The organism is Chryseobacterium bernardetii (genome assembly GCF_003815975.1).
GTDB lineage: Bacteria > Bacteroidota > Bacteroidia > Flavobacteriales > Weeksellaceae > Chryseobacterium > Chryseobacterium bernardetii.
This window is the reverse complement of sequence record NZ_CP033932.1, coordinates 5,047,003-5,104,673: the sequence shown is the minus strand read 5'-3', so window position 1 is coordinate 5,104,673 and position 57,671 is coordinate 5,047,003. Positions and strand designations below refer to the sequence as shown.

Annotated in this window: 34 protein-coding genes (2 of these 34 only partly in view); 25 read left to right on the top strand and 9 right to left on the bottom strand. The window is 37.0% G+C overall.

The window, feature by feature from the left end; translation table 11 throughout:
- The 3 genes from EG339_RS23085 to EG339_RS23075 form a co-directional block, all read left to right on the top strand.
- Positions 1 to 911, top strand: the 3' portion of a protein-coding gene (locus EG339_RS23085) for a hypothetical protein (RefSeq protein WP_123872405.1). 529 nt of this gene lie to the left of the window's left edge; only the last 911 of its 1,440 coding nucleotides appear in the window; its start codon lies beyond the left edge, outside the window; the stop codon is at positions 909 to 911.
- A gap of 146 nt (positions 912 to 1,057) precedes the next feature.
- Entirely contained in the window at positions 1,058 to 1,276 is a 219-nt protein-coding gene (locus tag EG339_RS23080; protein ID WP_123872403.1) for a hypothetical protein, read from the top strand.
- Between the two features lie 23 nt (positions 1,277 to 1,299).
- Positions 1,300 to 3,810, top strand: a complete 2,511-nt coding sequence (locus tag EG339_RS23075; protein ID WP_123872401.1) for a M1 family metallopeptidase — start codon at positions 1,300 to 1,302, stop codon at positions 3,808 to 3,810.
- 53 nt (positions 3,811 to 3,863) lie between these two features.
- Here EG339_RS23075 and EG339_RS23070 read toward each other — a convergent pair whose 3' ends face one another.
- Complete coding sequence (locus EG339_RS23070) at positions 3,864 to 4,703, bottom strand: IS3 family transposase (RefSeq protein ID WP_262706922.1); 840 nt, start codon at positions 4,701 to 4,703, stop codon at positions 3,864 to 3,866.
- Positions 4,691 to 5,218: a helix-turn-helix domain-containing protein gene (locus tag EG339_RS23065; protein ID WP_123870518.1), complete on the bottom strand. Its 528-nt coding sequence runs from the start codon at positions 5,216 to 5,218 to the stop codon at positions 4,691 to 4,693. Before EG339_RS23065 ends, EG339_RS23070 begins: the two co-directional genes overlap by 13 nt.
- A gap of 215 nt (positions 5,219 to 5,433) precedes the next feature.
- On the opposite strand from EG339_RS23065, the gene EG339_RS23060 reads away from it, so the two are divergent.
- From EG339_RS23060 to EG339_RS23050, 3 genes are all read left to right on the top strand, one after another.
- On the top strand, positions 5,434 to 6,762 hold the full coding sequence (locus EG339_RS23060; protein WP_123872399.1) for a hydroxymethylglutaryl-CoA synthase family protein: 1,329 nt from the start codon (positions 5,434 to 5,436) through the stop codon (positions 6,760 to 6,762).
- Between the two features lie 613 nt (positions 6,763 to 7,375).
- Positions 7,376 to 10,177 carry a SusC/RagA family TonB-linked outer membrane protein gene (locus tag EG339_RS23055; RefSeq protein ID WP_123872397.1) on the top strand — a complete coding sequence of 934 codons (2,802 nt, stop codon included), beginning with the start codon at positions 7,376 to 7,378 and terminating at the stop codon, positions 10,175 to 10,177.
- Positions 10,178 to 10,191: 14 nt separating this feature from the next.
- On the top strand, positions 10,192 to 11,658 hold the full coding sequence (locus tag EG339_RS23050; protein ID WP_123872395.1) for a RagB/SusD family nutrient uptake outer membrane protein: 1,467 nt from the start codon (positions 10,192 to 10,194) through the stop codon (positions 11,656 to 11,658).
- 127 nt (positions 11,659 to 11,785) lie between these two features.
- Here the strand turns inward: EG339_RS23050 and EG339_RS23045 are convergent, their stop codons facing one another.
- Complete coding sequence (locus tag EG339_RS23045; RefSeq protein ID WP_123872393.1) at positions 11,786 to 12,712, bottom strand: AraC family transcriptional regulator; 927 nt, start codon at positions 12,710 to 12,712, stop codon at positions 11,786 to 11,788.
- A gap of 181 nt (positions 12,713 to 12,893) precedes the next feature.
- Here EG339_RS23045 and EG339_RS23040 point away from each other — a divergent pair, with 181 nt between their 5' ends.
- The 3 genes from EG339_RS23040 to EG339_RS23030 all read left to right on the top strand — a co-directional run bounded on the left by EG339_RS23040 (position 12,894) and on the right by EG339_RS23030 (position 16,177).
- Complete coding sequence (locus EG339_RS23040) at positions 12,894 to 14,423, top strand: aldehyde dehydrogenase family protein (protein ID WP_123872391.1); 1,530 nt, start codon at positions 12,894 to 12,896, stop codon at positions 14,421 to 14,423.
- A 246-nt stretch (positions 14,424 to 14,669) separates the two neighbouring features.
- On the top strand, positions 14,670 to 15,704 hold the full coding sequence (gene adhP / locus EG339_RS23035) for an alcohol dehydrogenase AdhP (RefSeq protein WP_123872389.1): 1,035 nt from the start codon (positions 14,670 to 14,672) through the stop codon (positions 15,702 to 15,704).
- A gap of 89 nt (positions 15,705 to 15,793) precedes the next feature.
- Entirely contained in the window at positions 15,794 to 16,177 is a 384-nt protein-coding gene (locus EG339_RS23030; protein WP_123872387.1) for a DUF779 domain-containing protein, read from the top strand.
- Between the two features lie 101 nt (positions 16,178 to 16,278).
- Here EG339_RS23030 and EG339_RS23025 read toward each other — a convergent pair whose 3' ends face one another.
- Complete coding sequence (locus EG339_RS23025) at positions 16,279 to 17,484, bottom strand: dicarboxylate/amino acid:cation symporter (protein WP_123872386.1); 1,206 nt, start codon at positions 17,482 to 17,484, stop codon at positions 16,279 to 16,281.
- A 93-nt stretch (positions 17,485 to 17,577) separates the two neighbouring features.
- Here EG339_RS23025 and EG339_RS23020 point away from each other — a divergent pair, with 93 nt between their 5' ends.
- The 3 genes from EG339_RS23020 to EG339_RS23010 are packed head-to-tail and all read left to right on the top strand — an operon-like array spanning position 17,578 to position 19,355.
- Positions 17,578 to 18,489, top strand: a complete 912-nt coding sequence (locus tag EG339_RS23020) for a DnaJ C-terminal domain-containing protein (RefSeq protein ID WP_123872384.1) — start codon at positions 17,578 to 17,580, stop codon at positions 18,487 to 18,489.
- A gap of 3 nt (positions 18,490 to 18,492) precedes the next feature.
- Positions 18,493 to 18,795: a chaperone modulator CbpM gene (locus tag EG339_RS23015; RefSeq protein WP_123872382.1), complete on the top strand. Its 303-nt coding sequence runs from the start codon at positions 18,493 to 18,495 to the stop codon at positions 18,793 to 18,795.
- Between the two features lie 32 nt (positions 18,796 to 18,827).
- Positions 18,828 to 19,355 (top strand): hypothetical protein, encoded by a 528-nt coding sequence (locus EG339_RS23010; RefSeq protein WP_123872380.1) that lies wholly within the window; start codon positions 18,828 to 18,830, stop codon positions 19,353 to 19,355.
- Positions 19,356 to 19,406: 51 nt separating this feature from the next.
- On the opposite strand, the gene EG339_RS23005 is transcribed toward EG339_RS23010, so the two are convergent.
- Positions 19,407 to 20,390, bottom strand: coding sequence for a PLP-dependent cysteine synthase family protein (locus EG339_RS23005; protein WP_123872378.1), 984 nt, complete (start codon positions 20,388 to 20,390; stop codon positions 19,407 to 19,409).
- 117 nt (positions 20,391 to 20,507) lie between these two features.
- Positions 20,508 to 21,737 carry an ABC transporter permease gene (locus EG339_RS23000; RefSeq protein WP_123872376.1) on the bottom strand — a complete coding sequence of 410 codons (1,230 nt, stop codon included), beginning with the start codon at positions 21,735 to 21,737 and terminating at the stop codon, positions 20,508 to 20,510.
- A 4-nt stretch (positions 21,738 to 21,741) separates the two neighbouring features.
- Between EG339_RS23000 and EG339_RS22995 the strand changes: the two genes are divergently transcribed.
- Positions 21,742 to 22,938 carry an exo-beta-N-acetylmuramidase NamZ family protein gene (locus EG339_RS22995; protein WP_123872375.1) on the top strand — a complete coding sequence of 399 codons (1,197 nt, stop codon included), beginning with the start codon at positions 21,742 to 21,744 and terminating at the stop codon, positions 22,936 to 22,938.
- A gap of 122 nt (positions 22,939 to 23,060) precedes the next feature.
- On the opposite strand, the gene EG339_RS22990 is transcribed toward EG339_RS22995, so the two are convergent.
- From EG339_RS22990 to EG339_RS22980, 3 genes are read right to left on the bottom strand one after another with little or no spacing between them, the layout of a single operon-like run.
- Complete coding sequence (locus EG339_RS22990) at positions 23,061 to 23,267, bottom strand: hypothetical protein (protein ID WP_123872372.1); 207 nt, start codon at positions 23,265 to 23,267, stop codon at positions 23,061 to 23,063.
- 4 nt (positions 23,268 to 23,271) lie between these two features.
- Positions 23,272 to 23,898 (bottom strand): DUF3575 domain-containing protein, encoded by a 627-nt coding sequence (locus EG339_RS22985; RefSeq protein ID WP_123872370.1) that lies wholly within the window; start codon positions 23,896 to 23,898, stop codon positions 23,272 to 23,274.
- Positions 23,899 to 23,904: 6 nt separating this feature from the next.
- Positions 23,905 to 25,080 carry a thioredoxin family protein gene (locus EG339_RS22980; RefSeq protein ID WP_123872368.1) on the bottom strand — a complete coding sequence of 392 codons (1,176 nt, stop codon included), beginning with the start codon at positions 25,078 to 25,080 and terminating at the stop codon, positions 23,905 to 23,907.
- A 273-nt stretch (positions 25,081 to 25,353) separates the two neighbouring features.
- Between EG339_RS22980 and EG339_RS22975 the strand changes: the two genes are divergently transcribed.
- From EG339_RS22975 to EG339_RS22920, 12 genes are all read left to right on the top strand, one after another.
- Complete coding sequence (locus tag EG339_RS22975) at positions 25,354 to 26,949, top strand: histidine kinase (RefSeq protein WP_228459670.1); 1,596 nt, start codon at positions 25,354 to 25,356, stop codon at positions 26,947 to 26,949.
- Between the two features lie 113 nt (positions 26,950 to 27,062).
- Positions 27,063 to 29,648, top strand: a complete 2,586-nt coding sequence (locus EG339_RS22970) for a zinc-dependent metalloprotease (protein WP_123872366.1) — start codon at positions 27,063 to 27,065, stop codon at positions 29,646 to 29,648.
- Between the two features lie 6 nt (positions 29,649 to 29,654).
- Positions 29,655 to 32,987, top strand: a complete 3,333-nt coding sequence (locus EG339_RS22965) for a SusC/RagA family TonB-linked outer membrane protein (protein WP_123872364.1) — start codon at positions 29,655 to 29,657, stop codon at positions 32,985 to 32,987.
- 12 nt (positions 32,988 to 32,999) lie between these two features.
- Complete coding sequence (locus EG339_RS22960; RefSeq protein ID WP_123872362.1) at positions 33,000 to 34,319, top strand: RagB/SusD family nutrient uptake outer membrane protein; 1,320 nt, start codon at positions 33,000 to 33,002, stop codon at positions 34,317 to 34,319.
- 73 nt (positions 34,320 to 34,392) lie between these two features.
- The gene (locus EG339_RS22955) at positions 34,393 to 35,157 is read left to right on the top strand and encodes a LytR/AlgR family response regulator transcription factor (RefSeq protein ID WP_123872361.1); all 765 of its coding nucleotides are present in this window, start codon (positions 34,393 to 34,395) and stop codon (positions 35,155 to 35,157) included.
- A gap of 106 nt (positions 35,158 to 35,263) precedes the next feature.
- Complete coding sequence (locus tag EG339_RS22950; RefSeq protein ID WP_123872359.1) at positions 35,264 to 36,721, top strand: hypothetical protein; 1,458 nt, start codon at positions 35,264 to 35,266, stop codon at positions 36,719 to 36,721.
- A gap of 409 nt (positions 36,722 to 37,130) precedes the next feature.
- On the top strand, positions 37,131 to 37,637 hold the full coding sequence (locus tag EG339_RS22945; RefSeq protein WP_123872357.1) for a M15 family metallopeptidase: 507 nt from the start codon (positions 37,131 to 37,133) through the stop codon (positions 37,635 to 37,637).
- 329 nt (positions 37,638 to 37,966) lie between these two features.
- On the top strand, positions 37,967 to 40,147 hold the full coding sequence (locus EG339_RS22940) for a hypothetical protein (protein ID WP_123872355.1): 2,181 nt from the start codon (positions 37,967 to 37,969) through the stop codon (positions 40,145 to 40,147).
- Positions 40,144 to 43,833, top strand: coding sequence for a hypothetical protein (locus EG339_RS22935; protein WP_123872354.1), 3,690 nt, complete (start codon positions 40,144 to 40,146; stop codon positions 43,831 to 43,833). The genes EG339_RS22940 and EG339_RS22935 overlap by 4 nt, the downstream gene beginning before the upstream one ends.
- 9 nt (positions 43,834 to 43,842) lie before the next feature.
- Positions 43,843 to 44,340 carry a hypothetical protein gene (locus EG339_RS22930; RefSeq protein WP_123872352.1) on the top strand — a complete coding sequence of 166 codons (498 nt, stop codon included), beginning with the start codon at positions 43,843 to 43,845 and terminating at the stop codon, positions 44,338 to 44,340.
- Between the two features lie 224 nt (positions 44,341 to 44,564).
- Positions 44,565 to 51,449 (top strand): hypothetical protein, encoded by a 6,885-nt coding sequence (locus EG339_RS22925; RefSeq protein ID WP_123872350.1) that lies wholly within the window; start codon positions 44,565 to 44,567, stop codon positions 51,447 to 51,449.
- Positions 51,450 to 51,460: 11 nt separating this feature from the next.
- Positions 51,461 to 57,671 carry the 5' portion of a hypothetical protein gene (locus EG339_RS22920; protein ID WP_123872348.1) on the top strand. Its footprint extends 20 nt past the window's final position, so only the first 6,211 of its 6,231 coding nucleotides appear in the window; it begins with the start codon at positions 51,461 to 51,463; its stop codon lies off the right edge, out of view.

Genomic DNA, 57,671 nt, shown 5'->3' with positions numbered 1-57,671 from the left:
TTTTCCTGCCTCTCATTCTTCTGAATTTGTTTTTAATCAAAGAGAATAAAAAGAGGTTAATCTTTTTATTGCTGACTCTTGGACCTGTTTTTCTTTTCAGAAAACTTATTCAGCCCGCAATATTTGCTCATTCTTATCAAAGGGATGAAGTAGGGAAGATTTTAGAATTGAAAAGGGTAGTTCACGTAACAATTTTAACGACAAAGTTATTCTTCAAAGATATTTTTGTAGGAATATATAAAGGATTATTGAATCTCAAAAACCTTCATATTATAGAAATATTCCTGGCTATGGTAATGTCTTCTGTCGTTTATAAATTATTTATTGATTATGATTTTAAAAGCAAATTAAAAGACGTTAAAAAGATAGGGTTAATTTCTTTGATTTCAACAGCTCTTGCTATAAGTGTTTTCTATGTTTCTGCTTATATCCCGACACTTTTTGGATTTGATAACCGAAGTTTGGGAGCTGTAAGGCTTTTTTATACACTATTTATCATTTCGGGAATCATTTATCTGTCTTTTACACTGAAATTGGGAAACAAAACAGTAAGCTTCCTTTTTGCTGGAATTACTTTTCTTCTTCTTATTACCAATATGAGTGTGAAGAATGCATGGATTTATGCCAGTGAGTTTAATGATAAAATGTTTAGTGAACTCAGCAAAACATTAAAAGCTGAAAAGGTTGAAAGTGGAGTGGTCTGCTTAAGGTATGATATGTTTACTGAACTGAAAACCAATCCGCATTTTATTCTTAGAGAACCAATCTTTTATAACAACTGGGAATGCAGAATGCTGGCTGAAATGAATGGTATTGATGCTGGGAAGGTTTTTATTTTCAATGCAGACAGACAAACCAAATGTGAAATGGTATTTGTGTATAGAAACGGAAAGGTAGTCAGAGAAAAATAACAGATAGCACAAGAAGCCGGAAAAGGAAAAATCATCTTTAAAAACGTATCGGCAGACCCGTTGTTTCTAAAATAAGTTTTAAATTTGAAAGAACTTGACTTTGCTCTTTAACAAAAGGCAGAATTACAAATCCAATCACAAAAATTATGAAATATCTAAAGATAAATATTGAAGAGAACGCAGACCCTGAAGTACTGAAAAATGTCGTCCTTCAGTTAAAAGGTGTTGCCTCAGCAGAAATTGTTGACGATGAAAACCCGCAAAGTGAACTGAAAAAAGCTTTTGCCAAAACGAAAGAACAGTTGAAAACCGGTGACTATGAAACATTAGTCAATGATATTTTCGATATCATCATAAAAAAATAACTCTAAAATTATAAAGTAGACAGATGAGAAAGGCCATTTTATCAATTTTGATACTCGGAATCATGTTTTCCGCAAATGTATCAGCACAAACCGAAACTTCAGGAAGAGAAAAAGTGTACAGGGCTACCCATACCAAAGTAACGGAACTGAAACATACAAAGCTGAAGGTGAACTTCGACTATCAGAAAGAACAGATGAATGGCGAAGAATGGCTGACGGCTTCACCGTATTTCTATCCTACCAATGAACTGATCCTTGATGCCAAAGCAATGCTGATCCATGAAGTCGCTCTTGATAACAATGGTAAAAAATCTCCTTTAAAATACGATTATAAAGATGATATACTGAAGATTACCCTGGATAAAACCTATCAGAAAAATCAGGATTACACCGTTTATATAAAATATACCGCCCGTCCGAACGAAGTGAAACAGCAGGGAAGTATGGCCATCAATGATGCCAAAGGGCTTTATTTTATTAATGCCCAGGGAACAGACCCGGAACTTCCAACACAGATCTGGACACAGGGAGAAACAGAAGCTTCTTCTGCATGGTTCCCAACTATTGATAAACCAAATCAAAAAACAACTCAGGAAATCTATATGACTGTTCCTGATAAGTATGTTACCCTTTCTAACGGTATCCTGAAAGATTCACAAAAAGAATCTAATGGGCTTAGAACTGATCACTGGGTGATGGATAAAAGACATTCTACTTATCTTTTCTTCATGGGAGTAGGAGAATATGCCATTGTAAAAGATAAATGGAAGAATATTCCTGTAGATTACTATATAGAAAAAGAGTACGAACCTTATGCAAAGCAGATCTATGGAAATACTCCGGAAATGATCGAATTTTTCTCCAAAAGAATGAATTATGATTATCCATGGGCCAAATATGCGCAGATTTCCGGAAGAAATTATGTAAGTGGTGCCATGGAGAATACAACGGCTACCCTTCACGGAAGTGATATCCTTCAAAAACCAGGACAGCTTATTGATGAGAACACATGGGAAGATACTATTGCCCACGAGCTATTTCACCATTGGTTTGGAGACCTGGTAACCGCAGAAAGCTGGAGTAATCTTACCGTAAATGAATCCTTTGCCAATTATTCAGAATATCTTTGGAATGAGCATAAATACGGAAAAGATCAGGCTGATTATCATCTGATGACCGATGTGAACAGATATATCCATAATCCATCTGATTTTAACAAAAATCTGGTAAGATTTAATTATGCATCCCGTGAAGATGTATTTGATCTCGTAACTTATCAGAAAGGAGGTGGAATTCTGAATATGTTGAGAAACTATTTAGGAGATGATGCTTTCTTTGCCGGGATGAATGATTATCTGAAAACCAATGAATATCAGAACGCAGAAGCCCATCAGTTAAGGCTTTCTTTTGAAAAAGTTTCAGGAAAAGACCTGAACTGGTTCTTTAATCAGTGGTATTTTGGAAGCGGAAATCCGAAAATTAATTACACATTTACATTCGAACCGGTAAAAAAACAGGTGGCAGTTACGATTAATCAGACTCAGGATCAAATGTTTGAATTTCCCCTGGCTATCGATGTATATGAGAATGGAAAGCCCAAAAGATATAATGTTTGGGTGAATGCTGATGCTAAGAATACATTTAATTTTGATGTTTCTAAAGCACCTGATCTTGTGAATATTAATGCAGATGGTGTTTTGCTGGCAGATATCACTGATAAGAAAACACCTGAACAGAATCTTTTACAGTTCACAAATTCCAAAGAATATAAAAACAGATATAATGCTTTGGCGGGAATAAAGGATGAGGTAGGAAAGAACCCTGCTGCAACAAAGTTATTGGCAGCAGCATTAAAAGATCCGTTTTTCAGAATAAGAATCCAGGCCTTGGAATTGGTGGATCTCAGCAATCCCGAGCAAATGAAAGCATTAGGATCCGAAGTTGAGAAATTGGTATCTAATGATCCCAAGACATTAACACAGGCTGCAGCTATTTCAGCTTTGGCCAAGACAAAAGACAAAAAGTACCTTCCTCTTTTTGAAAAAGGGATGGGAGCTGTTTCCAACGCTGTAAAAGGAAGTTCTTTAGGAGCTATTTTGGTTATTGATCCGTCAAAAGCGAATTCACTAGCTGATAAGATTGATCTGGATGGTGCTTCAGATGAGTTGCAGGCTCAGTTGCTTCCTGTCATTGTAAAAAATAAAGTGGTTTCTCAAATGCCAAAAATTGCTTCATTGGCAGCATTTTATCCGTTTATCAAGTTTCAGAATCCGGAATTAGGAAAATCGGCAGAAGAAGGATATAACTGGATCATGTCATCGGATAATTTAAAGGCTACCGAAAGTGTGACTAAGATTTTAGGATATGCTAAAAACCAGATAGGCGATAATCCACAAGCTAAAATGATGGTGGTTCAGATGCTGAAGGATGGCTTAAATAAGAAAATGGAATTACTGAAGCAGAATCCACAGAATGCAGCAGGCATTAACAAACAGATTGATGTGATTAATAAAACCATTGAAAATTATAAGTAAAAATAAAATGTAAAGCCGGCAATTTTAGACTGCACCCAAAAGTTTAGACAAAATTAAACAATATTATAATAAAGAGTTCGGTACATTACCGGGCTCTTTCCTTTTAGATTGAGTCTTATCCTGTCGTGGTTGTAATAATTAATGTATTCTTTTATTTCTTTTTTAAGTTCATCAATTGTTCTAAATTTCTTGGTGTAGAACATCTCAGATTTTAACGTCCCGAAGAAATTCTCTATCACAGCATTGTCCAGGCAGTTTCCTTTTCTGGACATACTTTGGATGATTCCTTTTTCTTTCAAAAGCATCTGATAGGCTTTCATCTGATATTGCCAGCCTTGATCCGAGTGGAGAATGATGTTTTCTGTATTTTTGATTTTACTGAAGCTTTTCTTTAACATATTAATAACCTGAATAAAGACAGGTCTCTCCGATATATCGTAACTGATGATCTCTCCGTTATAAAGGTCAATTATCGGGGATAGGTACAGTTTGTTTCCAGAGACATTGAACTCCGTCACATCAGTTGCCCATTTCCTGTTAGGTTGGTCTGTCTTGAAGTTCCTCTCCAAAACATTCGGTGCTATACTGCCTTGTTCGCCTCTATAGGACTTGTATTTCCTGACCCTTATGATGCTTTTGAGTCCCAGAACTTTCATTAGTTTCATGACTGTCTTGTGATTGATGATAATTCCTTTTTCTTTCATTACCAAAGTGATGCGACGGTATCCAAAACGTCCTTTGTGCTTGTGATAGATCTGCCTTATCAGGGTCTTGATGTCTGAATATTTATCATTCTTCTGAAGCATTTTCTGATGGTAATAGAAACTGCTCCTGGCCATACCTGTACAATCCAGCAGGACTGACAGGTCATATTTTTGCCTTAATTCTTCGATGGCCTCTGCTTGTTCTTTTTGAGAGTTAAGGCGTCTAGCTTTTTTAGAAAATCGTTCTCGGCACGCAGCCTTTCGTTCTCCAATAAAAGTTCTTCTTCCCTTGTCAATGGCTTGTCAGACTTCCTTTTCTTACGCTTGTAATCACTCATTTTTTTGGGTCTTCCTATAGGTTTGTTTTCCAAACCTAAAATACCACTTTTTTCGTAATCACGCTGCCAATTCAAGACGGTAGACTGGGCAGGGATATCAAACCTGACACACGCTTCTCTTTGTGAGATGAACTCCGTATTGATGGCTTTCAACACTTTAAGCTTAAACCTTACGGAATAGCTTTTGTTTTTTCTCGGTTGTAATCCCGATATTCCGTACTTGTTATAAAAGCCGATCCACTTGCGAAGATTACTCTCGTTAAATCCTTTTTCTGTTGCTATAGATTCAATCGAATGATAAGAATTCTGATGAAGTTCTATACATTCCAATTTGAAAGCAACGCTAAATTTTCCTTTCCTTTCCATAAAAAAATGCCCCTAAAAAGTGTCTAACTTTTTGGGGGCAGTCCATTTCGCCGGCTTTCTTTTTATAAGCTTATTTGATTGCTTAGAGGGTTGAAAAGTGCTTTAATAATATTGTTCTGGATCTTATTGGTTTTTAATAATATTACAAAAATCAGTTGTTTTTACTGTTGTTTTTTGTGATATCTTTCATAAATTCGTTTAAAATTTAAAAAATTATGAGTTTTGGAATTGAGGCGGCAAGCTATTATGTGCCTTCTTTGTATTTGGAAATTAAAGATTTAGCTGAAAAAAGAGGTATAGAACCGGCAAAATTGGAGAAAGGGCTAGGACTTCATAAAATGGGATTACCTGATTTGCATGAAGATGCCGCAACCTTTGCTGCAGAAGCATTATTGAGATTGATTCAGGATTATAAGATCAATCCTAGAGAAATCTCCAGAATTTATATGGGTACAGAAAGTGCTGTAGATGCAGCAAAGCCAACCGCTTCCTATGCGATACAGATGGTTGAAAAGGTGTTGGAAGGAGAATTTGGAGAAAGAGCTTTTAAAAACTGTGATGTATTAGACATGACTTTTGCTTGTGTAGGTGGAGTAGATGCTCTGCATAACGCCTTAGATTTTGTAAGAGTCAATCCTGATAAAAAAGCGGTAATTATTGCAAGCGATTATGCAAAATATGAACTGGCTTCCTCTGGAGAATATACACAGGGAGGTGGAGCTGTTGCATTGTTGATTTCTGCAAAACCTGATCTTCTTGAAATCGAAAATAATTGGGGAGTAGCTACAGAAAGTGTTTTTGATTTCTTTAAACCGAGAAGGCAATATAAAAAAGAAGATCTGAACGGGGCTCCTGAAATGTATCCTGATAAAATTGAGATCTTTACAGATGAACCGGTTTTTGATGGGCAGTATTCCAATCAGTGTTATCAGGATAGAATCAGAGAAGCTTATCAGCATTATAAAGAGATTACAGGAAAAGAAAAGCCTTATGAAGACTGGAGATATATTGTTTTCCATTTGCCATATGCTTTCCATGGGAAGAGAGTCTTTACAGAAATTTATAGTCTGGAAAACGGAATTTCATATGAAACTCCAGATCAGCAAAAAGCAGTTGCGAAATCTGAAAATTACCTGCAACTGATTAATAAAGCTATTGAAAAGACACAAAGGGCTTCATCAGAGATAGGCAATATGTATACAGCCTCTATTTTTATGGCATTCCTTTCCGGGCTGCAGACTTCCTTTAACGATAATGAAGATCTGTCCGGAGAAGAAATCGGATTCGTTGGATATGGCAGTGGTTCCAAATCAAAAGTGTTTGCCGGCAAGGTATCTGCTAATTGGAAAACCGTGGTAGAAAAATGGAATTTATTCGAAAATCTGAACCATAGAAAAGCTATTAATTTTGAAACCTATGAAAAGCTTCACAGGAAGCAATTAAATAAGTCTGTAAATCCGGAATACAAAGGGTTTGGTCTTATTTCTATTGAAACAGAAAGCCCTGTTTTAATGGGGGCGAGGTATTATAGTTTTCAAAAATAGACTATAGCCAAAACTTATAAAAGAGGTTGTCTCTATATTTTTCTATATAATTTTTAAGATTGATATTTGAGAAAACTGTTAGAGTTGAAAGCGTAATATTATAAAAAATATAACATGATGGCAAAAATAAAGTCAGAAAATATTCTCAAAAATATACTAATTTAAACTGGATTTTAGGCATCATATATTAACAGATTTTTAATTTTATTTTTACGGAGGCCACCTTTTTAGGTGGTCTTCCTGATTTTTATCAGGTTATTTTCTGACCTGTTTAACTAAAAAACATTCGCCTTTTTGCTGATTTTGGTTAAAAACCACAAGTTGCTTGTTTTATTTTTTTACTTGTTTGATCTATTATTGTTAATTTTTTTCACTTTATTTTTTAAATTAATGTACATTAATTTTTATTTTGTTTTTCGTTAAAATTCCGTTAATGTTTGAAATACTTCGGTTTTCTTTAAAAATTCAAATACAATTGGATTTTTTTTTATCATTTTTTAGAGTTAAGTAAGGAAAATCCTTTTCTGGTAGGCTGTTTTCAGGTTTTAATAAATTGATGTTATTGATATTTATTAACATATTTGTCCCCTTGAATATATTAAAATCTGTTAATATGAATGTGAAGTTACATGTATTAAGTGCTGGAGCTTTGTTTTTTTTAGGACAAGCTGCCTATGCGCAAAAATCTAAGAATGATTCTATTCTGAAGGAGAATAAGATCGATGAGGTAATCGTTACTGGATATCAGAAGAAAAAAGCAGATGAAATTACCCAGGCCCAGGCCGTTGTAAGTGGAGATGCGATCAGAAGAAACTCTCCTACAACATCTATCGGAAACTCTTTACAGGGTAGAGCATCAGGGGTATATGTACAGAGTGCTACAGGGCAGCCAGGTTCTACAGCTACCATTATGGTAAGAGGGGTTGCCGGTGTTGGTGGTTCTTCTGAACCTACTTATGTAGTAAATGGAATGTACATGACTGCTAAACAGTTCAGTGCGATTAACCCTGCAGATGTAGAATCAATTTCCGTTCTTAAAGATGCTGCTGCTACAGCTCAGTATGGTGCAAGAGGAGCAAACGGGGTAGTTGTAGTGACAACTAAAGCCGGAAAAGTTGGAAAAACTCATTATTCGTTTGAAAGTAAGTTTGGTTTCAGTGAAAAGCTGAAGGATAAGAACTTCACGATGATGAATGCCAGAGAGTTAATGAACTACCAGAATGAGTTAGGTTATTTAGGTGTAGCTCCAAGAACTCAAAAGGAAATGGATGCTCTTGCATTTTATGATCACAACTGGCAAAAAGATCTGTTGAGACCTTCAAGCATTCAGTCTTATTTGTTTAGCGCACAGGGAGGATCCAGAGAAAGTACATTCTACTATTCATTAGGATATGATGCAGATAACGGTATTCTTAAAGATGTAGACGGGCTTAAGAGATATACAGGTAACTTCGGATTTACGAATAAACTAAGTGAAAAGTTAAATGTAGGAGTTAACCTTGGTATTCAGTATCAGGTTACAGAAAACTTCAGAGACAGAAACAATACACAGAACCCATTCGCTGCAATGTATAAATACGCTCCTTATGAGCCTATTTACAATCCGGACGGAAGCTACAACCAAAAGATGAGAGCGGGTTCAAACACTGTAGAGCAGATCCGTAATAACAGATCTGAAGATCAGAGACTAAGAATTCCGGTAACTTTATTTGGAGAATATAAGATCACAGACGGACTGAAATTTAAAACGAATTTCAACGGACTTTACGATTGGTATATGAATACCAATTGGATGAAAAAGGGATCTAACCTCGATTTAACAACCAACAAAGTTCCTACAGGTTCATTAGCGAAAAACTCATTCTATGGATTTAACTATACATGGAATAACTCATTAAATTATAAGAAATCATTCGGAAAACATAATTTTGATTTCTTAGGATTTATTGAATATAACGATAACTTCACTGAAACAGTGAATGCAAGTGCTTATGGATTAAAATCCACAACACTTAGCGTTCCGTCTATCACAACTCCTTCAGACAGAAATACATTTACTGGAACTAAAATCAGAAATACCCTTTTCAGTTTAGCTGGTATGGTAAACTATGATTATGAAGGTAAATATTTAGCAACTGCATCATTAAGAAGAGATGCTTCTTCAAGATTTGGAGCTAATAACAAGAGCGGAATCTTCTGGTCTGCAAGTGCTGCTTGGAACATTGCGAAAGAAGATTTCATGAAAGGAGGTTTCATCAACGATTTGAAACTTAGAGCTTCTTACGGAACAACAGGAAATGACGGTTCATTATCTGACTATTACAACGTAGCCAATGTTGGTTTCGATTTATACGGAAATAACGCAGCTTTATTCCCTGGAACTTATAACAACACTGAAAAAGTTTATATTGTTGGTAACCAGAATCTGAAATGGGAATCTAATGCGGTAACTAACGCAGGGGTTGACTTTGTAATGTGGAAGAGAAGAATTCGTGGATCCGTAGAAGTTTATCAAAATAAGAGAAAAGATTTCGTACAATTAGTACCATTAGATAAGCAGGAAGGTTCATACTATCAGTATATCAATGCTGGTGATATGACTCAGAAAGGTCTTGAAGCTGAATTAAGCGTAGATGTGATGAGAAAGAAAGATTTCCAATGGACGGTACGTGCTAATATCTCTTTCCAGAAATCAACTCTTGATAAGCTGGCAGAAGGACAAACTGAAAGAAACCTAGGATATACTTATCTTAAAGTAGGTGAGTCTCCATATGCATTCTATAGCGTTAGATTTGCAGGAGTAAACCCAGATAATGGAAATGCCCAATATTATGATAAAGCAGGAAACATTACAGAAAAATACAGTGCTTCTGATGCTGTTCCTCTTACAGATAAATCTCCTTTCCCAAAAAGCTTTGGAGGTTTCGGAACTACACTTCAATATAAAGGATTCGATTTCAGTGCAGATTTCACATTCAAGTTAGGAGGTTATACCTATAACAACATGTATGCTCTTGCGGTTGACCCTACTCAGGCTAAAGGTGGAAGAAACATGGCACAGGCAGCTGCTAATATGTGGAGAAAACCAGGTGATACTGGAGTATTCCAAAGAGTGGATTCTAATGGTATGCGTGATTCTGATCAGTGGATTGAAAAATCAGATTACTTAAGATTAAGATCTCTTACGTTAGGATATACATTTGATAAAACGTTGCTTGGAGAAGATGCGCCAATTAATAAACTAAGATTGTTTGTACAAGGGCAGAACTTATTTACAGTAACAAGTTTCCACGGAGAACCGGAAATTTCTGTAGGATCTGCTGAATCTGCATCATTATTTGTTCCAGGATCATTTAACCTTTATACTTATCCTGCTGTAAGAACGATCATGGTGGGAATGCAATTAGAATTTTAATATTGAATAGCTTTATGAAAAAGAATATAATAACAATAAGTTTAGCTGCGTTGACTGTTTTTGTATCGTTAACGTCTTGCGAAAGAAATTTGGATCAGATTTCATCAGTGAATGAGGCAGAAGAGCAGGCGATGACCAGACCTGAATCATTCAGACAGGCTTTAGATGGAGCTTATACTGCATTTAAAGGAACAGGTTATTACACTAGTGATGCAGGTAACCAGCTTATTATGGGTGACCTTACTACCGATAACCTTATCATTTCAGATGCAGGAAGAAACTCTAATGCTTCAGCTTCCAATTTTGAATTCTCTTCAGATAATTCGCAGACTACAGGATTATTCAGTGCGGCATATGCAGTAGTAAGCAGAGCTAACTTCGTTTTATCTTATTTAAATAACGGAGTATTAACAGGTACTCAAAAAGATAATGTAGAAGCAGAAGCCAGAGCGATCAGAGCAGCGGCTCACTTTGATATCTTAAGAGCGTATTCTGTAATTCCTACACAGAATTCAACAGCACAACACCAATATGGAATTTATTATTCTGAATCTTTTAATCCTTTAAATAATAATTCATCCAGAAGTTTATCAGTAGATGAGTCTTATAAGAAAGTGATTAATGACTTGTTATTTGCTGCTGATAAAATTACACAGAACGATGCTGACAAAGGAAGATTCAGCAAAGCTGCCATATATGGATTATTATCAAGAGTATACCTTTATAAAGGAGAGTATGCCAATACTGTAAAATATGGCCAATTGGCATTAGGACTTTCACCAAGTGTTACAACATTGGATAACTTCAACAGAATCTGGAAAGAAAATGAAGGACTGGCTAAAATTACCGATGGGGTTTTATTCCAGATTTCAAATGCTGCACCTGAGCGTAATACAGTAGGGGTTGCTTACAACCAGCTAATTGACGGGCAGTACAGATCAGAATTTGTTGCAGATTATGCTTTCTTCAACATGTTTTCTAATGATGACGTAAGAAAAACGGCTTACTTCACTACTGCTTTGTACAACAAAAAAATGTACAATCACATTACAAAATATGCAGGTAACGGTGGGCCGGTTAACATCGTTCCAATTAAATATCTGAGAACTGCTGAAGTATTACTTAACGTAGCAGAAGCATCTTACAGATCAGGAGACGAGGGAACAGCTCTTACTTTATTAAACCAGTTGAGAAAAGAAAGATATACTTCATTCACTCCTGGAACAGAAGCTGGAAAAGCTCTTTTAGATGCTATCCTGAAAGAAAGAAGATTAGAGCTTGCTTTTGAAAATGACAGATGGTACACGCTGAAAAGATTAGGACTTTCTGTTCAGAGATCAGGTAAGGGTGATATTGCTGACGGTAACGGTTCAAAAGCACTTGTTCAGACTCTGGATGCAAACAGCTACTTATGGCAATGGCCAATTCCAATCAATGCTATTCAGGCTAATCCTAACATTAAGCAGAATGATGGATATTAAGAATTCATATTTTTAATATATTTAAGAAGAGTTCCATGAAAATGGGGCTCTTCTTTATTTTAAGCATGATAAAAGAATTAAATTATGTGAAAAGAGTAGAACGAACCTCGCATCTCAAATCTGAATTTTACTCCCGCACAAGCATCCTGTTCTGATAGCTCTTCGGTGTTATACCTTCCAGTTGTTTAAAAACCCTGGTAAAATAATTCGTATCCGAAAATCCGGTTTGATAAGCCGTTTCTTTTATACTGTTTTGGGTAGCCAGCAATTCTTTAGCCTTATTGATTCTTTCCTGCAGAATAAAGTCATTAGGAGAAGTTCCCAGCTCATCTTTGAACATCTTAAAGAAATTAGATTTGCTCACATAGGCAAGCTTGGCAATACTTTCTATCGACAATTTCTGATGCAGATTCCTTTTAATATAATCAACTGCAAAACCAATTCTCGATTTATTTTTTACAATATTTCTTTCCACTATACTTCTGGCCTGTGTCTGCATAAGCCTTATAAGAAGTTCCTTCAAAGCAAAATCAGCCATAATATCCTTTTGCGAATTATCATCCATGGCTATTCTCATAATATTATTGGTTGCAGAAGCCAGTGCCTGATTATTAAAAAGAAAATACTCATCCAGCTGAATATTCCACTGTGATACTTCATCTACTTTTGGGAGATGGTAATTCAAATAATTAAGAGAATCTTCTATAAAATCAGGGTTTAAGCTTAAAGAAATACATTGTGTAGGAGTTTCATCTGCCTCAGGAAAATCAATAACCATAGTTTCACCGGGTGCCACAAGGATACTTTCTCCCGGGAAGTAATCAAAATAATTCGTCTTGTTATCCAGTTTCATGTGTTTTTTACCTCTCAGCATAGCTGTAAAAGCAATATTTTCAAAATGAAGCCTTACCCCGGAAGAAGCTTTATGAGTCTCATAAATACTGAACTCACAATTGTTTAAACTGAACTTTGTCTGGTTTTCAACAAGACTCAATAGCTGGTTTTCCTTGCTTAATTCGGGAGTATTTAATAAAATCTTACTATTGTTGTTCATTTCTAAATGTTTTTATAAAACTGGTAACTCAAATATAGAAAATTTGACTCAACGTTGCTGTTAATAAAATACTAAAATTAGACCTCCTGTATTATTTTGCACTTTTTTTATACGATTGTGCTATAGGTTTTTATCACATCCGTGTAATTTGGCAGTATTCAAAATAAAAAATAATACTAATATGAGCACTCTTACAGAAGCAAGATCAGCGACTCTTCTACAGCGTCCTGAGTTTAAAAGCAGATACGATAATTATATTAACGGGAAATTCACTCCACCCGTTAAAGGACAATATTTTGATGTAGTTTCACCTGTTGATGGTAAGAATTTTACCCAGGTGGCCCATTCATCCAAAGAAGACCTGGAACTCGCTGTAGATGCTGCGGAGAAAGCATTCCAGACATGGAAGCATACTTCGGCTACAGAAAGAAGTATCATCCTTAATAAAATTGCAGACAGAATAGAACAGAATTTAGAATATCTGGCCACTGTGGAAACCATTGATAACGGGAAAGCAGTGAGGGAAACATTAGCAGCAGATATTCCGCTGGCTATCGATCATTTCAGGTATTTTGCATCCGTCATCCGTGCAGAAGAAGGATCACACAATGAACTTGATAAAGATACAGTTTCCCTGATCGTTCATGAACCTCTGGGAGTAATAGCGCAAATTATTCCATGGAACTTTCCGATTCTTATGGCCACCTGGAAACTGGCTCCGGCATTAGCTGCAGGAAACTGCGTAGTCTTAAAACCCGCAGAAAGTACTCCTGTTTCTATCCTGATTCTAATGGAGCTGATAGGAGATCTGCTGCCGGCCGGAGTGATTAATATTGTTAATGGCTTTGGTGCAGAATTAGGAAGAGCTCTGGTAACTAACCCTAAAGTATCCAAAGCAGCTTTTACAGGATCTACGGCAACAGGACGCATGGTGATGCAGTATGCCACTGAAAATATTATTCCTGTGACGCTGGAATTAGGAGGGAAATCCCCTAACGTATTTTTCAATTCCGTGATGGATGCTGATGATGAATTCTTAGATAAAGCCATTGAAGGTGCTGTACTTTTTGCCCTTAACCAGGGAGAAATCTGTACATGTCCGTCAAGACTGCTGGTTCAGGAAGGAATAGCAGATGCTTTCATTGAAAGGGTTATTGAAAGGGTAAAAGCAATCAAAGTAGGAAATCCGCTGGATAAAACCGTGATGATGGGAGCGCAGGCTTCAAAAATTCAGAAAGAAAAAATACTTTCTTATATTCAGCTGGGTAAAGATGAAGGAGCTGAAGTATTGGTGGGAGGTGATGCCAACCACCTTGGAGAAGACTTGGAGGATGGTTTCTATATTCAGCCTACGATTTTCAAAGGAAATAATAAAATGAGAATTTTCCAGGAAGAAATTTTCGGTCCTGTACTGGCCTTTACTACCTTTAAAGACGAAGAAGAGGCCGTGAAAATTGCCAATGATACCATTTATGGACTGGGAGCGGGAGTATGGACGAGAGACGCCCATCAGCTGTATAATATTCCACGTCAGATTGAGGCAGGAAGAGTTTGGGTAAACCAATACCACTCATATCCGGCAGGTGCTCCTTTTGGCGGATATAAACAATCCGGAATAGGAAGAGAGAATCATAAAATGATGCTGGATCATTACCGTCAGACCAAAAATATGCTGATCTCGTACAACAAAAACAAGTTAGGTTTCTTTTAATATTATGTAGGACGTGCCCGATTGCCTTGGCTTTTCCCAAGGCAAACGGTCGGGCTATTCAGGGCTTCACTTTGTTTCGGTACTTCATTGCATTGCGTACCGGCTCGTCCCTCGCCGCCCTTACTATCCCTCACGCAGGGTATGTAGCGTCCTTTATTTAAACTTTTACCCTAAAAAATATTTTTTTAGAGGACAATTGGATAATTACTCAAAATAACCCTGATAAACTCATTCAAAAAATAAAATATGATCCCAAAAACAATGAAAGCTGCTGTAGTTCAAGGCTTCGGGCAGCCCCTGAAAATAGAAGAAGTTCCTGTAAGAGAACCCGGAAGATATGAAGTGCTTGTAAAGGTTATTGCCTGCGGCGTTTGTCACACAGATTTACACGCTGTAGATGGAGATTGGCCTGCCAAACCCAAAATGCCGCTTATTCCAGGGCATGAAGGTGTAGGTATTGTAGTAGCTTGCGGACCTGAAGCTTTTGTAAAAGAGGGGGATGCTGTAGGAGTTCCATGGCTGTACAGCGCGTGTGGCTGTTGCGATTACTGCATTACAGGATGGGAAACTCTTTGTGAAGCTCAGAAAAATGGAGGATACAGTGTAGACGGAGGATTTGCAGAATATGTAATAGCAGATTCGAGATATGTGGGGCACCTAAAATCAGACGTGAATTTTCTTGAGATTGCACCTATATTATGTGCGGGAGTAACCGTTTATAAAGGACTAAAAGAAACTGAAACCAAACCCGGAGAATGGGTTGCCATTTCAGGGATCGGAGGTTTGGGACACGTAGCGGTTCAGTACGCAAAAGCAATGGGTATGCATGTTGCTGCCATTGATGTTGCAGATGATAAACTTGACCTTGCAAAAAAATTAGGGGCAGACCTTGTAGTTAATGCGAAGAATACAGATCCCGGTGAATATCTGCATAAAGAAGTAGGAGGAATGCATGGTGCATTAATCACTGCTGTCTCTCCAATTGCGTTCAAGCAGGGAATAGATGTTTTAAGAAGAAAAGGAACCATTGCTCTCAACGGACTGCCTCCCGGATCATTCGAACTTCCTATTTTTGAAACAGTTTTAAAAAGAATTACCGTAAGAGGATCTATTGTAGGAACCAGAAAAGATTTGCAGGAAGCATTGGATTTTGCCAATGAAGGACTTGTAAAAGCTACCGTAACCTCAGCAAAATTGGAAGATATCAATGATGTATTTGATAAAATGAAAAAAGGCCAGATTGATGGCAGAATAGTATTGGATATTGCAGGCTCAAATTAAAGATGATGCTACTGATCCCGGTTAAAATTTTATTTTACCGGGATCTTTTATAATGATAGCTGCCTTTATATATAATAACAGATAAGATAATGAAAGGGAAAATATCAAGACTTTCGGCAACAGAAAAAGCCCTGGAAGTCATCCGGGAACTTGAAGAAAAGTATGGTGAACTGATGTTTTACCAGGCAGGAGGCTGCTGTGAAGGTACCCAGCCGCAATGTTTTGAAAAAGGAGGATTTTTTCCAAGGATGAATGATGCTATGATAGGAACCATCAACGGGCATGAGTTCTGGATAGACCGTGATCTTTTTGAATACTGGAAATACTCTCATTTTACACTTGATGTGACGGACGGGTTCGGACCAGGAGGTTTCTCGTTAGAAACTCCTTTAGGTAAAACATTCAAAGTGCAATACAGACTTTTTAGCCCAGAAGAATACGAAAACCTTGAATCTGTAAAACGCAGCGAATAACTTTAAGATCGGGTAACTATATATCATTTCATACCGGTTGTCATGATCTAGATTGAATCTTCTATTTCTGACACAGGAAAAATTTCATGTATAATTCCATATCATTTATCAACCTTGACAAACCGGTTCACAAACATGGCTGCTACAATATCTCCCACAGAATTTAAAACCGTAGCTAAAGGATCTACCAGGGTGCCGATAATCATAACCGCCGGAATAGCTTCCTGAGGTAACTTATACACCGAGATCATCAGCATTTCTCCAATATATCCGCCATTAGGAATTCCACCAGCCACAATACTTACAAAAACGGTTATTCCCAATGCTAAAAGTAAGTTGGCAGGATCAAAAAAATCTTTTCCAATAATTAAAAAAGCAACATAGATTTTAATAATTGAAGACATCGAAGAACCGTTTTTATGCAGAGTTGTCCCAATGGGAATGACAAGGTTAGCGATAGAATTCGGAATTCCGATCTTGGATGCAGCCTGTAAATTGGCGGGCATGGTAGCAAAACTGCTGCAGGTACTTATAGCAGTAAGAGTCGGGTAAATGGCATTGGTCCAGAAACTCTTCACTCCATTCCGTCCATTTGCCATAAACGCATATATAGAAAAGAAAACAAGAAAATAAATAATTCCTGCAATATAATATAATCCTAAAGGTTTAGCATAGAATCCAAAAAGCTGTGGCCCTAATGTAGCTACCTGGTAAGCAAAATAGGCTCCCAGACCAACCGGGGCCATCTTCATTACCAATAACAGCAGCTCTTTCATCACTTCATATCCTGATGCTATAAATACCCTGAAAGGGTGCCCTGCTTCTCCTGTTTTTCGGGCTGCAAAACCAGTCATAAAAGCAAAAATAAGGAGTGCCAGCATATTCTGTCTGGAAAACAACGATGTAAATTCTCCCACAGTAAAGAAGCTTACAATCCTGTTTCCCCAGCTATCTTCATTCGCTGCTTCTGCAATTATATCAGAACTTCCGGAAACTCCGGAAACCGGAAACAGATACACGGCGCAGATCGTAAAAATAGCAGCAGTCAGAATAAAAAACAGAAAGGTAAGTGCCATGATAAGAATGATCTTTCCAAATTTAGACTGTTGCTCTAAAGATGCAATAGAATTGGATACTGCAAAGAATACCAGAGGTACAACACTTACAAAGAGAAGGTTCAGAAATATATCTCCTAATGGCTTTATAAATTCCACCAAGCCGGGAGCAATAATTCCTATAATGCTTCCAATAGTGATTCCCAGAAGTAAAAATAAGATTCCGGAATAGTTTTTCAGTACCTCTTTCATTCGGTAGTTTTTATCAAAGATAGTTTTATTTTTAACACTTTGTTATACAATATTCAGACCTAAATTTCATAAATTTGAGTAAACATCGTTTCTATGGCTTATATAGATTACTATAAAATTTTAGGTGTAGATAAAAGTGCAACCCAGGATGATATCAAAAAGGCTTACCGGAAATTGGCCAGAAAACTACATCCGGACCTTAATCCTGATGATAAAGAATCAGAAAGAAAATTCAAAGAGCTGAACGAAGCCAATGAAGTTCTCAGTAATCCGGAAAACCGGGCAAAGTATGATAAGTACGGAGAAAACTGGAAACATGGTGAAGAATACGAAAAAGCTCAACAACAGCAAAGACAATATCAGCAGCAACACAACTACGGTGGTGGTTTCTCCGGTGCAGACTTTGGTGAAGGCGAAGATTTTTCAGACTTCTTCCAGAATATGTTTGGCGGAGCCGGCGGATTTGGTAGAAGTTCAAGAGGCAGAGCTTCAGGAAAATTTAAAGGTCAGGATGTACAGGCAGAATTAACCCTGAATTTGAGAGATGCTGCAGTAACACATCCGCAGACTTTTGAAATCAATGGTAAAAAAGTAAGAATCACAATTCCTGCCGGAGTTTATGATGGGCAGAAGATCAAATTGAAAGGTCATGGAAACCCCGGAGTAAATGGCGGTCCAAACGGGGATCTCTACATCACATTTAATATTCCAATAGATCCTGATTTTGAAAGGATAGGAGATGATCTTAAAACAAAGGTTGCTATTGATCTGTATACCGCAGTTTTAGGCGGGGATGTAAAGGTAAATACCCTAAACGGAAGTGTTAACCTTAAAGTAAAACCGGAAACGCAAAGCGGTATGACGGTAAGGCTGAAAGGTAAAGGTTTTCCTGTCTATAAAAAAGAAAGCGAGCACGGCGATCTTTTTGTAACCTACGAAGTGAAGCTGCCCACTAACCTTACCGATAAGCAGAAAGAACTTTTTGAACAACTTAAAAATTCCTAGGCTATGAATGAAAGAATATCACGGGAAGAACTCGTAAGAATATATAATATAGAAATCACTTTTTTTGATGAACTTGTAGATTATGGCCTGCTGAACATACAGATAGAAAATGATATTCATTATCTGATGTATGAAGATCTTCCGGATTTGGAAAAGTTTGCCAATTGGCATTATGACCTTGAAATTAATCTTCCTGGTTTGGAAGTGATTCATAATATGCTGAAGAAACTGGACGCTTTAAAACGGAGAAACAGAGAACTGATGAATAAACTTTCAGCAATCAGTGATCAATATGAGGATATTTAGCTTAGTTTTGTAGCTTTTAAAGCAACAATTTTATGAGTGAGGAAAAAGTGATTACATTAAAACCTGAGAGAAAGATTTTTGAAGATATTTATTTTAGCGGAAATCAGGACAGCCTGCTTTTTTCTCCCACTACTAAAAGTAAAACCATTACAACCATTGCAGCAGCGGTTATTCTGTTGATTGCATTTTTGATAAAAGGGAGTTTAAGTAAAGAGAGCCAGGGGATTTTATATTTTTTGAGTTTTATACTCCTGCTTTGTGCCGTTTTTCTGTCTGTAAGCGTTAATAAGGTTTCAAGATGGAAAAAACAGGTTAATCATTATCTGAATACCCTGGAAAAATGTCAGGTTTATGAGATCAGAATTGAACAGCATTTTTTTACCGTCAATATTGATGGGGAAAAAGAAACCAGTGAATGGAAAGACTTCAGTTTTTTTGAAAGTACTCATGATTTCATTTCCCTTGAAGGAAAATACAGTTATATGTTTCCCAGAAAATCAATGAATGAAAGGGATTATTCTCTGCTGAAGAGCATTTTGAAGGATAAAATCCAATCATAAAAAAATCAGAGCAAAAACGCTCTGATTTTTTTTATAATGTTTTGTGCCCGCTTATTCCAGCCAGCCCATTTCTTTCATCCACTCGTCATTGTAGATCTTTCCTACGTATCTTGAGCCGTGGTCGTGAAGAAGAACAACGATAATATCATCTTTAGTGAACTGATCTTTCATCTGAACCAATGATGCAATAGCACTTCCTGCAGAATATCCGCAGAAAATACCTTCTTCTTTAGCCAGTTTTCTTGCATAGATCGCTCCATCTTTATCCGTTACTTTCTCAAAGTGATCAATAACAGACATATCATAGTTTTCAGGAATGATATCTTCACCAATTCCTTCAGTAATGTAAGTGTAAGCGTGATCATAGTGTAATTCACCGGTTTCGTGGAATTCTTTCAGGATAGAACCATATGTGTCAACCCCTATTACCTTAATATTCTTATTTTTTTCCTTGAAGAAGGTTCCACATCCTGTAATGGTACCACCTGTTCCGGCTCCTACTACAAAGTGAGTAAGTTTTCCCTCCGTCTGCTCCCAGATTTCAGGTGCCGTAGACTCATAGTGAGCCGCCCTGTTAGATAAATTATCATATTGGTTTACATACCATCCGTTTTCAGTTTCTTTAGCCAGTCTTTTAGATACTGAATAATAAGAACGCGGATCTGTAGGTTTAACATCGGTAGGACAAACAATTACTTCTGCCCCTACAGCGCGAAGGATATCGCACTTTTCTTTAGATTGCTTGGAATTGGTAACAAAGATACACTTGTAGCCTTTAATGATGGCAGCCAATGCCAGTCCCATTCCTGTATTTCCCGAAGTACCTTCAATAATAGTTCCTCCAGGCTTTAATCTGCCGTCTTTTTCGGCATCTTCGATCATTTTAAGAGCCATTCTGTCCTTTACAGAGTTTCCAGGGTTGAATGTCTCAACTTTTGCTAAAACCAATGCCGGGAAATCTTCTCCCAATACATTGTTAAGTTTTACCAATGGTGTGTTTCCTATAGTTTCAAGGATATTTTTTGCGTATTTCATAAATGTTTTATATGCGGTACAAAGATAATGCTTTTAAAATTATCCGTACCGGGATCATGTGTGATTACAGCTCAAGACAGCTCATTAAAAGCTTAATTTTTTGAACCTGATATAAGGTTAATTGTATTTGATTGCCTTCACCGGAGATATCTTACTGATCAGATAACTTGGAATAATTAAGGCAAGTGCAGATATAACCAGAATTCCTAATGAAATGGAAATAATGGCAATAGGGTTAAGATCTACCGGAACCGTACTTACATAGTAATTTTCCGGATTAAGTTTAATAATCCCAAAGAATTTCTGAATAAGAATTAATCCAAGTCCGATGGCATTCCCATATAAAAGACCCGGAATCATAATGATAAGGGTATAATTGATAAAAGTAGCCCTGATCTGCGAATTGCTTGCTCCTAAAGTTTTAAGCAAACCTATGGAATTGGTTCTTTCAATAATAAGAATAAGAAGAACCATAATAATATTGATTACCACTACAATCAGCATAATGATGATGATAAGTGCAATATTGGTATCGAAAATACTGATCCAGTCTGTAATTTGTGGGAATTTTTCAGTCGCTTTCTCAGCATAGTTTTTATAACCGATCAGCTTTTCAATATCAGGGAAATCTTTATCGATATCATTCACATTTTTAAGGAAAATATCAATTCCCCCGATCTCATCAGGCTTCATATCCTGAATCTTTCTAGCGTGGTTAATTCCCCCAATTACAAACTGCTCATCAATAAGTTTGATATCAGTTCTGTAAATCCCAATGATTTTGAACTTACGGTAAAGAGGTTTTTGATCTGCTTTTAAGAAAACAGTAACAATACTGTCATTCACTTTAAGATGCAGGTCATTGGCTATTTTCTGTGAAATTGCTACATCATTGTTAAAACCTACTTCTGTTACTTTTGGAGTAGTTCCGGCAATAAGGAATTTTTTAAATCGTAAGCTGTCGAAGTCTTTCCCGATCCCTTTAAATATAATTCCTGCAAAATTATGCTCATTACGCATAATTCCGGTAACGGTTACATATTTCTGAATACTTTCAACATCAGGAAGCTCCTTGATCTTGGCAATATTCAATCCCTGATTATCCAGAACAGAAGTGTTATAGGAAGAATTGGACCGGGTAGATCTCACCGTGATATGTCCGCTGAAATCTGCAAGCCTCTCTTTAATAGCTTTTTTGGAACCAAATCCGGTGGCTACGGTAATCAGGGAAACAATGATTCCCAGTGCTACGGAAAGCCTGCCAATGAAGATGATAACCCTTGAAAGGTTATTTTTGTTATCTTTGGAAAACGCTATTTTTCTAGAGAAATATAAAGGAAACTTCAAGCTTATGAATTTAGATTTCAAAATTAAAAATTTACTTCTTATTTGCCTAATTTTTTTAGGAGTATTCAATCAATATTATTCTCAGACTCAAGTTCAACCGGATTTTAAAACCGGAGCGGATCAGCCTGAGCTTTATTTACCTTTATTAAAAGATAAAACCATTGGAGTTGTAACTAACCAGACAGGTTTAATGAGTGACAGAACCCATTTAGTAGATTTTTTAGTGAAAAACGGGGTGAAAATTAAAGCTATTTTTGCCCCCGAACATGGTTTCAGAGGCGATGCTGATGCAGGGGCAAAAGTGAAAAATGGAGTAGATATGAAGACCGGAATTCCAATTATTTCTCTATATGCGAGTAATAAAAAACCGAAACCTGAACAGCTGGCAGGAATTGATCTTGTTGTTTTTGATATCCAGGATGTGGGGGTGAGGTTTTATACCTATATCTCTACCTTGACTTATCTGATGGAGGCTGGTGCTGAAAATAATGTTGAAATAATGGTTCTGGACCGCCCCAATCCACATGATGGATATACGGATGGACCGGTTTTAAGAAAAAAGTGGGCCAGTTTTGTAGGTATGCATGAAGTTCCTGTAGTGTATGGACTTACTATTGGTGAGTACGGAAAAATGGTAAATGGTGAAAAATGGCTGAAAAATGGGGTTCAGGCAAAATATACTTTGATCCAGATGAAGAACTACCACAAAAAGCAGCGTTATCCGATGCTGGATAAGCCATCCCCAAACTTACCCAACGATAAAGCAATCAATTTATATCCGAGTTTATGTTTTTTTGAAGGAACTCAGGTTTCTGTGGGGAGAGGTACAGAACAGCCTTTCCAGATCTATGGTTCACCATGGACTGAAAATCTTCCCTATAAGTTTACTCCTAAACCGAGTTATGGAGCTAAAGATCCGTTTTTAAATGGTAAATTATGTTATGGAGAAGATCTTTCCAATTATCCTAAGGATTTAAGAGAACTGAATATTGAATGGGTAATCAAAGCATATCAGAACTACAAAAACCCTCAGTTAGATTTCTTTCTGAAAAATCTGTGGTTTGATACTCTTTCCGGAACTGACGAATTCAGAAAGCAGATTATTGCCGGGAAATCAATTCCGGAAATTAAAGCTTCATGGAAAAAAGATCTTGAAGATTTTGAAAAGATAAGGACCCGATATGTGGTTTACGAAGATTAATAAGAATGGGCAGGAGGTTTGAAGATGGAAGCTGAAAGTTATCAACGTCATAAACAATAACCTTTATTGTTTTTAAATATTAAGTAACTTTCAGCTTCGTGTTTTTCTGCTTTCAGCCTTTTTTAATCAAAATTTTGGGGTGGATTTTTATCATTTTTTCCCTTATTTAAAATAAATAGGCCAATTGTTAAGCCTACAACTCCTGCAAAGGCAGTTAAAAGGGCTCTTTGTGTTTTGTCTGGAAGATCATTTCCTAAGTAGTTCATTAAAAAAAGGATCACAAAAGTGATCGCTGAAATGATGATATGGTTTTTTCCGAATGGCTTCATTATATTATTTAAATTTGTAAGAGATCATCACACCACCTCTGTAGGGGATGATTTCACCACTTTTGTTAAATTTCTCTGCAGAATCATAACGTCTCCCGGTGGTTCTGTCATATCCCTTATAAAAGCTTTGTGAAGTTCCTATGGTAGCATAAAGGTCAAGATTCCAACGGTCAGATAACTGAAATTGGTATCCACCGGTAACACCTAACATGATGGAATATCCTTTTTGGTAAAGATTAGAATTCATTAAGTATTCTCCATCATCTTTTTGAGTGATATTGTCATTCCAATAATTCCATTTTTGGGCGTTGTAAGCAGCAACAGAGAGATTGGCTCCTATATACCAATGTTTAAAGGCTTCTTTAAAATAATATCTTCCTTCAGCGGAAACAGAATAAAACTGCAGTTTATGTCCTGCAAAAGATTTCCATGGTGAGATAAAAACATCTCCCTGAAGGGTATATTTAGGGCTGATCTGCTTTTCTATCCCCAGATTGAAAATACCTATTGGTAAAAAAAGAGCATTTCCCTTTACATATAAACTTTTTTCGTCGCTTTGTTCCTGTTCCTGAGCCTTTAGTGAACCTATACTCAGAAATGCTAAAGCACCCATTAATACTCTGTATTTCATCAAGTGTTATTTTATTTGTTTTAATAATTCTTCTGCCAGTTTGGAATCCCTGTTAGCCTGGACTGCCATATTTCTGGACATTTCAGCATAGTTTTTGGCCATATCCTTATTTCCTGTTAAAAAATAAAGTTTTGCTAGGATATATGTGTTTTCAGAGGTTTCTCCTCTCATTACAGATTTTTCAGCCCATTCTGTTGCTTTCTTCAGTGAAGATGGTGTTTGTACATGATCTACAAATATCCATGCTGCCCTTAAAAGTTCGTCAGGATTAAATGAATCCGGGGTTTTATAATAATCCAAAGCCGCTTTTTCATATTCCGGGAAGTTAGCATTGTGTTCATAATAGCTAAGTTTGGTCTGGTTGAGCTTTGTGGTAGCCATTTGTTTTCCTACCAATAGTTCTGCCATTTTCATAAAATACTCTTCGTTGATTTTTTTATTTTTATCATCAATGGACTGTTCCACAATTTTTGATAACTTCAGCTGGCCATCAAATTCATTGTATGTTTCTTCGGGAAGATATTTTATGATCTCTGCTTTTCTGGATGCAAAAGCTTTATAATTGGAATCCTCTGTTGATTTTAGAAAAAATAACATGTATCCTATTTCTTCTTTTGACATCGGATCAGTTGCTTTTTTGTTTTCAAAATACCTTTCAGAGGCTTTTTTAGCAAACTCGTAATCAGTATCAGAATTCAGTTTCATGATATTGATCAGGAATTCAGGGTCTTTTTCTCCGTTCGCAAATCTTTCTTTAAGGGAACCTTTTTTGTTTCCTTGCGAATTAATATCCTGAGCCATTGCTACAAACATGCTTTCTTCCATATAGCCCGTATTTCTGGATACAAGTTCACCTTCACCATTCAGGAAAAGATAGGTAGGATAAGATCGAACTCCGAATTTGGCAGCCAGATCTCTTCCTTCTCCTTTTTCCATATCAAATCTTGCATTAATGAAGTTGGTATTAAAGTATTCTCTCACAGATTTCTGCGGGAAAATATTTTTTTCCATCATTTTGCATGGTCCACACCAGGAAGCATACGCATCAATAAAAACCAGTTTTTTTTCTTTTTTAGCTTTGGCAATAATTTCCTTAAATGGTAGTTCCTGAAACTGTATAGTCTCTTGAGCAGAGATGATAATGGAGCAAACAATAGATATCCCGGAGATGATCTTCTTCATTTTCAAATAAGATTTGAAGCGAAGATAAATAATTTTCAAAATATAAAAGAGGGAATCTGAAAGTTGAATGGTGATATTAACTAATTTTAAGACTTATGCCTGTTAGGTATTGGTTAGTTAGGCTGTCTGCTTTCTGATCATTTTCTTAAGATAAGTTTAATTCACTGAATAGTCCTCAGATCTTTGTTATATCTTTGCAAACTAATAATTTACAAAGAGATCGCGAAATTTCAGGCTTTACTTCAGTATTGTCTGTTTTTTTGTGGTAATATAATGCAGAAGAAATTGAATATTGGTTTTAAGCACGCCTTATCCCAAAAATCTATTTACATTGCCGCTTTATCCACCTGTTTGATTGCAGTAGTGGCTTTCGCTGTTTTAAGTCATTTAATTGCCGAAGATAATCGTAAAAATAATGAAGACTTCGCAAAAAAAACGTTTTTCAGAAAATATGAATCTGTGGAAAGCGAATTCAAGAACATTGAAGATTATCAGTATCTGCTTCGTGAGCTGATTCAAAAAGACGGATTAAAAAACTACAGAGATTATTCCCTGGTTTTAAATGATTTAAATAAAAAAAGAAACCTGTTAACCTACAGCTGGTATTATTATGACAATAATAAAACAGGAAAATACGAAAGCAATAATCCTCTGTCTGCCATTTTCAAGGAGAGAAACAATGAAAAAGGATCTCTTGCCATTAAAAATACAGGTTCAGGACACTTCAAAGATCTCTTGATAAGCCGTAAAGACAGTATGTTCTGGGTGAGTTACGATTCTCTTGTATTACCGGAAAAAAATGTACTTTACTATGGTTCTACCGTAAGCCTGGATGATCTCCATCAGTATTTTACCAATGTAGATAAAAGTTCAAATACCTATGCTTATGTTTTTACGAAGGAAGGAATCTGTATTACCCATCCCGAAAAAAAGTACATAGGGAAAAATATTTTCAGTTTCACAGATATCAAAGCAAAGGATACTTTGTGCAGCAGTGCAAAATCAGGATATACGGAAGGAATTGCCAACTCAGAATATCTGGGGATGGAGGTCACACGTTTTATAAAACCTCTGAAAACGGATAATTTTGACGGGTATGCGGTGGTTAATTATGTCAATTTTATTACAGATGAAAATATCAGTAAGGTAGAAGCCTATACGGTTTATATATTTCTGGCCGCCTTATTTCTGATTGTCACGGTTTTTATTTTATTCCAGCGCTCTATAAGCATAGCCTACAGGGAAAAAGAAAAGATACAGTCTGAAAAAAACCTGTTATTGGTAGAGAATGAAAAAATGCATAAAGCAGAAGTGATTAACCAGTTGCAGCAGCTCAAAAATAATATCAATCCCCACTTTCTGTTCAATTCCCTGAATTCTTTATATATGCTGATTGGAATTAATAAGGAGAATGCACAGAAATTTACCATGAATCTTTCCAAGATCTACAGATATCTGATTGTTCCGCCAAAGGAGAATATTGTACCTGTTTCTAAGGAAATTGATTTTATTCAGAAATATATGGAGCTTCTGAAAAGCAGGTTCGATGAAGAACTGATTTTCCAGCTTATTATAAAAGATCCCGAAAGTGTAAAGAAAAGAATTCCTTATTTATCCCTTCAGATTGTAACGGAAAATGCTATAAAACACAATGTTGCTACAATAGACCAACCTTTGGAAATTACAATTGAGGTAGAAGAGAAAGGGATCACGGTAAAGAATACATATCAGCCTAAAAAGGAAAGCGTACAGGGAGAGAAATTTGGAATTGATTATTTGAATCAGGTTTATGAGTATTTTAGAGAAAATCCGCTTCATATTTCAGTAGATGGTGAAAATTTTATATGTTTTTTGCCATTAATGGATTAAAATGAAAAAATCCATTCACTCCCGAATAATCACCATTCACTCCCTAAAAGACCTTATATAATTCACTATACCTATAGCTTTGCCAGCTGAAACTAAGATATTTACTATTTGGAATGAATCGGACTATTTTAATGAAGAATTACAGGCTTGCACTGTATCTTGGATTAGCCATGGCATCGCCGGCCGTCCTTGCACAGAAAAAAGATACTGTAAAAACGACCAAGGACAAAACCGAAAAAGCAGATGTTTCATCATCAAAGAAAACGAAAAAAATTGACGAACTGATTAAGAAAGGAACTTATAAAAAAGGACTTTTCAATACCATTCAGGTAAAAACAGATCTTTATTTTGAAATCCCTGATAGTTTAATGGGACGTCAGTTTTTGGTAGTGAACAAGCTTTCTCAGGTACCATTACAGGTAAATGAGGCAGGTCTGAACAAAGGAATGAACTATGAGAATAAGATCATTTCTTTTCACAAAGACAGCGTGGCCAAAAAAGTATGGGTAAGAACTTCTGAGGCTAAAGTATCTTCTCCTAAAAATGACGCCATTACAAAATCTGTTAAAGATAACTTTTCAGGATCTGTTATTGAGGTTTTTGATATTGAAGCCCAAAACAATGATTCAACTTCGGTAGCCATTAAAGTAAATAAGGTTTTTGACGGAAATCAGAAAAGCTTTAATGATGTGTTGGCAAATGTGGGCCTTGGCGGATCAGTAAAATCAAGTCTTTCCTTTATTGAAGGAGTAAAAACATTCCCGGAAAACCTTGTGGTAAAATCCCAGCTGAGCACTTCGGTGAATGAAGGTGGAGTAGATCTACCTGTAACCCTTGGAGTAACAAGTAACCTGGTATTGCTCCCTAAAGTTCCTATGAAGCCAAGGATTGCAGATGCAAGAGTAGGGTTCTTCAGCGAAAAGCACTGGGCTTTTAATGACCAGCAGCAGAAAATGGATGAGAAATTCTTCATTACCCGCTGGAATTTGGAACCTAAAGAAGAAGACAAGGAAAAATATCTGCGAGGTGAATTGGTAGAGCCTAAAAAGCAGATTGTTTATTATATAGATCCTTCAACGCCAAAACAATGGCGAGAGAAAATCATTGCAGGAGTTCATGACTGGCAGGTTGCTTTTGAGCAGGCAGGATTTAAAAATGCGGTGATTGCCAAGATGCCGGACGAAAAAGATGAAGATTTTGATATTGATGATGTAAGATATTCTGTGATTACCTATGCCGCTTCTCCAAAATCTAATGCGATGGGACCATCCGTAGTAGATCCGAGAAGTGGAGAGATCATCGAAGCGGATATCATCTGGTGGCACAATGTAATGACTTCCCTTCAGGAATGGATGAGAATTCAGATCGGGCCTATTGATCCGAAGGCAAGAGCCAATACATTCAGTGACGAATATATGGGAGAAGCTATCCGTTTTGTATCGTCCCATGAGGTAGGGCATACCTTCGGACTGAAGCACAATATGGGATCTTCCTTCGCATTCCCTGTAGAATCGCTCCGTTCCAAAGAATTTACAGATAAAATGGGAGGTACAGCGCCTTCTATTATGGATTACGCACGTTACAATTATGTAGCACAACCGGAAGACGGGGTTACAGCCATTACTCCAAAGATCGGAATCTATGATAAGTATGCCATTGAATGGGGCTACCGTTGGTATCCGGATGAATTCGTTGAGAAAAAAGCATTAAAAAACCTGATTGATAAACATGAGGATGATCCTTTGTATTTCTACGGTGAACAGCAGAGTTATCTTGAAACCATAGATCCGCGCTCACAGTCGGAAGATTTAGGTGATGATGCCATGAAAGCCAGCGAATACGGAATGAAAAACCTGAAGATAGTAGCCAATAACCTGTTGAAATGGACCTATGAAGACGGTAAAGATTATACGGATGCAGGGAGATTATACATGGGTGTCATTGGACAATGGGATCTGTATACAGGGCATGTAATGGCAAATGTAGGTGGAATTTACCTGAATAATACGGTTTTCGGAAACAAAAAGAAAGCCTATGAAGCAGTTCCTGCCGAAACTCAGAGAAGAGCAGTGGATTATCTGGTTAAAAATTCCATCAATCTTCCGGAATGGTTATTCTTTAACCCGATTACTGAGAAAACATATCCGGTGAAAAATTCACCAATGGGGCCGTTTGAACAGACGCCATATACCCTGGCAAGAGGAATGCAGTATGCCAACATCTATTCCCTGTTTATGGACGACCGATTGCTTAGACTGCTTGAGAACGAGTTAAAGCATGAAGTGTCAGGTTCCAAAGAGGAGATTTATACCGTTGAAAACCTGTTTGAGCAGGTAAGAACAGCCATTTTTAATAAGAAAGGAAGCCTCACGATGCTTGAGAAAATGGCGCAGAAAAACTATGTGGATGCATTGATTGTTTCGGTGAACAAATTATTCGAAAAAACAGCCGTAAAAACATTGAAAACAGATCAGACGCTGAATATGCCGATGATCTGCAACTATCATGAAGAAGGTAAAAACCTTAGAAACATCAATTATTCATCCATGAAGAGAGTATCTGAAGTAACAACGTATAAGAGAGCGGAACTGCAAAAAGTTCTGAATATACTGAACAGTACCAGATACAGAGGTGATGACGCTTCAAGGGCGCATTATACAGACTTAATTATTCGTATTGAAGAGGCTTTAAACAAATAAACAGCAATGAAAAAAACTCTAATCCTTTTACCTCTTTTAGCTGCCCAGGTTGCGTTGGCTCAGGAAAAAAAGACCATTACAGGAAAGATAGAAGACGGTAATACTTCCAGCGTAATTGCAGGAGCATCTGTAAAGATAGAAACCCAGTCCGTTTCTACAAAAACTGATCTGGACGGTATCATCGAAAGTGTATCAGTAGGTACAGTAACCGATAAAGACGGAAAATTTATATTGGAAATTCCGGCAGGTACGAAATCAATCCTGGTAAGCTTTCCGGGGTATGAATCCCGTATCATTCAGATCAATGAAGATAAGACCAATTATACGGTAAGGCTGGTTCCTGAAGTTTCAGATAAAAATAAAATTCAGGAAGTTATCATTACCGGATATCAGAAGATCGAAAAACGTAAACAGACCTCAGCAGTTGCGACAGTAAAAATGGACAATATCAGCCAGGCTGGTGTTGCGAGTGTAGACCAGATGTTATCCGGACAGATTGCCGGGGTAGTGGTAACTCCGGAAACGGGATCTCCGGGAGGACCTGCAAAGATCAGAATCCGTGGAACAGCGTCTTTATCAGGGCCACAGGATCCGCTATGGGTAATTGATGGTCTTCCGTTAGAAGGAAATGATGTCCCTAACTTCAGTGATAAAGACAATATCGATCAGCTTCAGAATTTCTCCATTGCAGGACTGAACCCGAATGATATTGAAGATATTACTATTCTGAAAGATGCTGCAGCAACAGCCATTTATGGGGCAAGAGCTGCCAACGGGGTAATTTCAATTACCACGAAGAAAGGGAAGAAGGGAACTATGAGATTAAATTTCTCTGCCGATACTTTCGTAACAGCCCGTCCTGATTTTGAAAAATTAAACCTGATGAATGCATCAGAGAAAGTAGATCTTGAATTAATGCTTGCCAAGCGTGCAGATCTTACTTACCGTGCAGATAAAGGGGAAGTGATGAGAATTTTAACTCAAAATAACCAACTTAATGACTTCAGGAACGGAGGTTTTGATGCTTTAACGCCATTCACGCGTAATCAGATCAATGCACTAAGAAATAATACCACAGATTGGGGGAAATTATTGTACAGAAATGCCATCAATAAACAATATGGAGTAAGTATTTCCGGAGGTGGAGAAACATCAGATTACTATTTCTCTTTGGGGTATTATGATGAAGAGGGAACAACCATTGGTACAGGATTTAAACGTTATAACCTGACCTTAAAGAATAATTATAAGTTAAGTGATAAATTAACGGCAGGAATCTCTGTTTTTGGTACTCAGAGCGAGAAAGAATCATTTATGACGGATGCTGATGCAGCGGCAAGCCCGGTTAATTATTCAAGAAATGCCAATCCGTACATGAATCCGTTCAATCCGGATGGAAGCTACAGATATGATAAAGATATTGATGGTTTTGCAGACACTTATGTTCCTTTCAATTTCCTTGAAGAAAGACAGAACACAAGCTATACACTGAAAAACCACTCTTTGAAGGCTATTTTGGATTTGGAATATAAAGTTTCAAAAAACCTGAAATTCACGTCTCAGTTAGGAATTCAGTATGATACCAACAAGACGGAAAAATATGCCGGACAGGAGACCTATTTCACCAGAAAGATGAAGGAAGGAACCCGGTATTATAAAGATGGCGGCTATAAATACTTTCTGCCTGCAGGAGATATCAAACAAAACTGGGATAATGATTTCTTCCAATACAACTGGAAGTTACAGGGAACTTATAACACCAAAATCAATTCCGTACATGAAATTGATTTAATGGCAGGAACAGAAATCCGTAAGACAAAAGATAACACAACGCTTACCAGGGCTTTCGGGTACAACAAAAATACCAGAACGGCTACTCCTATCGCTTTTCCTAGCTCCAGTTTTGCAGCAGAGAAAAAATATGAGACATACCGTGAAATGCCGCCTGTAGAAAACGCTTATGCATCTATGTTTGCTACAGCTTCCTACACTTACGATCAGAAATATACTTTCTTCGGAAGTGTACGATATGATGGTACCAACTTATTTGGGGTGAACAAAAAGTATAAATATCTTCCGATTTGGGCCGTTTCCGGTTCATGGCTGGTAACAAAGGAAAACTTCATGCAGAATATTACTCCTGTTTCCAACCTTAGACTGAGAGCTTCTTACGGTCTACAGGGAAATATTGACCGTAATACTTCGCCATTTTTTATTGGTGAATACAATTATGCCAATATTCTTCCGGGAATGAGAGAAGATGTAATCAATGTGATCAGTCCGCCAAATGATAAACTTCGTTGGGAAAAAACAACCAATGTGAACTTTGGTCTTGATCTTGGATTATTCAAAAACCGTATTAATCTTACCGCTGATGTTTACAGCAGAAAAGGTACGGATATGATCAGTATGAAGGAGACTCCGCTTGAATCCGGGTTCGAATATACTATGATGAACTGGGGAAGCCTTACCAACAAAGGTTTTGAATTGGCTTTATCTACCAGAAATATTGACAAAGAAAACTTTAAGTGGTCCACCACTATCAACTTTGCCCATAATAAGAGTAAAGTGCTAAGTGAGCAGCCTCGTGATAATGCGATGCTTCCATCCAGGGAAGGTCTTCCTGTAAATTCCGTATTTGCTTTAAAAACAGCAGGAATGGATGCGTATGGAAACCCAATGTTCTGGAAAGGAAATGAAAAGGTATCTGCCGAAGAATTCTTCAAGCTTTATGATGTGTATGCAGACTTTCTTCCGGGGCAGTTCGTGGATACAAAATTAACAAACGAAGAACTGAGAAACCTGTTCACTTATGTGGGCGACAGAGATCCTAAGTTCACAGGAGGAATCATCAACAATTTCAAGGTAAAGAATTTTGATCTGACCATTTCTGCAACATTCAACTTTAAGCAGACGGTAATGCGCAGCCCATCTTACAGAGGAATGGAGCTTGACAGAGGAAGAAATTATACAAGAGAAATCTATGAAGCAGGGGGCTCATTGCCAGGAATTACAAGTCCGGATATGGATGCCAACCCGAATGGATGGATGGCTAATAAATGGTTTGCTGGTAACCGTTCCAATACTTACGGATTGCTTGATGTATGGGCTAAAGAGATCAGTTACTTAAGGATCAGCAGCATCCGCCTGGGCTATACACTTCCGAAAGAGTTTACAGCTCCAATGGGAATCAGCAGTCTTAGAGTAAGTGTGGAAGGGCGTAACCTGTTTGTATTCAGTAATGGATATAAAGGATATTTTGATCCGGAAACGTATGGTAATATTTATGCACAGCCTATTGCTAAATCGGTTACAGTAGGATTTAATGTTTCTTTTTAAAACTTGAAAAAAATGAAAAAAATAACAACTATTATAGCATTAGCCGTTATCAGCTTTACCAGTGTAGGATGTGACAGATTTCTGGATATTCAGCCTGAAGGAAAAGTCATTCCAACCACTGTTGAAGACTACCGTAAAGTTCTTACCTCGGCATATGCAAAATATCCGGCCCATAAATCATTATCAGTACTTCGTACCGATGAGGTAACCATTAACGAAAATATCAGTGATTTTAATGTGTACCGCGAAATTGCGATGTGGAAAGACACCAATAATGATTCTGCAACAGCAGAATTTCCATGGGTGAGGTTTTATTCAGTGATTTTTTACCTGAACCAGATCATTAATGAAGGAGCCAAAACCATGGCAGATTCTCCTGAAAAGAGACAGATTCTCGCTGAAGCCTATGCATTACGGGCTTATACCTATTTTGATATGGTTAACCTTTATGCGAAGCCATACAATAGTGCTACAGCTTCTACAGACAGAGGGGTTCCTCTGAATCTTGAAATGGATATTGAAGCCGTACTGAAGCCATCGAGTGTACAGGCAGTTTATGACCTTATTCATGCTGATATGAGTAAAGCGGAAGGTCTTATGGTAGAGCAGAAGCAGGCAGCCGGTATCAATTACAGGTTCTCTAAGATTGCATTAATGGCTTTACAGGCCAGAACGGCACTTTATCAAAACGACTGGAATAAAGCTTTATCTTATGCAGAACAGGCATTAGCGATGAAAGGAGACCTGGTTGACCTGAATACAAGCAATACGCTTCCTCATCATTATATGGCTGTAGAATCTATTATGGCATTAGATGATGTGTTTGACAGTGCTGCACAGAACTTATCCTTTGCATCTTCTGAGCTGATGTCGAAATTCAACACTACTACAGATAAAAGATTCAAACTCTATTTTGAAAAAAATGGAAGCCAGTATAAAATCATTAAGAAAGGAAGTTCAGAATTTAAAGTATCTTTCAGAACTGCAGAAATGTATTTCATAAAATCTGAAGCTCTTCTGAAACTGAACAAACTTGATGAAGCTAAAGAAACCCTATCCAAAGTTCTTAAAAACAGATATACTCCGGAAGGATATACAGCTGTTCAGGCTTCAATAGCTCCAATGAACGCCACAGATTTCATGAATTTCATCCTTGATGAAAGATCCAGGGAATTTGCTGTGGAAGGGCACAGATGGTTTGATCTGAGAAGAGCCAACCAGAAAGAGATTAAACATACCATTAACGGTAAGGACTATATTCTTCAGCAGAATGATCCGAGATATACGATAGAATATCCAATGAGCGCGAAGAAGAATAATCCTAATTTATAGAAACTTCATATCAAAAACCCTTGAAACCGCTGGAATTTAACCGTTCTAGCGGTTTTTTTGTACTTTTGTATTTATGAAAATTGCCATTATAGAAGATGAGCTGCTGGCTGTTAATTATCTGAAGGATCTTTTGGGTAAACAAAACATCATTCCTGTGACGGAAATAGTAGTTCTTCGTTCCAAAAAAATGGCGATAGATTTCTTTGAAAGTAACTCAGCCGATCTTATTTTTATGGATATTCATCTTGGTGACGGGATGAGCCTGGAAATTTTTGAGCAGGTAGAGCTTTTTACTCCCATTATCTTTATTACGGCATTTGATGAGTATGCGATGCGGGTTTTCAGGCATTTCACGATAGATTATGTTCTGAAACCTTTTGAAGAGGAAGATCTCCACCAGGCATTGCAGAAATTTGTTTCCATCCGAAATAATTTTGACCCCGAACCTTTATTGAAATCCATATCTACCTTACGCCAGGGAGAAGATGCTGAAATGATGAAACGTTTTATGGTAAGAGAAGGTAATAAGCTGAAATCCATAGATGAGCAGAATACAGCCTATTTTTTTGCTTCAGGAAAATACCTTTTCCTTACTACAATGGATAATCAGACTTATATTTATGACGATACCATTAAAGATATTATCCAGAAACTGAATCCACAGGTTTTCTTTAAAGTAAGCCGAAAGTTTATCATCAATAAAGAAGCTATTACTGAGATTATTAAACATTCAAGCCAAAAGGTAGAATTGAAACTTTCTCCCAAACCGGAAGTAAGCGATGAAGTATTTATCAGTAAAATGCAGATTACTGAATGTCTGAACTGGCTGAAGAACTAAAAAGCAGGAAGCCTGATGCCGGAAGAGGGAAGTACTAGCTCCCAACCTTCCCTCTCTTCATTTTTTTTCGTATTTTCCATCTTTCAATTATTGTTAACTATTAAACATGAAAATATATCTATTAACAGCATTATTATTTTCTTCTTTGGTATTCTCCCAAAAGATACAGCTGAAGAGAGACAAAATCCTGGTCAATGAAAAAGAAGCCGGAATTTTGAAATCTCCTTACAGGGATCATTTTGAATTTTATACCTTGGCCAATGAAAAGGTTTTTGATGCAGATCTTAAAGGAGTTACCTTAGCAAAGGACCAGTTTCTTTATTATCTGGATATGAAATCGGCAGATGGAAAAACCACTCAGATTCCGTATGAAGTATTAATCACCTCTTTTAAGCCGGACAGAATTGTAGCCCATCAACTGGCTGTAAAATACCATCTTTTCGATGAAAATGGATTTGATAAAAATGAGGTAGAGAAGTTTTTTACCACACCAAGGAAAAATTTAGCGGATAAATATTTGAAAGCAAAAACCAATAGCATTGCCGAAGATAATGAAAGAAAAAGCAGGCTTGACAATATCAGAAGTCTTTATAATCCAAGATTAGGGTCAAGAGGAGAGATTTTGATCAATAATGGTTCTTATCCGGCTAAAATAATAGGTTATGCCAAAGGCTATAATTGTGTTGGTTTCAGCAATGCTGGGCCATGTCTTGAAGTAAGTGATCTGGATGGGATTAAAGTGGCCTCTATGTACCAGGCACAGGGCATCAAGACATATGTGGTAAGAACTTTTGATCAGAATGAATTTACTTTTACAGCCACAAGACCTTATGCCCAATCGGATTACGCTTTTGTAAATGAGTTTATAGCGAATCTTTTTATTCAGGGATATACGCTGGAGCACCAGGCTTATTATAAAAATCAGGAACTGCAGCATGCAAAGGTGGCTGATGCTGTTAATCGAAGCATCAATTTATATGATGTTCCGGGATATCTGGTAGAAAGATCAGGAAAGAAAACAGAAGGAAGGATCACTATCTGGTTTGAAATGCTGGATACCGAAAGAACCGGCCAGAAACTTCCTGAAGGAGGTGCAGACTTCTTTGGGCAGCGCGTTACCCTTAAAAAACAGCTACCAGGAATGAACAGTATGGCAACTAAGATCTATGATGCAGATTCTGGCGTGCATTTCTGTGTTTCTCCTAATGGAAATGAAGAATGTTATTACGGATTGGATGTAAAAGGAGAATTTATGAAAAAAATGCAGAACTACGGAAGTTTGCATGGCAATAATTCTTATTTCTACAGGCTTATTGCTAAAGAAAATAAAATCATGCTGCTTCAGGATCCTGTAGAACTGCAGAAATATGTGATCAAAACAGACCTTCAGCCTAAAGGACAAATGCTTGATAACAGGTCTAATGATAAACTTTCGGAAAAGCTGGCAGATTATCTTAAGGATTGTAAAACAGTCTCCGATCAGTTAAAAAAGGAAAGCCTTGATCTTAAAAATGAACAGAACCTGATCCAGATTATTTCTGACTACAGTAAATGTAAGAAGTAATAAATACAGGTGCAAATAATTAAATCCGGCAATAGATCTATTCTGTTGCCGGATTTTTGTTCTAATAATAGAGTAAAAGTTTCTGATTTCCTTCCTCTGGCTTGATTAATACATAGTTTCAATGAATACTGCTTCTGTGATGAAATTTTTCCGGAAAAAAATATAATACGTCAAGTTTTGACGTTGGTGGCTGCTACTTTTGTTTCAGAATTAAACAACGAACTATAAATGACTGTACACTTGCTTATCCCAATGATGTTTACCATTTCCAGCCTATCTGGCGGCTCATGCCTGGCAGTAAATAAATTTCATATTTTTAATTATAGAAAATAATACGTCAAGTTTTGGCGTCGGCCTTAAATAGCTTTGCTAAAGAATCAAACACCCAATCACAAAATAGTAATCATTCATGGATAAACCAAGTGAAAACAGAATAGAAAATCTCCATCCATTGGTAAGGAAAGAAGTCACACAGATCGTAAAAGAATGTGATGAAGCCCTTACCGGGAGAGCAAAAGTAAGAATTACCCAAGGCCTGAGAACTTTCAAAGAACAAGATGAACTGTATGCACAGGGGAGAACAAAAGCCGGGAAAAAAGTCACCAATGCTAAAGCCGGACAAAGCATTCACAATTACGGATTAGCAGTAGATATCTGCCTGATTATCGACGGAAAAACAGCAAGCTGGGATACTGCGAAAGACTGGGATAATGATGGCGTAGCCGACTGGTACGAATGTGTGAAGATTTTTGCTAAGCACGGCTGGAACTGGGGCGGAAACTGGAAAACCTTTAAGGACCTGCCGCATTTTGAGCGAAGCTTCATCTGGAAAGGCGAACGAAAGGTCAAAGCAACCTGGAGAAACTTACAAAACTTACCAAAAGATAAAGACGGATATGTAATTTTTACGAAATAATCCCGGGATTATTTTACAGTGAAAATCAATACTACAATCAACCGGAATGATTGTACAGGAAGGGTTTTGTCTTTTCCGGAAAAATAAAACTCTTCTTCCTTATTGAACAGTTGGTAAAATCTGAAAAAATACTGAATAACAGAACTATTGAAGCAGCTAAGATGCATGAAGAAAAATCATATCGAATTTTTAAGAAAACACTCTTTAAAAAATAACCAGGCTTATTATTCTTACAGCCTTCAGTAACCTTAAGGGTTCAGAATACTTTTCAGTTATCAGACTGATCATTACTACCGTCTTACCTTTTATTAACACCAAAAATCACAAAAATGCCACAAAATATTCCATCGGGAAGCTTATCAACAGCTCCCGACAGCAAAGGGCTTAACATACGACCGGATCTTCTGCCGGAATCTTTCTTCTTCCTGGAGAAGGGAAAGTCGTTCTCGCAAAGCCTGGCCGAAAAGTTTGGAGCCAATGGAACTGTATTCAGGACCACTTCCAAAATAAGCTTTACTGGCAAAGTATATACCATTTGCCAAGGACAGGTATTTTTACAACCTTGTGGTACAGATGCCACTAAAGTAAATGCGATCCTGAAGCCTTTTAGTCAGCCGATTAAAGGATTAGCGATCAAATATATCGTATACAGAGGTCTGAACAGATCAGATTTCTTCCAAGGGGATTTAATCACATCAGGAACACCAACAGCCTTTGTAGACATTATCAAAAAAGAATTTACAGGGCTTTATAATATGCTGGGAATTGCTGTTCCTCAGTTTACTGCTCAGCATATCGGCTTTCCGGTAGGAAATTCCCAATTAGAAACTGATCTTATTGATGACTATTTCCTTAAGATCTCTAAAGTTGAAGTCACTGGAGGTACTGCTACTGAACAGCCTAAAAAAGCTTTTGAGCTGCCGATGATCCCAAGGGGAACCCATCTTGGAAATGTAACAGGAAGCATAGGTATTGATATTGTATTGAACGAAGGAGACTATACAGTAGCTAATGACCCGAATCCATTTCAATTGAATCTGGCTTTTGCCCGCAAGCCTGACCACGTTTTAGATCAGGCTGTTGGTAGCAATGCTTTTCAAAAGAAGCTGATCCGGGAAACTGCCACCCAATTCCTTGATATTGCAGCTTTTTATGGTTTGCATACGCAGGGGAAAGGGAAGATCCATATGAGTGATAACTCTGTTCTGCAGACAGTAGAAGAAATTGCCAGTCAGATTTCAGGCTTTAAAACGGCTGATACAACCTATCTGTACATCCAGGGCAGCAGGCAGAGATCCTATAATTTCTACGGAAATCAGAACCTGGAAGGAAGTACCAACAATATTAAAATTGGACCCACCACTGCAAACCTTGCTTTAGAACAGTTTGAAGCAGGCTGGCCGGTAAAAGAGCTGGCTGCACAACCCTCATTGGTAGTTCAGCTTACAACAGATAACAATGACGCCGCTGCTATGTATGTAAAACAAGGCGTTTTACATGCAGATACCCGAAATGAGGATTGTTTTATCAGAGGGAAAAACCTGCTTCAGGAGGAAGCAAACGGAGTAGATACCAATTTCACGAAACCTATTACTTTCAAATTAGATAAAACAAGTGCCGGTAAAACGGTTGCTTCTTTTATACAGTTGATTTATGAAGGGAAAACGGTGAAAATTACTTCTGAAACTCCTGGCCCGAATCCAGGTGATCCTGTTGTAAGTACAACGTATGATTTGAAGGACATTGATGATATTTTCGGGATGATTAATGTGACTCCGAAAATTCAGTCTAAAGGCGACAATGAGCTTGTATATGTAATTGATCAGAATTTATTATTGATTGATTTTGAAAATAAAGCAGGCGGAAAAGACATTGCAACAGTAACTACTAAGAAAGTAGAGGATCTGATCATGAAAAATGATACGGAAAGTCTGAAAAGGGTTACTTATGAGACGTTGTTGAATAATATTCGTCAGAACATAGGAGCATTTTTTGAAAGCAGAGCTGCTTATCAGGATAATTCTAATAGTGGAACAATTTCCTATAATGATAAGATAAATAATTTTTACACTCCTGATAAACCATATTATTTACAGCCAGTGACTTATACTGATAATGAGGCAAAAAGAGTAACAAGTTTGTCTTTACATTTAGAAGACGGTAGTGTTTCAAGTAAAAAAATATTAGGGGTAACATTTGCTGAAAACTCTTTGTTCATCCCCTTAATTAATCAGCAACAGATTAACAATCCTAAATTTTATTTTAGGAACTTATTAGAAGATCCTAATGCAAGCTATACGTCTCAGGAGCAAAGAACATATAAGAAATATTCTTTGTCAGTTATAGGGGAAGATCAGGCAGGCAAGTTAATTATTGTTGAACCAACACAACAAGTATATGTTTACACATTTGATAATGTAACATTCACTTCGGACGAGTACGCAAAATGGATGCCTTCTTCTTACGATTTTTCAGGAGCATCAGAAAACATGAAATTACCACAAATATGAGTACAGCATTTTTAACGCCTAAAGGGCAAGTAATAAAAAGTAGTGGTATAGATAGATTAGGAAAACAAAATGCTACATATTCTTTGACAAATATGCGATTTGATGCAGAAGGGCAAATAGTCGAGTTTACTGTCAATGATGCAGTACCTAATCTGGAAAACACCTATATATTTACCGGAAGAAATCATTATTATTTAGATTCACAAAGAAAAGAGGGAAGGCAAGGTTTTCTAAAAAAATCTTACTTTATAAAATTAAAGAATAATCCCATCAAAGTTTATCAAGAGCTACATAATATTAATACCATAGATTCGGTTTGGTTTGATAATCATTTGGAGCTAGGATCTATAGGGGACATTTTTCAGATAGGAAGACTTATTTTTGATGATAATCTTAGTACCTATTATACTTTTTTAGATCAATCCTTTAAAATGGGAGATGATACTATCCAGTATAATGATTATACTACCTATCCTACTGTAGTAAATGGAGATTTGCAAAGTCCGAAATATAATGTGAAAACAGTTTCTCTTAAATCAAGATTAAATACAGAAGAAGGCCATTTTTTTGAAAAGAATTTCAATAAAATAAGAACTTCAACAAATCTTCAATTGTCTGCAAAGAAAGTACTTTACATGAAGATGATGAATATTTGTTTTGCCATTTATTGGATTAGACAGGAAGTATTGGATATTCTTGCAATGGATCCTATTGCCAGTATTGAAGAAGCCGCTAAAAATGGAACAATTGATCAGAAAATAGGACAAGAGTATAAATTTCAAGAGATTGATCGGGTTATCGGGCATTTATTAAGAGATTGGGGGTTTGCTGGTTTAAATAATACAAGAGAACTTATTCCTATTCCTCAAAATGATTATTTCTATGATGGATATTATGAAGCTTTTTCGAACTACAGTTCAGCATTGGATAATTTTTATCATAATTTAAGGGAAAAGAATGAAACTGGGCTGTTTCCACTTAATCCGCCACCATCCAATTACTCTTTTATGTATCCTTCTCCTTACTATTTAGGGTATCATAATTCATTTACAACGCCATTACAAGGAGCTGCGCTACTTAAGTGGAGAAGTGATGAAAGGTTGAAAGTACTAAAAAGTATATTGCCTCCTTCAGCATTATCATTACTCCCATATTCTATTAGAGAAGAACTGATCAAAGATTTCATTAAGAATCCGGGATTTTCACAGGAAGATGAAGATCAATGTCTGAGAATTATGTCTTCTTTTTATTCCGTTCCAGAAGACGGAGAAAAATTTCTCAGCTTTCTTTTACAAATTGGTAATGATAATCTTAGTAATTTTGAGATCCTGGAAAAGAAATTTAGTGTAGGAAGAATAATGCGAATTGCACCTATTATTGGATTCTTTTTACAAACAAAAGATTACAGGACCAATTATATTTTCTTGATATACAAACTATGGAAACGTTCTAAATATAATATGTATTATTTTCCGAATAGTATGAACCCTGAAAATAATATTAATACACAATCTTTCTTTCTTACTCCTGGGCAGGGATTAGAATATTATAATGATGCTGTACAGAATAGAATTAGCAATTTCACGATTGAATATGGGACTGTGTGGCAGGGAAACGATGTGCCTTATTCCAATCAGGAAGATATAAAAGTTGTAAGATCAATTGTAAGAAGTTATACAGATCCTATCATAAAGGGAACTATTCTTCAATCATTAATGTCCTATAACACATTTTATACCAGTTCGGATGGTGATGTTAAGCCTGGAACGGTTGGTTCTCCTCAACCTTTAACATTCCATCTTTATCAGCCTATTACCTTACACGGGTTAAAAATTGATGAAAAATTATCAGCGAATTTTCCTACTGTACCCTATATTCCTGCATTCTTATGGTACTATACGAGAGATTATCAGCTAATGAAAGAAATGGATGCTACATTAAACTTTGCTTTAGGGGTTGCATTCGATGTTGGTCTGTTTTTCATAACAGGAGGAGTTGGTATTATTAAAAGTTTTAGCTATTTAAGGTATATTACTGTAATTGGACGAGCCTTTAAAGCAGGCCAGGGAGCTGCATATACAGTACTTGTATTAGAAGGAATGGGTTCAACTGCTGAGATTTTTACTTTATTAAGCTCAACCTGTACACGATATTATGATTTTATGAAAGAAAAAGCTGACGTAGGAGAAGATACTACCCAGTATGAAGACTTACATAAAATGTTCTTTTATTTAACTATTTTGGGAGCAGGAGCATCCTTAGCGATGAAGAGTTTAGCTATAAATCAAGCTAAAATAGTGAAAGGAGCATCCTATTTTGATAGTCTTCCATTGGAAGTAAGAAATTCTGTAAATAGTTTAGCAGGTGTTGAAGTTGCCCAAATTGAAAACTTCCGTCAAAATAGAATTGGAGCTCATCAGGAAATTACATCAAAATTTGACCTGTGGGAAGAAGGAAAGAAAAATGTATTTTTTGATGACTTTAAAAATGCTCCGGATGATGTTTTGCTTCAAATGAATAATGCTGATGTAATTGCAAATTGGGATAAATTGTATACAGCAAATATTATTGACAGGAATTTGATTGAGGTTATTAAAGATAATATTAGAACAAATAATATTATTACCTTTTATCAATCTTACAAAACAAGACAAGCTCTTTCTGCATTGAGTACTCAAAAAAGATTGAAATTTCTGGATGACTTTGAAACAGCTTCTATTACTCAGATAAATGAAATTAAAGGGAATATATACTTTGTTGATTCTTGGAAACGTTTTAGATTTGAACCGAATCTTATAGATGAGTTTAAAACATGTAGTATTGCTGATAAGATTGAACTTTGTAGTAAGTTTGGCAGAATTGAAGAAAAGCTTTTTGATGGTTTTGTAAAAAGCCCTAAAAAAATACCAGAATATATTAGTCAAAATATCGCAGGGAGGGTGTTATTAGAAGAAAATGTACATTTTTGGCTGATCAATAATTATAGTTATGAATACATTGACTCTTTTAAAGATCAGATTTCAAAAGCTGTTAAAGCATATAAAAACAAAGAAGAGTTTACTAACCCATTGAAAAAAAGTGCAGCAAAACTTATCTTAAATAGGGCAAACGCTTATACTAAAGGAGATATGATTGAAAAACCAATGCGGATTTATTTGAATAAGTTAATATTACCATCTGATGATGTCATGTATAATGTTGATATCTTATTTAAATCAGTTGATGGAAAATCTATAAAACCGGGGAATTATTTGGAGATGGATGCTATGGTTGTAGATACTAATTTAAATAAATTTAAAACACAATATAGTGCCAAACTGAAACCAGGAGATTCAAATAATTCGGTTGGTGCTAAAAAATATGATGATGCACAAAAATTAGAGTTTTTTAGGCAATTACCGGATGACATTAATGCAGCAAAAGCCTTTATACTAAATGAATATAATACTAAACCTGTTTGGCAGCAGGTTTCTGGTAGCGAAGTATTATCTACAATACATAGCATTGAGATAAGATATATTGATAGGTTTGGAAATCCGCAGACGATACCTTTGGCAATATTTAAGCAAAGATTAAAACCATCTCCTTATAAAAGAAGTGATTTTACTGAAATAAATCCTACTACTTTTGGTACAACAAGAGAAGATCTAATGGAAAGTATGTATAATAGAATAATAAAAAAATAAATAAATATAATGGCATTTGAAATTAATTATGTAATAGGAAATTTAGAAACCTATTTTAGACAGGATGAAATGAACGTATTATTTTTTTACGCAAAAGATATCAATTTGAATCTGACTAAAAAAATGAATTATTTGCTTGATAAAAAAACCACTTATATGATTGGTAATAATATTAGTACTGATGGTTTTGATAGTGGTGATGATTTACCTGCTTATTTTAATGTGGGTGATATTCAAAATGTGATTCAATTTATTACAAGCCAGCTTATCCCAGCAATGCAAAATGAAAGTGTTAATATGGATGGAAAATATGGAGGTACTATTAGTAGTTTGATAAATAATATTAACAATTATGATAGTGGTGATATAGCTTTTATGTTATACGTAAGTCTTGATTATGTTCCAGTAGAAATGTCTTATTATATCAGTAAGGCAAATGAAATCAAGGATTTACTTCAAGCGTCTTTAAATTTAAATACTCCTATTCTAGTAAGTTATACAGATTAGATTTAAGATTTCTGTATAATCAATGAAAATACTTTATTAGAAGGACTATAAATATTTATTAAAGTTATTTTTTATACTATAAAGAAGATTCTATAAGTTGGCAATCCGCCAATCTATCTTATGAAAAATTCTAACACCACGATAAATTAAGTAAACCCTACTTAATAAGGCTTTTGTTTGCCTAAACGAAAGCCTTCCACTCACCCAAACACAAAATTATTTTTATGTCAAATCAAACACCGGTAACACACAGGTATTACCCGAGGTTATCCTCTGTGGTTACACAAGACGACATCCCGGACCTTCTGGGATTCTTAAAACCGGGGATTACTAACCTCCTCGATAAAATCTATTATAAAGATTTACAGTATAGTAAAGGGCCGAAAGGAGATTCGGCGTTTTACAGCTTATCTGTCGTTTCCAAGAGAATCGATATTGAAATTCCGGGAACGGGAATTTCATTAGTCCTGAACGGAACAGATGACACCGCTATCTCCGCATTTCCCATTACCGTTGAATACCAATGGAAAATCCTGGCGTATTTACGCTACTTCAGCTTAGGAAACTTCTCATTTGAACCTCAGCAGATCTTCGAGGTGGCCCTTAGGGTGCTCAACGTAACGGAAGAACAGGCCATCGCGCACTTTGTGAACACATTTGTTACTCCTGCCAATCAGAATATTACGCCTCTGATGCAGTTTGTGAATGATATTAATGCTAAGCATAATTTAGGACTGGTAGTAAACGAAGCAACTACAATAACAAAAATTGTAGAAGATATCTATCAGAACTCAAATCAAAAATACGCATCCCTTGTTGCTTTTGCAACGTATTTACTTTCAAACGATCTTCAGGAGACAGCAGAAAAGGTAAAAACCTACTTCAAAGCTTTAATGCCACAGGATATTGATGAATTCATCAAAGAAGTAGCCATTCCGAAATTCAAGGCAACCTTAATGCTGTCGGCAGCAATTGAATTTCCAAGAAGTATTTTAAAACCGGTAAACCCATTAAAACACCCGACTGCTCCCTTAGAAGTCATTGAAGATGAAACTAAAAAAGTAACCCTCAGCTTCGGGGAAGCTTTATTCTATGCGGATACTGAAAAAGGTTTCGGATACAATATGGATCTGGTCCTGAATATGAGTAACCCTGCTCAGATTGGAAACACAGGTTTTATCATCGATATTCACAACCTTAAAATTGACCTCAGCAAAACGGAAAATATTGCTGAAGCCGATGCAGACGGAAGACCGAAAGAATTCATGGGGGTCTACATGGAATACACCGAAATTTTTCTTCCGAAAAAGTGGTTTAAAAAGAAAAATCCTGAAGGAAATAATCAGCAGACCATCGGTATTTCAGCCAATCATATGCTGATCGGGACCGGCGGACTATCAGGAAATATTGCCATTAGACCTACCTACGCCGTGAAAACAGTAGGAACCGAAACAAAAGTTGTTGATTATTTCAGCAAGTTTTTTACACTGGATTATGATAATCTGAAAGTGAAATCCATGAGCAGTTCTAATGAAACAACTATTCATGACATGGATGGGCTGATGACTTTCATGAACGGTTTGGCATCCCCTTCTGAGCTTAAGTTTGTTTATCCAATGGGATTAACAACAGTTGCAGGAGATTACAGGGAATTCCAGAAAGAAGAAGATTATTATAAGTTCCTGGCAAGCCTGTCTGTAGATAGCCTTGATAATGATAACCGTACCTTATGGTTTAATCTTGGGAAAGATACCGAGAAATCATGGGAATTAGGATTCAGCAAATTTGATATTGACTTCCACCAGGGGCAGGTAGTACATTCCTCATTACATGCCGGATTGAAAATCAAAAAATTCAAAGATTATAACGGCCTGGATATGGTCATTGACGTTGTTGGAGAATGGGAAAGCAAAGAGAATTTCAAACTTTCTGCTGCTATTCTGCCTTTTGGTCTGCGAATGAACCTTTTTAACATCCTTAACTTTTATTTGCAGAGAATAGAAATCGGGAAGAAAAATGATAACTTCTATGTGGAAGCAGATACCAAAATTACTTTCCCTAAAGATTCATTTGGAGAAAGATTGTTAGGAAAAGAAGGAATTGATCTGCCGGCAATCCGTTATTACGCCAACGGTAAATTTGAAATTGCAGGGGGAAGTTCTATCATTCCAACCAACCTTCACCTGAATTTAGGACCGGTACGTATGGCGGTTACAGCCATCCACATGGGAACCATACAGCGAATGTATAAAGGGAATATGCGTACCTATAATTATATCGGATTTGATGGTGGAATCAATATCAATCCACTAGGTCTTGATGTAAGAGGTAATGGGGTAAAATACTATTATACTGCTGATAACGATGAATTCGGTGGAACTAAAGATGATTACTTCCATATTTCAACCTTAGAAGTAGACCTTGTGATTCCGGGAACAGCGAGTGCAAGTGCTGCCGTAGCCATTATCAAAGGGGCTCTTACCATTCCGGAGCCAGGAAAATCAACAGAATACAGAGGGAAAGTTTCTCTTCAGCTGCCGAAAATGAATATTTCCGGTTCTGCAGAAATGGCTTTTGATCCTAAATATCCGGGATTCCTGGTAGATGCAAGCGTTGAACTGCCGTTCGTGATCCCGTTAGGTTCATTTGGTATTTTCGGCTTCCGGGGACTCATCGGATACCGATATGTAGCCCATAAGGAAGCCATCGGAATGACAGAAAACGATACCTGGTACGATTATTATGTACATCCGCAGCGAGGAATCAATACGGATAAATTTATCGGACCTCAGTTTACGCAGAAGTATAGTGCACCGTTTTCTTTTGGAGCAGGGGCTTCCCTGGCCACCTTAGACGGGCGTCTTGCCTCATTGCGAGCTATGGTATTGCTTTCAGTACCAAGTATGTTTGCCATTGATGCCGGATTAACGATCATCAGTGAGCGTCTCGGACTGACAGAAGATGATCCTAAAGTTCCACCATTCTATGCATTCGTTATCGTAGGTGATAATTCATTGGAAATCGGAGCAGGAGGTAACTTCCAGCTTAACAAAAATAACGGATCATTTATTGACATTAAGGCCGAAGTTCAGATGGGCTTTTTCTTTAAGAATCAAAGACCGTGGTATGTCAATTTCGGAACAAGGGATAAGCCAATCAGGGCCAGTCTGTTTAAAGATTCGGTGAATATTAAAGCAGAATCGTATCTGATGATTGCTGCCAAAGGAATTGAAGCCGGCGCAAGGGTAGATTTTAACCTGAACCTGATCATTGTAAAAGTGTATGCCGCTATTGAAGTGGGAGCCCACATCAGTTTTGAAAGGCCACAGGTAGGAGGATACATTTATGTGGAAGGAGGAGCAGAGATCAATCTATTCATCGTAAGTGTTGCCCTGTTTATCTCGATCTATTTCAGAGTAGAGCTTGTATTCCCGTTCCTGATCCTGGCAGAATTCAAATTCGAACTCAAGATTAAGTTGCTGTTCATTAAAATTAAGCTTAAAGTTCACTTAAGTATCAAATGGGAGAAAAATGATAAGGTAGATACAAGTGCTGTACCGCCTCTTACTTACGAATCTGATCCGCCAGAGATCGACTATCCGAAAGAAGCGCGATTGAAAAATGCTGTAAAAGGAGTTCATATGTTAACTAATGAGACCTTTGATCTTCCTGTAGTTGAGATTTTCAATACACCGGCACCATCTATTAAAGACAATCCTGATCTGCCAACAATTCCATTGGATACCTATATCGATATTAAAATTGAAAAAGGACTTATTCCAACTTCTACTGCAGGTGAAAAAATCGGAGGGCATACCAACGGAGCCTCTGAATTTACAGATCTTATCCCGCCTCAGAAAACGCAGCCGGGAGGTCATGTACTTCGTCAGGTGAAACACCAGTATTCCATTGAAGATGTAGAGATTAAAATTCTTAACAAACAGGGAACAGCATGGAATAAATACAATCCTTACAGAGCTGTATTAACTCAGAATGAAGCAAACAGCATTGCTAATTTAGATAAATTTAAATTAGGATTCTGGCAGAAAACCAATGATAAGTATGATACTATCAGGATTTTGGCATCTACGCCATTCTCATTCCTGGATTCTGCACAACCGGGATGGTTTATTCCTGAGCAGTACGGAATTACGGCTTCATCATTATTCTGTACAAAAACAGAAAAAGTATGGCATGAATCTGATGTGAAGGATAAAACGGTAGGAACGGTATATTATCCACCGGCAGGAGCACCCTATAACTTCATTAATGGGGCTTATTACAACCTTTTAGGAACAGTATCGGATACAACGGATTATATGATGGTTTCGAATGCATCCAATCCACATAATTTCTCTAAATCCTTAAAGATTACCAACGGAAACACAATGGTTCTTTTGCTTCCTGAAGCATCAGCAAGTATAGAGTTATTTCTTTCTACAATGGCTAGTTCAGTAACAGTGAGATATTATAAAGATGTATTCTCGAATGCTATTAATCAGAATTATGCCCTGATTGAGGAAGTAACCAAAACCAAAGCCGAACTGGCATCAAAACTGGTTTATGAAGCAGCTAATCATGGTGGTCAGTATGTAAGTAAGATTGAAATTATTCCTTATAATGCCAACCAGCAGGAGATTGATGATATCAATGCACAGATTGATCAGATCTGGGCCAATGCAACGGCTAATACTACGGGTGAGGTAACCAGCGTTGTCCTTTCTCCGGAACAACAGGCTGAATACGATAAACTTGCTGAACAGTTAAAAAAACTGAAAGAAGGAGGATGTACAGCCTCTCAATGTAAGGAGCTAGACTTTGATGTGATGCATGTTGAAAATGGTTACAATGGAGTATGGGGCAATGGGAATGTAAACTTTAATATGTCTAATCTAGCCACTCAGTGGGCAGATTATGAAACCCAGTATATGATGATAACAGGAGGAAACACTCCGCCATTTGTTGATTTCAATACCCATTCCGTAATTTTCCTGTTTTTACCTTATGGTCCTACCAGTCAGTTTATTAAATATAATAGTGTAATCAAAAAAATTTCAGATAAAGCGGATGGTATTGATATCTGTTATTCAAGTGATTATCCGAAAGAAACAACGAACAAAGCGGTGATCATTAAGGTGAGCAAGACTACCCAAAAGTCTCTCAATCTTAAGTTTACCCCCGATTGTGGATGTGTCTCCACTGCAGAACCTTGTACAAAAGATACAAAACTTTGCGATTTCCTTACCGGGCTTATGTATAATCTTAACCAGTGTATTGTTTACCAGGGAGTAGATGAAGTAACCCAGTTAAGATACAGTTCAAAATGTTTCTTCACGTTTATTGATGCAATCTACAGTTTTGATAGAGGGTTCCCGCAATATAATCTGATCCAGGGAGCAGGATATGTAAGAGACCTTGTAGAGAAATTGAGAAGCTATCTGAATACCGAAGGTGCTAAAATGTCTGTAGCAGTACAGCTAACAAAAGATATTCACGACATCATTTTTAAACTAGGAAACTGCGGATGTAGTGATGATGATGGTAGTGGAAATACATCCAACCTTTGTTATACCTTGTTCCATCAGGTGAGATGGGTAACGGCTGAAGATTACGAATATCAGCAGACTATCCCGTCACAAGATGCTGTAACTGCCGACATGCAGCTGATGCAGGAGGCAATGAGCAAAGTGGTACAACCGGTTTGGAGACCCAACAGTGTATACTATATTAATCTTAAACTGAAAGACAATGTAAACGGAGATACACCGCATATCATTGATTATTACTTTGCCTTTAAGACAGCAGGACCTATCGGACACTTTGAGAAGAAAAAGGAGAGTTATATTGAAAATCTTAAAGATGCTGATGGAAATCCAATTCCTAATAAGAAGAAAAATATAGATGAATATCCAATTACTTCCCTGAAATCATACATCGATATGAAAAAATCATATCCTAATGTAGACGGAGATCTTCTGATGGCAAAACCATTATTCTATGGTAACAAGCAGAGTAAAATACAACTGTCCTTTACCAAGCCTTATATCTATAATATGCTTAAAACATGGGCAGCTCATGATGAAATGAATGTTGAAGAGATCATAGGAAGTATTAATATTGTAATTAAAGATCCTGTAACGGGTATTAGCGTTCCATATCCATTGCCTACTACATGGACAAAACACGAAACAATACCGGTAACTAAAGAAAGCTGGGAAGAAGACGATCCTAATTTACCATTGGGAATTCAGCAGATGCTTAACTATGTGAATCACACTAACCAGAGCAATACAGGCATGGCTTGTAGCATTAACATTGGAAAACCTGTTACACCAAAAGCATATAGGTATTCAGTTGAGTTGGAAGACCTGAGCCCGGAAAAACTATATACAGCCATTATTTACAATGCCTTTGATGATGACGGTGATGGAAATTATGATCCACAGCCTGCACCAACACCGGAAGATCCTTACAAAGTATATGAAGAGAACCAGAAGATCCATGAGTTCGTATTCAGAACTTCAAGATACAAGGACTTTAAAGAGCAGGTAGAAAGCTATAAGCTGAAAGAATACAATGATAAAAACGAAGTGATCGGACAGAAGGATGCGATCTATGAAGTGAAAGCAGATCTTAAGCCACAGCAGCTTAATGACCTTTATATCTTAGCTTCAGAAGGTGTTGAAAATCCAAACCTAAAAGGGCTTGCCAATACCTATTCAGAAGTATTTGACCGCGCTTTTGAAGGAGTAATGGGACTAAAACCATTAAATCCGCCAACCAATACGGAATTTGTTAAAATAGTTAATGCCAATAATGACGTAGTTGCGTTACTGATAAGGAATCCGGAGCCGTTCAACGATCCTAGAATTCCATTGAAAGAAGTGAGGGAATGTCTTAAAGTTCTTGACGGCTTAAACGAACATAATAAAGATTTCCAATTAATCTTTTCTAAAGATTATTCTCAGATTTTAGTCGTGCATAAGAGCAATAAGATCAAAGATCTGAAATTAAAACTGCAGTTTATGTATAAATACTGGAATGGATCAGCTTATACTGAATTTCCGGAAAGCAGAGTGACAATCAACGAATTAAAACTAAACAATTAATAAAATCTAAAATGAGTTTTTTAAAAAATCATAATTATATAAGTTCCAATGGATTAATCAATTCTTCTACAAAAAGTCAGGGGAATGTAATGCAGGTAGGAAATATTGATTTATCGGGGCTGATTACAGTACTTGACGAAAGCGGTAACCTAAAGTGGAACAGAGCTTTTAAATCTCCTCAGGGAGGATATACAACCTTTGTTAAGGTAATGCCATTCAAAAACGGTGATTTTGCCGTAGTGGGGGTAACCGCCTATAAAACTCCTCTTGTGATGAAAATCAAAGGAACTGGAGAAGTCCTATGGTGTAAAGTTTTTCCGTCGATTGAAACAGATGAAAGACGAATTTTTGCTGATATTCTTGGTGATTCAATGATTTATCTTACCTTTCATAGTGTAAACACAAAGACCAGCGGAACCCTTTTACTAAACGGTTGGGAAGGAAAAGTAGACTCAAGAACAGATATTATTAATAACGGTACTCCAGGGGCAACCCTGGAAGTAACCGGGATCAGTACCTATAGTGAAATTGTTCATATCAGTGCTAATGAAACACTGAATGGAGTAACGCGTGGTGTTTCCTTCTACGGACAGGTAAATGAACCGGTTATGACAGCTCAATATCCTTCTGTGAGTGGGATTCCTGTTGCATTAAACGGAGTGTACTGCCGCCCGGGCCAACAAGGTGGCTATGAATTGCATTTGGGGGGTAAAATTAACAATATTCCTGTTCTCCTGGCACCTAATGATAGAGCAATTTTATTTAAAGACTGGGATTCCCAATCCGTAAAGTTCATCCATGGCAAAGATTTTTTCTATGCAACTACAGGCGCAGGTTACAGCTTTTGTTATTCCGGATATGATTATAACCCTGTGTGGACTCAACATTCACTAATCAAAGGGTTTTATATCGATCAGATTATTGGGAATGAGGTGACAGTAAGAGGTGTACAAAATTCAGATTTTACAGGGCTTGTTGGTTCAGCAATTAATACCTGTTTTACCTCATCTGCCAATAATATCAATGTATCAAAAGATGGGTATAAGCTCCAAGATGCACCGTATATTTCCAACAAGGTAGATTTCAAGGAAGAAGATCTTAATTTTGATATCATCACCAAGCCTTATACTAATGAAAATGCATGTGGTACAAATGGCGGTGACGGAACAGAAATTACTTTTAATGAATTTTCAGGATTACAAACCCCTAATTTCTACCTTCAGGCTGCAGGATCCAGAGGAGAAGACAGTACCAAAGGAATTCACCTGAGATGGGGATTCGGAGGTAAATTGGGAGAAAATCACCTTCCTAAAGGAAATCTGGCAGACAACAAAAACAATTTCAATAAGCCTGATGATTTTGTAAAAGTATACAGAACCCTTTATGAAAAGAAGATCTTCAATCTGGAGTTTACACAGGTTCCTCAGCTTATTGACGAAAGCAAGAAGATGTGGGTGTATAAATTTAATAATGATAGCAGAATTTTTTATGTCTATTTCAAAAATAAAACAAAATATGCTCAGGTAAGACAATCTGTGAACCCAATGGCCGATCCTGTTAAATTCATGGAGCAGTATGGGAATGAAATTGTAGAGGTTCTTTGTAAAACAGATATTTTCTTTGCAGCAGAACTAAGGGTGGAAAATCAGCAGTCAGATTCAGTGGTAGAGCTGGAAGCCCTTTCTGTAGCAGATTCGAATAACTTATCTCAACAATATCTTTCTTACAGGGCGCAACCTTATAGCTTTAATGGGCTTGCCAATACCTATTTTAATGCTGAAAATGGAAAGACATTGCGTTTCAGACCAAACCATTGCCTTGTTACTGGAATTAAATTTGAATTTTATTCAGATTTTATCATCAGTAGGAACCAGGCCAATGCATGGAAATTAATGGGAGAATTTTCTCTTACTGACGAGAGGGACAGAGTCTTTGACAGATTAGATCCGCTACCCGGTGAAAACCCTGTTCATGGGGCATGGTTAAGATACAATGATGGAGCGTATGTAAATACGGAAAATTATCGTATGAAATGGGAACATGCTTCTACAGGACCTTTAGACAGGGATATTCAGACAGTGGTCAAAAGATATGTTGAGCTAAGTAATGATCAGCAGAATCCAAAAGCCAATGAAACTATTTCCATCAATCTTTCACCTACAGGCTCACAACAGGTAGTTGGTATCAGTACAAACCTTCCTAAGGATGGTGATATGCAGGTTTCGAACCTTGATATTTTAAATATTGCTGCCCTGGATTACCACGTAGCAAGAATGTTGGGATTGGGATATCTCGATATTAAAGATGATGTTTTTGGAAACGAATATATTTACATTACAGAATATTATACCAATCAAAATCTGGATATCAATTCGGGGGAAAAGACTTACCAGCTCCTTTCAATGTCTCTTCCGGTTTCTACAGAAATTGAGAGACTTTCATTGCCTGTAAAGTTGATGAAGCTGAATAAAGGTATGGATTCCAATAATCCACAGTCTGCCGGTTTATATGATGCTGAAGGATATTCGCATAATGGAAAATACCGTTACATCAGTATTTATAATAATCAGGTTCCTGAACTTGAGGTAAATCCCACATTTATGGGAGATTCTCAGGAGTTCAATGCGTCTTCATTTACCTTCCCTGTATATGCGGGACTGGAATACCGTGTTGTAGAGCCTGGAAAAACAGATGATTATCAGTGGATTAAGCCGGAGCTATGCCATGATACTAAATATGCAAATATTGATAATGTGGCAAACTCTTTTGAAACACTGCCTCTTCAGATTCCGGATACCTATGCACCATTATATATGCATAAGCAGGACAAAAGCGGAACGTATTTTTATAAGGGATATGGAATCAACTGGTTCTCAAGAGCACAGATCGGAGGAGAAGAACTATCCATTGAAACCAAGATTAAACCGAACAACAGATTATTACCTCCAACGGCAACAACAGCATTCCTTATTCAGAAAGAATATCCTGTAACACTGACCTCTCAGGGAGAGCAGGATCGCCGAAATGCAATTACAGACTCTGATAAAACGCTGGTGAGGCTTGGTTTTGATCATCATATTTATCAGGATGAGATTGTATATTCTATTCCATTTGATTCAACGCTGCAAGATAGTTACTATCTGGCCCCGGATACTATTTTCCCGGATGATAAAGAAGTAATTGCAGATGAAGTAGAGATTTTCTACAGGAATTATACCATGAGGGAGATTTCTGCAAAAGTATCCAGTATCAGTCATCATCCTAATAATCAGCTTTTAGCCGAGATTAAAACGGTAGATTATACCTTGCCAAGTTCAGGAGGTACAATTGCTCCGGGGTCCAGTATGCCTGCTCAGCCTTCAATTCCATTACAGATTTTAAAATCGGAAATTCCGGCAGGAACTACTATTAATGATTTTATCGGCGGAATTTTCCTATTGGATGGCGAAAGTTATATCATTAACGGTATTACAGTGGAATCTACAGGATTGAAGTTTACAGTCTTTAAAAAAGCACCAAGTGCGGCTATTATTGCAGGAACTTCACCGGTGATTGATCAGAGCAGTCTTGTACTTCCTACATTCAGTCCGGGAACTGAAGGACTGTTCAGTGCAACTGAAAACATGCAGAATACGCCAACCTGGGGACCGAAAAATCCTAACTCCTTAAAAATGAAAATCGGAACCAATGACTGGACAATTCATAGAGAGATTATTCATACACAGCAATCGGATGGATCTGTTCAGAGATTCCTTGAAAAGAGCAGAGGTTTTTGGAAAAATGCTCAGGTTCATAGACATTATGAGGAAATTACAAAATATCAAAACAGCCAGGGAGTTATTATTGATAATCCAGCCCAAGGTAAAGAAGTACATCGCGGTGTTTATAAAATTACCTTCCCTGGTTTTAAACTGGCACAGCATCCGCAGTTTTCGGCAGCTTCAAACTCTGTGGAATGGTTCAACGGAATTGTCAGAATGTTTACTTATGAACATTTTGGTGCAAAACCAAGTGAATCACGTTCCATATTCAAAGTTGTACGCACAGAAAATATAGGAACCAATAAAGATCTGGTACTGTATGTTTATGATGAAAATTTTGAAATAAAAGAAGATGACCAACATAAGCCGTTGTTCGTATTTAACGACGGGAATGACTTTCCAGTGAAGATGTCTGATCCATTAATGGGGAATGATGTTGAAATTAATTATTATCCTTCTTACAGAATATACTTATATAAGAATGAAGCCAATAATCTGACAGAAGATGCCACTCTGCCACCTGATGGGGAAGATGTAAGATATTCTATGTTCGGATTTAAGAGTGTTGATAATGACAATGTGGATATGCAGGGAGCTAAATATAAATCTAAATTCAGTGTTCCTGCCATAATGTTTGCCAATAGAATTGTAGACCCTAAGCCTCCAAGAAAGCCAAAAGGCTCTATGTATGCAACCAGACCGGATAAATTTGGGAAATCAACCTATAGCTTTATTACGGAGTATGACCATAAACCCTATTCAGTACAGTTTTTCAGAGCGAATAACGCCGTATTGCTAGCTTCTTTATATGAACCGTTAAAGATTGAGGAAATTAAAAACAGGCTTAATGCTCTTGGAGGTAATGATGAAGAGTTTTTTACTGACAGATGGATGAATTTTGTGGATTTTGAAATGCTTCTTAATACATCAGCAACAGCATTTGAAGCATTTCCACCGGATAGTCCGGTGAAATATGCCCTTCCACTTCCGAACAGTAAAATATTATTTGATGCAATTAATTATTTTATTGTGAATCATAACAAACATTTTGGGCTGCAAATAGGACAAAATGGATATGCTAACTTACTGGATGAAACCAAGTGGGAAAATGGTCAGTATCCAATTAACTACCGTGTGATTGGGGCAATTACTGGCCAATCAGATGAATTACGTTTAGGACATTTTATTAAAGAAGCAATGATTAACTGCTTCCTGCCGCTTACAGAGGTGCCTATTATTTATCAGCAGATTCATAATTTTGATTTCAATGATCTGAAAGGGCACAGGCCTAAAAATAAGAAACAGAATATCAGGGATGCTTCAGGGTATTTACTGCCTACTAATCATGCGGATTTTGATATGGCTCCTATGGCAGCTATATACAGCCAAGGCCAGGGCGGAACTGCTCATTCAACACTGTTTACCGATTTTACACTTGATGGTGCTTCAGATAATTTCTATTTCTACGGAGTAAGAGAATTAGGAAATCAATTGCAGATGGGAGAGTTCAGTAAGTTTCAAGGACCTATTAAACTGGTGAATACTAATCCTGCTGAACCACCAAAGATTTTAAGCTTACTTCCGGTAGTAGATAATGCTACATTAGGAATTCCTGCGAAAGTAAGGATTGAAGTGAACTCCTATACTGATGTACACAAGATCAATGAGATTTCTATTTACAGGGCAACCAATAAACTGGATGCAGATTCCATTTTGAGTATGAAACATATTAAAACAGTTAAAATTGCTGATGTGGAAGTGAATCCTGAAAATGATTCATGGACGGTGTATGATGAATTTGAAGATCTGGATGAGAAACCTTATGGAGATCCGTTGTTCTATCGTGTAGTTGCTTCCAGAAAAGTAGAGTATACTACAATAGATTATAACGTATCACCACCTGCTGCTAAAACGGTACAGGAACAGGCTCCGTCATTACCTTCAAAAACAACGGTAACTATGTTGGTAGAAAATTATAATCCGCCTGCACCTGTATTAAGGTACCATTCAGAACCGGTAGATTCGGATGTGATCAATTGGGTAATTCTATCCTGGGATCAGGTTTGCTATAAAGGAAAATACCACCTTTATAAAATGAGCCAAACGGGGAACTGGAAAGAAATTGCCAGAATAGATACAGATGAAAAGGATACCTCAAAAGCAAAACTGTACAGATATGGAAATAATCCGGCAACTAATAAAGAAGAATGGTTCCTTACAGAAACATTTGACATGACTGGAAATGAATTTTTCCTTCCTGTAGAAAAATTAGAACTTGATCCTATGAAGATTAAAGATGCAGAAGGAAGAGTACTTTATCATCACTTCAAGATGGTCTCTCAGAATACATCTAATATGTTCAGTACCGAAGAAAAGATTCTTACGATATACAAAGAAGAAACCTGGACAGATATCGGTGGAATTTCCCACGATGGAACAGACGGAATGATTTTACAGGGAA

Bases quoted from the DNA above. Each gene is read 5' to 3' on its own strand.
- EG339_RS23075 (WP_123872401.1), top strand. From the start codon at position 1,300: ATGAGAAAGGCCATTTTATCAATTTTGATACTCGGAATCATGTTTTCC.
- EG339_RS23080 (WP_123872403.1), top strand. From the start codon at position 1,058: ATGAAATATCTAAAGATAAATATTGAAGAGAACGCAGACCCTGAAGTA.
- EG339_RS22985 (WP_123872370.1), bottom strand. From the start codon at position 23,898: ATGAAATACAGAGTATTAATGGGTGCTTTAGCATTTCTGAGTATAGGT.
- EG339_RS22975 (WP_228459670.1), top strand. From the start codon at position 25,354: ATGCAGAAGAAATTGAATATTGGTTTTAAGCACGCCTTATCCCAAAAA.
- EG339_RS22980 (WP_123872368.1), bottom strand. From the start codon at position 25,080: ATGAAGAAGATCATCTCCGGGATATCTATTGTTTGCTCCATTATCATC.
- EG339_RS23015 (WP_123872382.1), top strand. From the start codon at position 18,493: ATGAATGAAAGAATATCACGGGAAGAACTCGTAAGAATATATAATATA.
- EG339_RS23050 (WP_123872395.1), top strand. From the start codon at position 10,192: ATGAAAAAGAATATAATAACAATAAGTTTAGCTGCGTTGACTGTTTTT.
- EG339_RS23025 (WP_123872386.1), bottom strand. From the start codon at position 17,484: ATGAAAGAGGTACTGAAAAACTATTCCGGAATCTTATTTTTACTTCTG.
- EG339_RS23065 (WP_123870518.1), bottom strand. From the start codon at position 5,218: ATGGAAAGGAAAGGAAAATTTAGCGTTGCTTTCAAATTGGAATGTATA.
- EG339_RS22995 (WP_123872375.1), top strand. From the start codon at position 21,742: ATGAATTTAGATTTCAAAATTAAAAATTTACTTCTTATTTGCCTAATT.
- EG339_RS23020 (WP_123872384.1), top strand. From the start codon at position 17,578: ATGGCTTATATAGATTACTATAAAATTTTAGGTGTAGATAAAAGTGCA.
- EG339_RS22960 (WP_123872362.1), top strand. From the start codon at position 33,000: ATGAAAAAAATAACAACTATTATAGCATTAGCCGTTATCAGCTTTACC.
- EG339_RS22950 (WP_123872359.1), top strand. From the start codon at position 35,264: ATGAAAATATATCTATTAACAGCATTATTATTTTCTTCTTTGGTATTC.
- EG339_RS22955 (WP_123872361.1), top strand. From the start codon at position 34,393: ATGAAAATTGCCATTATAGAAGATGAGCTGCTGGCTGTTAATTATCTG.
- EG339_RS22965 (WP_123872364.1), top strand. From the start codon at position 29,655: ATGAAAAAAACTCTAATCCTTTTACCTCTTTTAGCTGCCCAGGTTGCG.
- EG339_RS22945 (WP_123872357.1), top strand. From the start codon at position 37,131: ATGGATAAACCAAGTGAAAACAGAATAGAAAATCTCCATCCATTGGTA.
- EG339_RS22940 (WP_123872355.1), top strand. From the start codon at position 37,967: ATGCCACAAAATATTCCATCGGGAAGCTTATCAACAGCTCCCGACAGC.
- EG339_RS23060 (WP_123872399.1), top strand. From the start codon at position 5,434: ATGAGTTTTGGAATTGAGGCGGCAAGCTATTATGTGCCTTCTTTGTAT.
- EG339_RS22935 (WP_123872354.1), top strand. From the start codon at position 40,144: ATGAGTACAGCATTTTTAACGCCTAAAGGGCAAGTAATAAAAAGTAGT.
- EG339_RS23055 (WP_123872397.1), top strand. From the start codon at position 7,376: ATGAATGTGAAGTTACATGTATTAAGTGCTGGAGCTTTGTTTTTTTTA.
- EG339_RS22970 (WP_123872366.1), top strand. From the start codon at position 27,063: ATGAATCGGACTATTTTAATGAAGAATTACAGGCTTGCACTGTATCTT.
- EG339_RS22925 (WP_123872350.1), top strand. From the start codon at position 44,565: ATGTCAAATCAAACACCGGTAACACACAGGTATTACCCGAGGTTATCC.
- adhP (WP_123872389.1), top strand. From the start codon at position 14,670: ATGATCCCAAAAACAATGAAAGCTGCTGTAGTTCAAGGCTTCGGGCAG.
- EG339_RS23045 (WP_123872393.1), bottom strand. From the start codon at position 12,712: ATGAACAACAATAGTAAGATTTTATTAAATACTCCCGAATTAAGCAAG.
- EG339_RS22990 (WP_123872372.1), bottom strand. From the start codon at position 23,267: ATGAAGCCATTCGGAAAAAACCATATCATCATTTCAGCGATCACTTTT.
- EG339_RS23030 (WP_123872387.1), top strand. From the start codon at position 15,794: ATGAAAGGGAAAATATCAAGACTTTCGGCAACAGAAAAAGCCCTGGAA.
- EG339_RS23005 (WP_123872378.1), bottom strand. From the start codon at position 20,390: ATGAAATACGCAAAAAATATCCTTGAAACTATAGGAAACACACCATTG.
- EG339_RS22930 (WP_123872352.1), top strand. From the start codon at position 43,843: ATGGCATTTGAAATTAATTATGTAATAGGAAATTTAGAAACCTATTTT.
- EG339_RS23010 (WP_123872380.1), top strand. From the start codon at position 18,828: ATGAGTGAGGAAAAAGTGATTACATTAAAACCTGAGAGAAAGATTTTT.
- EG339_RS23040 (WP_123872391.1), top strand. From the start codon at position 12,894: ATGAGCACTCTTACAGAAGCAAGATCAGCGACTCTTCTACAGCGTCCT.